Origin of the sequence: Gordonia hirsuta DSM 44140 = NBRC 16056 (assembly GCF_000333015.1) — a bacterium.
Taxonomy (GTDB): Bacteria; Actinomycetota; Actinomycetes; order Mycobacteriales; family Mycobacteriaceae; genus Gordonia; species Gordonia hirsuta.
On sequence record NZ_BANT01000017.1, the window covers coordinates 1 to 47,381 of the forward strand.

Genomic DNA, 47,381 nt, shown 5'->3' on the forward strand with positions numbered 1-47,381 from the left:
CCAGCCGGTCGCGCAGCCCGACGGCCCGGCGCTTGGCGCGCCGGGCGACGTCCCGGGCCCGCGTCTTGACCGTCGGTCTGGGCTCCGGATTGGGCATCGTTTTGATCCAGTAGGCCAGCGCGTCCAGCCCCGCCTCCAGCGCCTCCTCGGAGGTGGCCGGCGGGGCCTCGTCGACGTCCACCGACAGATCCACCCGCAGATCCTCCAGCGTGCCGGTCACCGCGCACCTCGATTCGGCGACGGCGTCGATCAGCTGCTGGGACTGCGCCGCAGCCCACACGCGCTGTTCGGCGGTCAGGCCCAGCGGTTTGCCGCTGCCGGTGTTGCGCAGGGCCTCCCCGATGAACCGGCGCTTGACGATCCACTCGTAGCGCCACCAGTCGATGTCTTCAGGCTGGATGCGGCTGTTGAGCCGGCGCAGGAACTCCGTCTGCGCCGCCGACAGCGACGAGTTGTGCCGCTCCCCCTGGTTGGGCAGCAGTGCCGGATCGACGCCCAGGACGCGGCAGAACCGTTCCCACAGGCCGTCGCCGGGTCCGGCGGTCCCGGCCGCCGGCACAGTGATCAGGTGGATACGTTCGGGCGGCAGCACGGCCGACCATCTGTCCACGATCGCCGGATAGTCCTGGTACTCCCAGAACGGCTCCTCGGCGAATCCGTCCTTGACCGGATCGGCGTCGCGGTAGCGGGCCACCGAGGCCAGGAAGTCCTCGAAGGAGGCCGGCCGCTGATTCTTGACGTTCTCCTGCCAGACCGACGGCAGCTGCCGGGCCAGATCGCGCACGGTGAGGATCACGTGCACCTCGTCGGCGAAGGACAGATCGTCCATCAGCGTCGCGATGTGCTCGGGTTTGGCGTTGGCGTACAGCTCGTGGGAGACCACCGAGGTGCCCGGCCAGGCCTTCATCTGCGCCACCATGGTCGGCCAGGCGCCGGCCCGTTCCGGCGTGGCCCAGGCCAGATAGCGTTCGGGCTGCAGGTGGGCGGCGGCATGGAAGTGGTCCTCCATGGTGACCCCGGGATACAGCAGCCCGGCGCGCTGCAGCGCCAGATCCCGGTTCACCCACAACCGGTCCTGCAGATGGGTGGTCCCGGTTTTGGGCAGTCCGACGTGCACGTAGACAATCGACATAGTGCCGACCAGCATAGATCGCGGCCGGCGGCGCCGAATCGGGCAGCCTCGCGCGCGGGGTGTCACAGGTCTCTCCCACCGGTTTTGGCGGTGCCCTCCGACGCTGGTAATCTTGATCGCTGTTGCGGAAATCGCAGGTCGGTACCGATCGCGAACCAGCACTTTCAGTCAAGACTCCGGTCGTCGCAGGGCGAGCGAAACCTACAGATGTAAAGGGATTACGCGTGGCAAACATCAAGTCGCAGATCAAGCGGAACAAGACCAACGAGGCGCGCCGTCAGCGCAACCAGTCGGTCCGCAGCGCGCTGCGTACGGCTATCCGCAGCTTCCGCGAGGCCGTCGCCGGCGGCGACAAGGAGAAGGCGACCGAGCTGCTCGCCAGCACCAGCCGCCAGCTCGACAAGGCTGTCACCAAGGGCGTCATCCACAAGAACCAGGCCGCCAACAAGAAGTCGGCCATGGCAGTGGCTGTCAACAAGCTCTGACCTGATTTTCCCGATCACCCCGGCGATCCCCCACGCGGTCGCCGGGGTGATCGCCGTCTGCGGCTATCGGCCGCGGCGCGGACGCAGCCGGGCGACGGTGGAGACGGCGTGCTCGAGCGCATAGTCGGCGTCGGCGGCCTGCCCCTTGACCGCACCGTTGAGGTCGGCCACCACCAGCACCGCCTGACCGATCGATGCGGCGTCCCAGGCCCGCGCCTGCCCCTGGATCTTGCCTACCCGGCCCGGCGGCATGCCCAGCTCGGAGGCGATCGAATACTTGTCTCCCGGTCCGAACGAGCGCACCCGCGCGATCGCATGCACCGCTTCGGCGAGTGCATCCGCCAACAGGACGCGCGCGGTGCCGTGGTGCTGGGCCCAGGCCAGCGATTCCAGTGCGCCGGCCAGGTCCCCGGTGACCGCCTTGTCGGCGACCTCGAAACCGGTCACCTCCGGCCGGCCCACGTAGTAGGTGCGCACGGAGGCCTCGTCGACCTTGCCGCCGGTGTCGGAGACCAGCTGATGGCACGCCGCCGAGAGCTCCCGCAGATCCGAGCCGACCAGCTCGGTCACCAGCTCCACCACCTCTGCGCTGACGCGCACCCCGATCTGCCGGAACTCTTTGCGGACAAAGTCCACCCGGTCCGAGTGCCATTTGGGGGCGGCGCAGTCGAACTCCTGCGCACCGGCCTTGCGCAGGACCCCGACCATCGACTTCTGCCGGCCGCCACCGGTGTGGATCACCACCATCGTGATGCCCTCGGGCAGCGCCTGGGCGGTCGCGGTGATCAGCGCGGCCGGTTCCTTACCGGCTTCGGCGGCGGCCTCGATCACGACGATGCGTTCCTCGGCGAACAGCGACGGACTGAGTAGCTCGGCCATCTCCGGCGCGGTCACCTCGCCGCAGCGGACACGGGTGACCGGCACCTCTTCGCCGGCGTCACGGCTGCGTTCGGTGGCGAGGCCTTTGATGACGCGCCCGGTCAGGAAGTCGTCGTCGCCCAGCAGCAGGAACAGCCGATCATTCACAACGACTATCGTGCCATGCCCCACCGGCGGTGGCGCTGCGCGCTAGCGTGAAGGCCACCCCGATCCAGAGAGGCCAGCCCATGCCGATCGAGAACGCTTTCTACACGCCGGAGGCCCAGGGCCCCTACCAGCTGCATTCGCTGGGCCGGTTCGAGCTGGAGGACGGCGGGGTGATCGACGAGCTGCAGTTGGCCGTGGCCACGCGCGGCACCCTCAACGACGACAAGAGCAACGCGATCCTGATCCCGACCTGGTTCTCCGGCACCCATCAGACGTGGGATCAGGTCTACATCGGGCCGGGCAGGGCACTCGACCCGGAGAAGTACTTCCTCGTCATCGTCAATCAGATCGGCAACGGTCTGTCGACGTCACCGCACAACACCGACGATTCCTCGATCGCGATGTCGAAGTTCCCCACCGTGCGGATCGGCGACGATGTGCGCGCCCAGGAGCAGCTGCTGCGCGAGGTCTTCGGCATCGAACGCCTCGCGCTGGTGGTGGGCGGTTCGATGGGCGCCCAGCAGACCTGGGAGTGGGCGGTGCGTTTCCCCGAAAAGGTCCTGCGGGCGGCACCGATCGCCGGCACCGCACAGAACACCCCGCACGACTTCCTGTTCACCCAGACGCTGCTGGAGGCGATCACCAGCGATCCGGGCTGGAACGACGGTGAGTACACCTCGCACCTGCAGGTGCAGGACGGACTGGGGCGGCACGCCGACATCTGGGCGACGATGGGCCTGTCCACCGACTTCTGGAAGTCCGGCTTCTGGCAGGCGATCCCGATGCTCGACGGCACCACCACCGATGATTTCCGGCAGTTCCAGGCCGGCTTCCTGCGCGCCCTGTTCCAGCTGATGGACCCCAATGCGCTGCTGACGATGGGCTGGAAGTGGCAGCACGGGGACGTCGCCCGCCACACCGACGGCGACCTGGCTGCCGCACTGGGCCGGATCACCGCCACGACCTTCGTGATGCCGATCGACCGCGACATGTTCTTCCCGGTGTCCGACTGCGCCGCCGAAGCCGAACTCACCCCGGGCGCACAGCTGCGGGTACTGCCCTCGATCGCCGGCCACTTCGGGCTGTTCGGCTTCAATCCCGAGTACATCGACGAGGTGGATCGCAATCTTTCGGAGTTGCTGGCCACCCGCGTCTGAGCGGATCCGCCTGAGGCACTCTGCTGGGTCGACTCTCGCTGCGGCAGGGATCGATCAGCTCGGTGCCTCGCACACCTGAGTAGAGTCGCCTGCGTGCACGCCGATCCTCCCGCACCACTCCTCATGCGCCCGGCTTCCAGCGCCCTGGGGCTGCGACTGGGATTGTTCGTGCTGGTCGGAGTGTTAGCGCTCATCGTTCTACTCCGCGCCCTGCTACTGGGCGAATCCCACCCGCTGTGGGTGGGCGCGTTGACGGCACTGTTCTTGATGATCCTGGCGGCGCGCCCGTTCCAGAATCTGTCACTGTCCCAGCGTCTCCTGTGGCTGGGTCTGCTCAGCGCCGTGTGGCTGGTGCTCGCGCTATCCGGCGCCGCTGCCGCCTACGTGTCCTTCGGATTGATCGTGCTGCTCATGACTGAACTGCCGGTGGTGTGGGCCTTGGTCTCGGTGGTGCTGCTCACCGCCACCAGCATCGGCGTCGGCTTTCTCCATCCCGGTGGGCTCGCGGCCATGGTGATCGGTTCGATCCTCGGTGGCGTGGTAGGCGTGGTCATCGGGCTCGGCTTTCGTGTTCTCATCGAGGAGACCGACCGACGGCAACTATTGATTGCAGATCTGCACCACACCCGTGCCGAACTGGCCGAACAGGAGCGGGCCGCCGGCGAGATGGCTGAGCGGCAACGTCTGGCACGGGAAATCCACGACACCGTGGCGCAGGGGCTGAGCAGCATCCAGATGCTGCTGCATGCGGCGGAATCGGAGGGGTTGCTACCCGGCGCCCGAGAGCCGGTGCGCCTGGCCCGCGAGGTCGCGGCGGCTGGTTTGGCTGACACCCGACGGTTGATTTCGGCGCTGGCTCCGGCCGACCTCACCGGGCGATCCCTGATCGATGCGCTCGGGCGAGTATGCGCCCGAGCGCCAGCACGGGGACCGCAGGTACGACTGGCCGTGGAAGGAGACCCCGTCCGCCTACCCATGCCGATCGAATCGGCACTGGTCAGATTGACCCAGGGAGCGCTGTCGAACGTAGCCCGGCATTCTGGTGCGGTGTGCGCGGTCGTCACCCTGAGCTACAGTCCCGGCAAGGTCCGTTTGGACATCGTCGACGACGGGAAAGGCTTTCCCGTGGGGCTGCTGGCCGACGCGGAGGCACCCCGCTTCGGCCTCGATTCCATGCGAGCACGCGTCGAGGAGTTGGCGGGCGAATGGGACCTACAGTCCGAACCCGGGTACACAGCGGTTTCGGTGACATTCCCGGTGACCGAGATCGAGCCAGATGAGCCGGGTCTGGCCGAGGGGCCCTCGCTCCCGGGGCTCCGGCGATCTCTATCCACGCCGCAATCGGCCGCCATCGAAGAGGTCCGTCCGTGATTCGGCTCCTGCTGGCCGACGACCATCCCATCGTCCGCGCCGGTCTGCGCGCACTCCTAGCCCAGCATGCCGACCGCATATGCTTGGCCGGAGACGTCGCTACCGGCGCGGACGCGGTGGAATTCTGTCGGACCCACGAGGTCGACCTGGTGCTGATGGACCTGCGGTTCGGCGAGGGAATGTCCGGTGCCGACGCCACGCGCCAGATCCGGGCACTGCCGACCCCGCCGTATGTGCTTGTCGTGACGAACTACGACACCGACGCCGACATTCTCGGCGCAATCGAGGCCGGGGCCAGCGGGTACCTCCTGAAGGATGCGGCACCCGATGAACTCATCGGCGCCGTGGTGGCCGCGGCCGGTGGCACCATGGCGCTCTCGCCCGCCGTCGCCATCCGGCTGATGCATCAACGGCACAACACCGATCCGCAGCTGACCGAACGGGAGCGGGAGGTTCTGCGGGCGGTTTCCGACGGCCGCTCTAATCGCGATATCGCGCGCACGCTCTACGTGAGCGAAGGAACAGTCAAAGCGCACATGACCAATATCTTCAGCAAACTGGAGGTGCGGTCGCGCACAGCCGCAGTGGCCGCGGCCCGCCGTCGCGGCATCCTTGCGCCGTAGCCGCACGTCTCCCTGGCCGGTCGGCCTCGATCGAAAGTCATAGCCGAGGGTGCCGGTTCGGTCGATGTGGCCGATAGCCCCACGCTGGTCTGATGGGACTATGAGATTTCTGTTTGGTTCTCGCCTGCGAGCCGGCATGGTGGTGGCCCTGTGGATCGTGCTGGTCGGTGCGTTGGCCGGTGTTGCCCCGGCTATGGACGCCGTCGAAAACAATGCAGCTGCCAACGATCCGCCGGCCGACTCGGCCTCCGTTCACGCCGCGCAGCTGGCCGCCGAACAGTTCCCCGGCAGCGACGGTCTCCCGGCCATCGTGGTGGTGCGGGGGGACACGCCCGCGCACACCGACGAAGCCGTGTCATCGATCACGTCGGCGATCGAACAACTCCGCGGCGAGGACTCCACCATCGCCGGTGTCGTCACGGCCGACGATGGTGGCGCGACGACCTTACGATCCGACGGCGGTGACGCACAGATGATCATCGTCCCGGTCACGGGCGAGCCGACCGATGAGCAGTTTCAGGATTCGATTCACCGGCTGCGCGAGGTCGTCGCCGACGCCTCTGGTGCGGCACACGCCGACGTGACCGGGCCCGCAGGCATCGCGACCGACACGGTCGGCGTGTTCCGCAGCGGTTCGCTGGTACTGCTGTTCGGCACGATTCTGCTGGTCGTGATCATCCTGATGGTGATCTACCGCTCACCACTGCTGGTAGTGACCGCGCTGCTGGGGGTCGGTGTCGCCATGCGCCTGTCGGAAACTCTGGGCGCCCTCATGGCCGACGCCGGTTGGTTCGATGTCAGTTCGCAGACCTCGTCGATCATGACGGTGCTGCTCTTCGGTGTGGGAACCGACTATGCGCTGATAATCATTGCGCGCTATCGCGAGGCGCTCGCCACGAACCAGGACCGCCCGACTGCGATGATCACCGCCATGCGCGGCGTCCGCGAATCGATTCTGTCCAGTGTATCGACGATCGTGCTGGCGATGATGGCGCTGCTGGTGGCGGCCTCTCCGGCGCTCCGCGGCTTCGGTCCCTACCTGGCGCTGGGCGTGGCTTCGATGGGAGCGGTGGCGTTCACCTTTGTGCCCGCGCTGATGCTGCTGTTCGGCGGGAAGTTGTTCTGGCCGTCGAACATCGCCAAGGCCGCATCCCGTCAGCCCGGGGCCATCTGGACCCGGATCGCCGATCTGGTGGCGCGCTCACCGAAGGCCGTGCTGGTCTCCACGCTGGCGACGTTGCTGGTCTTGAGTGCCGGATTGATCGGCTACCGAGAGAGTTTCGACTTCATCAGTGGTTTCCGCGTCGATACTCAGTCAGAAGCGGGGCAGGACGCGATCGCCGACGCTTTCGGGCCCGGTGAGGTAGCGCCGTCGACGATCTATGTGCGTTCGACCGGCAGAATCACACCGGAGGAATGGGCGACCGTCCGGTCCGAGCTGGTCGACACCGATGGGGTCGCCAGGGTCGGGCAGCGACCGATGATCAGCGACGAGGGGAACGTGGCCGCGTTCGAGGTGGTGTTGACCGAGAACCCGTACAGCCCCGAAGCCTTGGATCGAATCGGGCCACTGACCGAAGCGACCCAGCGAACGGCCTCGTCTACCGGGATAGCCGAGCCGCAAGTGCTGATCGGCGGTGAGACCGCCACGACCGCCGATATCCGCTCGGCGCTGAACAAGGACACCCTGATTCTGGTGGTCTTGGTGCTGCTGATTGTGCTCACCGTGCTGGCGGTCCTGTTGCGATCGGTCTTGGCCCCGCTGTACCTGGTGGGCACGTTGCTGTTGTCGTTCACCGCCACCCTGGGCCTGACCACCTTCCTGTCTGTGACGGTCGGCGGCGACGAGGGGATCGGTAACCGCGTCGCCGTGTATGTTTTCGTCTTCCTGGTCGCTCTCGGCGTCGATTACACCATCTTCTTGATGAGCAGGTATCGGCAGGAACTCGCCACCCGCTCGCCGCACGAGGCGTTGCGCACCGCCCTGATCCGGTCCGGTGGGGTGATCTCCTCGGCCGGACTGATTCTGGCTGCGACCTTCGCGGTACTGACGACGCAACCCATTCGCGAGCTATTCCAGTTCGGTTTAGCGATGGCGATCGGCATTCTCTTGGACACTTTCGTCGTCCGCCCACTGCTGGTTCCCGCCGTTGTGCAGTTGCTCGACGACACCGCGCTCTGGCCCAGTCGGCCCCCGCCGCTGCCGTCAGGGACGACCACATCATCGAGGCGGCCTCAGGCAGACCGGAACTGACGCCACGCACATCGCGCCAAATCGCCACGAAAACGCCCCGCCGGCGACCCTCCGACACCGGAGCCGACGTATGCACGCAGGGGATGCCGGATGCCGGTCGTGGGTAGCCTCTAAATCCAGGACCCGGAGCGAGCAACCTCGATCCGGGTTCTGCTATCAGGTCACGCACCTCGGTGCGTTCACAGGCGCACAGCGCTGTGATCTGCCCGATCATCATCGAGCGACTTACTGCCCGCCGTTCACAACGGGACGCCGGTGTTCCCGGCCGATGTGCAGTGGCGACTCGGGTCCCTCTGCGCTGACCTGCCGATCGCGTCCACATCGAAAACTCGCCATCCCCAGATCCAGTGATTTTCACCAATCCCTGGACAACGTGATCAACTTCACCTACTTTTGAATATGTTCCATTTGGAACTATTCCAGATGATTGTGAATCAAGGAGAACACGATGACGCTGTCCATCAAGGACGTGCTCGCCGCGAAGGGTCTGCACCCTGACGCCGACGAGCTCGCCCGCATCGAAAGCACCTGGGCCGAGTTCGCCGGGTTGCGGCGGGACCTGGAGACCATCGACACCGCGGACGCGGACATCGCGCTGCGCAACATCCCCGGAGGCGATCACCATGGCTGACGAACTTCTCAATCTGTCGGCAACCGCTGTCGGCGAACTGATCGGAACCAAACTGGGCGAGTTCAACCGGTCGTTGCAACACCGGCTTGGTGGAGTGAGGATAGCTGTTCGGCGAAAACCTCGGATGGGGTCCGCCAGCCGAGTACTTTCCGGGGTCTGTTGTTGAGTGCGTGAGCGACGGCCTCGAGTTCCTGGGCTGACCATCGGGACAGGTCTGTGCCTTTTGGAAAGTACTGCCGCAGAAGGCCGTTGGTGTTTTCATTCGTCGGACGCTGCCACGGAGAGTGTGGGTCTGCGAAGTACACCTTCGTGCCGGTGTCCAGGGCGAACTGGGCATGTCCAGATAGTTCCTTTCCACGATCCCATGTCAGGGTCTTGCGTAGCTGTTCGGGAAGTGTCGCCATTGAGGCCGCCAGGGCCTTGTTCATGGCGACGGCGCCGTAGCCTCCCAGGGAAGGGCCGTTCTTCGTCGGCGGCTTCTCACCCCACCCCTTCTGCCGCGGGAGATGGACGAGAATCGTTGAGCGGCTGCTGCGTTCGACGAGGGTGCCGATCGCCGACCTTCCGGTGCCGATGATCAAATCGCCTTCCCAATGGCCGGGTACAGCCCGGTCAGCGGCCTCAGCGGGGCGTTCACTGAGGACGACATCGGCGCCGACGTGGCCTTGGGCCGTGTTCTGTGACCGGGCTCGTGGTGTGCGCAGTGCACGACCGGTACGCAAGCACGCGACGAGTTCACGTTTGAGAGCTCCGCGGCCTTCGATGAATAGCGCCTGGTAGATCGCTTCGTGGCTGATACGCATGGACTCATCCTCGGGGAAATCGATCTTCAGCCGCGCAGAGATCTGCTCCGGACTCCACGCCAGGGACCACCGGCGATCGGCCCGGTGCGGCTTGTTCAGCCCCTTCCACACCGGCGTACCCGGACCGGACACCGCCGTGCCGCCCGGCCCGCGGACCTGCCCGGCGAGCCGATCTTGCACGTACTGCCGCAGCTGCGGATTGTTAACCAGCTTTGCCGTCTTGGGTCTCTTGGCGGCCTGCTGCGCCTTCCACTGAGCGACCGTGGCGCGGTAGTCCTGCTTCCCGCCGCGCGTGGCGGCATTCCGGCGCAGTTCCCGGGAGATCGTGCTCGAGTCACGCCGCACAGCACGAGCAATCTCACGCACCCCGGCGCCCTGCGCCCGCAGAATCGCTATCTCCTCTCGTTCCTCAAATGTCAGATAGCGACCCGTTGGCTCAGACAGACAGATCGGTGGCATACCGCCAGCATGTCTAAACCACCGCGCGCCGACCGGCACCGACACCCCGACCTGCAGCGCGGCTTCAGCGGTGGTGATGCCGGTGGCAATCACGCGCCAGAACTCGCGCTGGACTGTCCGAGACGGTTCGGGCCGGCCAGGCGAACGCATCGCCGGCCGCAGAGCCCGATCCGCACGCCACTGCCGTCGCACCCCCTCGGGAACATCGCTGGTCTTCTTACTCCAGTCCTGTGTCGCCACACCACACCTCCGAATCAAGGTGTTGCGACGACCAATTGAATCCGCCCAGGTCTCCCCTGTCGAAGTGACGCGCCGCGCCCTCGAGTACGCCCACGCCAAGAACGACGTCATCAACGCCTTCGTCAGCTTCCGCGACGACGCGGCGATGGCCGAGGCGGAGAAGGCCGAGAAAGAGATCGCCGCCGGCCAGGTCCGCGGCCCGCTGCACGGCGTGCCGATGGCGCTCAAAGACAACTTGTACGTCGCCGGCGAGGTGACGACCATGTCGTCGAAGATCCACGGCGACTTCGTTTCCGAGCACGATGCGACCCCGGTATCGAAGTTACGCGAAGCCGGGGTGGTGCTGACCGGCAAACTCAACATGCACGAGTACGCGTGGGGCATCGACAACAACAGCCCGCACTTCGGGCCGGTCCACAATCCGTGGGACCTGGATAAAGTACCCGGTGGATCCAGTGGCGGATCCGGTGCCGCGGTGGCCTCGGACATGTCGTATTCCACGCTCGGTACCGACACCGCCGGATCCATCCGGATCCCGTCGGCCGCCAACGGTCTGGTGGGCCTCAAACCCACCCACGGCCGGGTCGCCAAATTCGGCTGCTATCCGTTGGCGTGGACGCTCGACCATATCGGACCGATGTCCAAGACCGTCGCCGATGCCGCAGCCATGCTCGGCGCCATCGCTGGATTCGACCGTCGCGATCCCACCTCGGTCGACGCCCCCGTCGACGACTACTTGGCCGCCCTCGGCGGCGACCCGAAGGGGCTGGTGATCGGCGTGGAGGAGAACTACTTCTTCCGCGACGTCGACTCGGAAATCGAACGACTGGTCAGGGCCCGGATCGACGATCTGGTGTCCCGCGGTGCCACGGTGCAGAAGGTGCAGATCCCGGCGCTGCGGTATTCGGAGTGGACGGAGCTGGCCACCAGCCTGTCGGAGGCGTCGGCGATCCATCATCAGGATCTGATCGACCGGCCGCAGGACTTCGGCGCCGATATCCGGTTCCTGTTCTACCTGGGTGAACTGTTCTCCTCCGTCGACTACCTGCAGGCTCAGCAGGCCCGTCGCCAGATCAAACAGGAGTTCACCGCAGCGCTGGACGACGTCGACGTGATCATGGCGCCGACGCTGCCGGTCATGGCTCCGGACATCGGTTCGGCCGTCGCCGACCTGAACGGTTCGCCGGTGGATCTGGTGCAGGCCTTCATTCGGTTCACCGGACCGAGCAACCTCACCGGCCTGCCTGCACTCACGGTGCCGGCCGGGCTCAACGGCGATCTGCCGGTGGGGCTGCAGATCATCGGCAAGGCCTTCGACGAGGCGACCCTCCTGCGGGTGGGCGGCTACGTCGAGGAATCCGATCCGATGCAGGGCCGACGCGCCCCGAACGCGGCCTGACCGACTCCCGCGGGCGCGCCTGTCCGGGCGCCCGCGGGCTCTCGCCGACAACCCGCCGGCGTCTTCTACCTGTCGAGAGTGAAACCATGTCCAGCCTCGCCTTGTTGTTCGTCGGAGCAGTGCTGCTCGTGAACGGACTGGTCCTCCTGGGTCGTATCGGCGCACGCGCCGCGGTTCCGATCAACCTCATCACCGGCGCGGGCCTGGTCACCGCGTCCCTGGTCACCGCGATCCCAGCCGACGCCGATGCCCGATTGGCGTTATTCGGCGCCGTCGGCTTTAGCCTGTTCGGGGTCACCTACCTGACCGTGGCCGGCGGCACCCACCTCGGTGCAGACGGCCGCGCCCTGGGTTGGTACTGCGCATGGGCGTGCGCGGTCGCGGTGGTCTTAGCCGCAATCAACTTCGCCGCCGGAGATGCGCATATCGCGTGGCTGTGGTCGGGTTGGGCGGTGCTGTTCTTCGCCTTCTTCCTTTCCGGCTGCATCTCCGATCCCCGGTTCGACGTCGCCGCCGGAGTGCTGGCGATCGCCCAGTCGGTCACCACCGCGACCGTGCCGGCACTGTTGATGATCGACGGCACGTGGTCCGAGCTGTCCATCGGCTGGGTCGCCGCCGCTCAGGGGGTAGGCGTGGTGATCGCCGTTGCGAGCGCCGCGCGCCCCCGGTCGGCGCAGAGCACGGCACCGGCGGTGTGATGACCCCCGCACGACGACGACTCGTGCCGCTGATCGCCGTTCTCGCGACGGTGGGCGGCCTTGCCATCGTGTCACCGGGGCAGGCTGGGGCCCTCGTCCTGCGGCTGGCGCCGGTGCTGCTGTTCGTCGCGGCAATGTCGGTGGTGGTCAACCTGGCGAGCGCCGCCGGCGCCTTCGACGTGGTGGCCGAGTGGACTCGGCGACGGTCGTGGAAGGCGATGCCACTGTGGACGGCGACCTGGTGCCAGATCGTGATGCTGGCGCTGATCTCGACGATCTTCCTTTCCCTGGACACCACCGCGATTCTGGTGACCCCGCTGGCCATCGCACTGTCCCTCCAGGGTGGAATCAATCTCTGGCCGGCCGCGCTGACCGTCATCTGGATCGCCAATATCGGTTCACTTCTACTCCCGGTCTCGAACCTGACCAATCTACTGGCTGCCGGCTCGGGCGTCTTCGACGGTTCCTACGCTTACCTGGCCACCGCATGGCGCCCGGCGCTGGTGGCCGCCGGCGTGGCTGTCACCGCCTCCTGGATCGTCTACCGCTGGTCGTCGCGCCGGCACGTGGAAGCCGATGCGGTTGCGGCACCGGCCGATCCGGCACCCACAGTCGTCGACCGGCGCCTGCGGGCCAGCCTGATCACGCTCGGTGTGCTGTTGCCGCTGCTGGCCACCGGGTTCCCCTACTGGATCTCGGCGACCGGCGCCGCCGTGATCCTGGTCGTCGCCTCCCGCGGTGTGGCCGATCGCCGGGCCGGCCAGACCGGTGCGGCGCAGCACCCGGCAATTCGCTGGGCCGCACTGATCCCCTGGGCGTCGCTGGCCTTCGTGACGGTACTCTCGGCCGTCGCGGCGATCGCCCACACTGCCGGTGCCCTCGACGCGATCGCCGGCGCGCTCGGCCCACGACAAGACTCGACGGCCGGTCTGCTGGCCATCGCCGGGCTGGGCGCGGCGACGTCGAACGTGGTCAACAACATTCCAGCCTTCCTCGCCCTGGAGCACGGCGTCGACACCGCCGACGGCATGCTCGCCCTGCTGGTAGGGGTCAATGCCGGCCCCCTCGTCACACCGTGGGCGTCGTTGGCGACACTGCTGTGGCACGACCAACTGCGCCGCTCAGGAAACTCAGTGTCGTGGCGGTCGTTCATCGCCGCCGGATGCGTGCTGGCACCGATCGCCGTCGCTCTGCCTGTGCTGGTGATCGGCTCCGGCTCATAGGGTTCCGAGAACCTCGAAGTCGAAGACGTCGGCGCGCGCCAAGTTCACCGGCTGCACGGCCTGGTTCCCGATGAACCGCACCACCCCGCGCGGGCCGGTGAACGTCAGGCCGTCGATCACCCGATCGAAATCAGTCGACCGTGTGCCGCCGGACTTGCTCGCCAGCTCCGCCAGTGTCTGGATTCCCTGGTAGCACGACTGGGCCATATTGTTCAGCGATGGCGCCGACGGTCCACGTGCGGAGATGTAGCGACCCAGGAAGTCGAGCGCGTTCGCACTGGTCAAACTACTGAAGTAGGAAGCTGAACAATAGAGGTCTCCGGTGGCCTCCGGGCCGCTCGCTAGGAGCATGCTTTCGTCCATCAGCGGGCTGTAGCGCGTGATGCGTTCGGCCAGTCCCGCTTCGGCGAACGACCGATTGAAGTCGACTGCATCCTGGCCGACCAGCAGCATCAGAACTCCATCGCAGTCACCTGCAGCGACAGCCGCCGGCAGCCGCGGATCGGAACCGTGGCCCATCGGCACAAAGGTGGTCCCGACGATCTCTACGCCGAGCATCGAAGCGAAGTCGATCACCTTCCGCAGCGATCGCAGCGGCCACACATACTTGGCGCCCACCACATACCAGCGCCGGATGCCGAGGTTGTCACGCATCCAGCTCAACGCCGGAAAGATCTGCTGCTCGGGCGTTTCCCCGCTGCAATAGATACCCCGGGCGCGCTCGTCACCCTCGTACAGCGAGGTGTACACGTACGGGATTCGGCCGTCCACGAGCGGGCCGAGCCGGCGACGGATCGACGAGATGTGCCAACCGGTGATCGCGTCGATCCCGGAGGTCTCGATCAGGCGACCGATCTCGGCGGCGACGGCCTGCGGCGCCTGACCGCCGTCGATATAGACGATCTCTACCTTGCGGCCATTGACACCGTCACCGCTGTTCAGCTCGTCGGCGGTCATCTCGCAGACCGAGATGCACGACGGACCGAAGATTCCACCGGGCCCCTGCAGCGGGATCACCATGCCGATGCGATACGGGGCGCGACCCGCCGACTGATCCCGCGGCAAGGCATCCTCCTCCGTCATTGCACGGCTGCTCACATTTGAGACTTATAGCGATCTGGCTCACTCGCAAAGCGATGCTCCCATATTGTATGCTTCCAAATGGATCTATTTCAATAGTCGGATTTCACATACATGAGGGGAAGGACATGAGCGACACCCCAGCGGACGAGGCGACGGTCACGATCTCCGCCACCTGCCCCATCTCCCTGCTCAAATCCCTGCTCCTGACGGGTCATCGTCTGCAGATCGCCGTCACGGCCGCCGGCGTCGCACACGGGCTCACCGCCGACGAATGGCTGATCCTCGACGCTCTGACCACCCACGACGGCCTGGCGATGTCCCAGGTGTCCGCACTGACGCTGTCGTCGGGCGCGTCACTGACGCGCGCCGTCGACCGCCTGGTCACCCGTTCGCTGCTCTACCGCACGCCCAGCCTGACCGATCGCCGCAAGGTAGAGGTCCACCTCAGTGACCTCGGTCGGGAACTGCACGGCCAGATGACGGCGGAACTAGCCGAGATCAACCACGATCTGCACGCCTGCCTCGCCGGCGGCTCCGTCGATCCAGAGGCGGCCGCCGCGATGTTGAGCGGCGGCACCGGGCCGCACTGACCTTCACGGCGATCGGTCACCAACTCCTCGACCACCGCTTCTTCCTCGACGGCAAGGCCAGCACGACGCGGCGCCGCCTCCAGGTTGCGATCCCACGGCGCCACTCTGCCCGCGCCGCCGGCCACAGCCCGCGGCGCAGCACGTCCTCCACCGCGGACAGGTCGACGCGCAACGTCTTCGACGCCCCGCCCGGCCAGTCAGGCGGGCGATCGCTGCGCACTGCGAGTCGGTCGGGGGTGCTGAGGACAACCACGCCGCACAAGGGCCCGCCATCGCAGTCGACGAGGCGAACGCGCACCCGGTCGATCAGCCAGACCGTCTCTGGACCGCCGAGCAGACGTTCCAGAGGCGACCCCGGGACCGTCCGCTTCCACAGAAACAGCTCTTCCTGCCCCTTGGTCACCGCCGGCCGTCGCCGACACCGCGCAGAACACTCCGCACGATTTCTCTTCCGCCCGGACGCTACTGGAGGCGATCACCAGCGATCCGGGCTGAGACGATGGCAAATACACCTCGCACCTGCAGGTTTAGGACCGATTGAGGACGAGATCGACCGCAACCTTTTGGAGTTTGCTAGCCACCCGTCTGACATCTTCGATCTGGTGGCCTCAGCCCCGCGCGGCTCGAGGGTTCAACCAGCTCAGTGCCGAAGTAAGAGAGCTGAAGGCTTGGGGTAGGTCCTGGATCCAGGCCGAACAGATTCCGCGGACGCGGCCGAAAGTGCACCCTGTCAGGCGGTTGCCGCGACCGGATCGGCCAGCCGAGCCCGTACAGCAGGTGCCACTTTCTCGGCGAGCAGCTGAATCCTCGCGCTGCCGGTGTCGACGGATTCGCCGGGCAGCTGCGCCCAGAAGTGCACGTCCTTCACCTGCGGGGTGGTTCGGATGAGGTCGGTGAGCGAGTCGACGGCGGTGTCGACATCCCACAGCGTGTAGGAACCGGCCTCCAGGAGTTGGTCGGGATCGGTGAACTGCGGCATCTCGCCGAAGGCTCCCATCGCGATGTACTTGTTGATCTGGTACAGCGCATGCTTGCCGATACGGGCCCATTCTCGCTCCGGATCCTCAGCGATGATCGACCACTGACCGGCGAAGATCCGAGCCGACTCGCGGTCTTTACCAACCCTGTCGAGCGCGGTGAGATAGCTTTCGTGACACCTAGCCGACCGGTGAATGGCGTTTGCGGGAGTGAGGATATTTTAGTTCGTGTCGACACACACACCGTAGGAATTCGAGGGGTGAATCGCCTGTACCTCAGCGAATCGCGCGATCGAGGAAGTCCCGCACCCAGGTGCGGATCTGCCGCAGCGTAACCGCATCCACCGAGCCGGCACGATCGACCACTCGGCTGCGCGAGACCGTCCGGATCTGCTCGGTCATCGCCCACGACGGCTGCCCGAGATCGCCGCCGGTCACCTCGACACGGCTGGGCCAGCCACGATCGACCGACGTCACCGGAACGACGATGAGCCGAGTATTCACGACCTCCAGATAGTCGTCTCCGGCGACGATGACGGCAGGACGGCGGCCGCCCTGCTCCTGCCTCGAATCGAACTCCACCCAGACGATCGAGCCCTGGGCCAGCGGCTCAGCGGTCGACACGGTCCCACTCGGCCGACTCGTCGCGATAGGAATCCATCAGTTCCTCCGGCGTCGTGCGAATCGCCGTCCGCAACGCGTCGAAACGCGCGGCCCGCTCGCCGAGGTCGAGTAGATTCTCCACCTGTTCGCCCAAGGTACGACCCTCCGATTTCCATACCGGAGGATTTCCATACCGGAGGATCGTGTCTCTCCTCGGCTACGTTGTCGTCGTTCTCGGGCGCTTCCTAGTCGGTATCTCGCGACGCCGATGCGCGCCGGGGACGGCGGCGGGCACGCCAGGCTGCGACGCCGAACACACCGAGCAGCGTCACGACCACAGCGGCCTGCCAACCGGGAACCTCCGGCGCCGACCACCGCGGACCACCGAGACGATCGGCGACGGTCAGCAGCCACCACATCTCCGGGCCGGTAGCCCGGATCAGCCATTCGGCCGCCAGCGCACCGGGCCCGCCCGGCGGACCGAGAGCGCCGATGACCGCGGCCCCGGTACCCAGCAGGGCGATCACCCCGATCACCGGCGCGGCCAGCAGATTCGCCGGAACCGCGACCAGACTCAACTGGCCGGACACCGCGATCACCAGCGGCGTGGTGAGAATCTGCGCGGCCAAGGTCATCGCCAGCAACACCGCCAGCGGCTCAGGCATCCCCCGCCGCGTCATCGCCTGACGCAGCGGGGCTGCCCACAACACCAGGCCCAACGTGGCGACCACCGACAATGCGAATCCCGGCGCCAACGCCATCTGCGGCCAGAACAGCAGCACCACGATGATCGCCGCACCGAGCGCCGGCAACGCCTGAGCGCGCCGGGCGGCCAGCGCACCGAGCAGCCCGACACCGCCCATCACCGCCGCGCGCAGCACACTGTCGGTGGGACGCACCAGGATCACGAAACCCACCATCGACGCCAGCCCCAGCGCCACCGTCACCCGGGTCGAGGCCCCGGCCAGCCGCAATCCCAGCACCACCGCCCCGCACACCAACGAGAAATTAGCCCCACTGACCGCCACCAAGTGCGTCAGGCTCGCCGCCCGGAAGTTCTCCCGCAGCTCCGGTTCCAGGCGTGTGGTGTCACCGAGGATCAGTCCCGGGAACAGCCCGGCCGCACGGGGCGGCAGCGCGCGGGCTGCGGTGAGCTGCAACCGAGTTCGCACCGCGCCGGCCCAGCGCTGCCACACCGGCGCCGGGGCGATCACCGTCGGTTCCTCGACTGCTGTCAGGCGGGCCGCCAGCAGCCGGTCACCCAGGGTCGACGGCGGCGGTCGTACCCGAACCCGCACCGCGATCTGTTGCCCAGGAACGGCGTCGAACATCTGCGACGAGCGCAGCATCAGTGAGGCGTTCACCGTCCGTTGCCGCCACCCGTCCGCCTCCAGCACCTGTACCGGGAGCCTGGCTCCGCCTTGCCGGGCGAAGACCACCGGATCACCGCTGACCCGCAGCGTCAACTCTGGTGTCCCGGCCAGCTCCCGCACCGGCGCCTGCTCGGCACCGGCGATCCGGATCGCACAGATGATCGCCGATGCAGCGGCGATACCGCACAGACCCAACACCCCGGCGGCCGCCACGGTCGCCGGGCGAACACGTATCAGTAGCCAGGCGCCGAGTGCGCCGACCGTCCAGCACGCGGTGAGGATCCACGTCACCGTCAGCGGCAGGCACAGGGCCGCGGCGATGGTGCCCCAGCACGCCAGCGCCGGTCCGGCCAGCCGCAGATCGGTCATGGACCGACGGTGACCGCATCGCGGAGCTTGGCGAGCTTGCCCGGTCCGATCCCGTTCACCTCAGCCAACTGGTCCACGGAGGTGAAGCCGCCGTGCTGCTCCCGCCAGGAGATGATCGCCTGGGCAGTGACCGGTCCCACCCCGGGGAGCGCATCGAGCTCGGTCATCGTCGCGGTGTTCAAATCGACCTTCGCACCGCCGGCGGGACCGGCCGTCCCGGTCCCGGCCGAACCGGCTCCCCCGCTGCCCGGGGCACCGGATCCCGCCGAGGACACCACGGCGCTGCGCACCGATCCGGCCCCGGCTTCGCGGGTGCCCACCAGCACCTGATCACCGTCGTGCAGGATCTGCGCCATATTGAGGCTGAGCAGGTCCGCGGTCGGGGCCGCACCTCCCGCCGAATCCAGTGCCTGCGCCACGCGGGAGTTCGGCGCCAGCCGAACCAGTCCGGGTTTGCGCACCAACCCGGCGACACTGACCACGATCTCGGCTGCCGGCGCCGGTGCGGCGGACGGATCGGCTGCGGCGGACGGATGGGATGCGGCGACGCCCGGCGCCGTCGGACCGGCCGACGCGGGCAGATCGACCAGCGGTGCGGCAGGCTCCGTACCGCGCAGCAGACTGAAGGCGGCGATCACACAGGCGATGACGCCCACGCCGATGAGTCCGATCGCCGCCGAGGGCAGCATCGCGAATCGCCGCGGCGGCGCATGCCAGTCGTCATCGGGATCGTCGCCGTCGGGCTCGCCGCCGCCGCCGGGCTCGTCGTCTCCACCGTCTCCGAATGCCGCGTCGTCGTGCCGGCGATCATCGAGGACCTCGTCCCAGTCCTGTCCGTCCCAGGCTTCTTCACCCGAGCCGTCATCGTCGAAATCCTCGTCTCCGAAGTCCCCACCGTCGAGCTCCCCACCGTCGAACTCCCCACCGTCCAGGCCACCAGCGCCGGGCCCCGGATCACCGGGGCCGTGGTCCTCTGGATCCGCGCTGCCGGGCTCCTGCCCGGAGCCGGCCCGGCCGGCCCAGGCGCGCCGACCGGCGGCGGTGTCGAGCCACGCCGGGATCCGGGTGACGCCCCAGTCGTCGGCAGGTTCACTCTCCCGCGGTGCCGCCGAGGAGCCGAGCACCCGGTTCAATCTGCTGCTGGCAGTGGTGTCTGATCGCCTGGCCATGGCGTGAACGCTAGGGCGGCACTCCTCAGGGAACCAGTGGCCGACACCCGCTCCTGTGGATACTCTGCGGTATCCACAGGCGAGTCAGTCCAGGGTTTGCAGTCCCCGGCCGACCGTGACTCCCACGGCGCCCTGGCCGACGTGAATGCCCAGGACCGGCCCCAGTTCCACCACCAGCGACGAGGTCACGTTCGGGATCGCGTCGAGGACGCTCTGGTGCACGTCGACGGCCAGTTCGGGGGCATAGCAGTGCTGGACGGCCACGGTCACCTCGTCGTCGCCGACGTTCTCGGCGATCTCCTCGACCATCCGCTTGACCGCCTTGGTCATGGTGCGCTGCCGGCCTTGCAGTGCCAGGACACCGTCGGCGATGTGCAGGATCGGTTTGATCGCCAGCGCCGAGCCGAGCAGGTGGCTGGCGGCGCTGATCCGGCCGCTGGCCCGCAGGTTCTCCAGCGTCTGCACGCACATCAGCGATTCGGCGGTCGCCGCCGACCGCACCGCGGCCTCGTACACCCCGTCCCGGTCGGCTCCGGCCTGCGCGGTCTGCGCGGCAGCGATCGCGGTGAGCCCGACCGAGACACCGACCGCGCGCGAGTCGACCACACGCACCGCATCGCCGAGTTCTTCGGTCACCAGCCGGGCCGCCGCCCAGGTCCCCGAGAGTTGCCGGGACATGTGGACGGCCACCACACCGTCGCCGTCGCTGCGATCGAGGGCCTCGCCGTAGATCTCCATCAGATCCTGCGGATTGGCACCGGACGTGGTGGCTCCGGGCGTCGAGATCACCTCGACCGGGATGTCGTCGACACCCTCGAGGTACTCGGTGCCGTCTGGCATGCTCACATGCAGCGGGGCCTGGGTGATGCCGTAGCGGTCCGTCAGTGACGCAGGTAACCGCGAAGACGAATCGGTGACGACGATGACAGGCACCCCTACAACTTAGCCGGAGCCGCCGGGAAGGTTCGCGTGGGTCGTCAGGTTTGCCGCAGAAGCGGAGTCACCGCCGCGGTCACCAGGTCGGCGATCTGCGCGTGGACGCCCATCCCCCAGTGGATGCCGTCCGGATTCGGAGTGTCGTCCCGTCCGCCGGCACTCGGATCTTCAATATCCGGACCCTCAATACCGAAGTGCGCGGCGGTGATCGGGTAGAAGTCGACCGTCGGCAACGAATGCTCGCGGGCCCACTGCGCCAGCGCCGCCGCGGTCCGGGCCCGCCCCGGATGGGCGTGCCCGTAGTAGGGGCTCGAATGGGTCGGCGGCAGGCCGACGACGATCGGCAGATCCGGGCGCAGATGGGCCAGTGCCTCGCGGACCTTCTCGAAGTACCGGACACTGATCTGTGGCGGCAGCGCCATCGGCCAGCCCAGCGGGGACAGCCGCGGTTGCAGCCAGCCGTAGGCCTCGCGCACCCTCTGGCGCAGACCGGTCGGGCGCAGGTAGCGGATCTGTTCGCGCAGCGCGGTCGGCAGCGGCGACGGCAGCGAATCCATGCCGCCGAACGCCAGGACCACCACCTCGGCCTTGGGCAGTGCCGCCCAGATCCGGGGATCCTGGGTGATCGCCCACCAGATGTCCCGGCTGGTCCAGCCGATCCTGGCGAACAGTTCCACCGGACGGTTCACGGCGGCGCCGACCAGATTCGGCCAGATGCCCGGATCGTCGGCAGGCAGTCCGCCCGCCGGACCGTAGTAGGTCAGCGAATCCCCCAAGACCAGCACCGAGCCGGGCCTGGTGTCCGGGCCCTCGACCGACTGCGCCACTACTGCACCCCGGTGTCGGCGACCTCGGCCGAGGCGTTCCACACGTCCAGCCGCCAGGTCGGCTCGGCGCCGGGCAGACTGTGCCCGGACAGCTGCACCCAGCTGGTGTTGGCCAGCCCGCCCAGCATCGGCCAGTTGGCCACCGGCAGCCCGAGCAGTCCGGCCGTCAGCGCGGCGATCACCCCGCCGTGGGCCACCAGGATCACCGGCGCCTCGGGCGTCTGGCCCTGCCCCCAGTCGTCGAGTTCGGTCAGCAGCTGCGTCACCACCGGCACCGCGCGGGCGGCCACCTGCACCCGGCTCTCCCCGCCGGGCGGCGCCCAGGTCGCGTCGTCGCGCCAGATACGCCGCGCACCGGGCGCCTGCGCATCGACTTCCGCGTGCGAGAGCCCCTGCCACTGCCCCAGATGCGTCTCCCGCAGCCGCTGATCGGTGGTCACCTGTAGTCCGGTGGCCGCCCCCAGCGCCAGGGCGGTGTGGTGGGCGCGCTGCAGATCCGACGACCGGATCAGGCGCGGGCCGCAGGCGGCCAGCACCTGTGCCGCGGCCTGTGCCTGTGCGATCCCGCGCTCGGACAGTTCGGTGTCCAGATGTCCCTGCATCCTTCGGGTGGCGTTGTAGGAGGTCTGCCCGTGCCGCAGCAGCACCAGCCGCCGCACGATCGGGGTCAGTCGTTCGATGCTGGTATCGCCCTGATCGGGTTCGGCACTCATGCCCCGGTCCCGGTGTCGGCCTCGGGCCGCTCCAGGCCGTCGATCGGCACCACCGGGCAGTCCGACCACAGCCGTTCCAGGCTGTAGAACTCGCGCTCGTCTTCGTGCTGGATGTGGATCACCACATCGCCGTAGTCCAGCAGCGCCCAGCGGCCCTCGCGCACCCCTTCGCGGCGCAGCGGCGAATGCCCGGCCTCGCGCAGCTTGTCCTCGATCTCCTCGGTGATCGCGTTGACCTGACGTTCGTTATCGGCCGAGGCGATCAGGAACAGGTCGGTGATGACCAGCGCCTCCGAGACGTCGATGACGAGGATGTCGGTGGCTTTGCGGTCGGCGGCGGCGTGGGCGGCGATCGTCGCCAGGTCGATCGATTCTGCGGTGGCGGTCACGTGTGGTCCTTTCGGTACAGACCGTGTTTGCTGACGTACTGAACGACGCCGTCGGGCACCAGATACCAGATGGGCCGGTCGCTGCTGGCCCGCTCGCGGCAGTCGGTCGACGAGATCGCCAGGGCGGGGATCTCCATCATCTGCAGCGCATGGTCCGGTTTGGTCTTGAGGTGTTCGGCCAGGTGGGTGGCATCCAAGGCGTATCCCGGGCGGGAGACACCGATGAAATTCGCCAGCTCGAACGATTCCTTCCAATTGTGCCAGGTCAGAATGTTTTCCAGCGCATCGGCTCCGGTGATGAAGAACAGCTCATCGTCCGGATACACCTTGCGCAGGTCGCGCAGGGTGTCGACGGTGTACGTGACCCCTTCGCGGTCGACGTCGACCCGGCTGACGGTGAAGCGCGGATTAGACGCGGTGGCGATCACCGCCATCAGATAGCGGTGTTCGGCCGAGGTCACCGCAGCGCGGTGCCCTTGCTGGGACTCCTCCTTCTGCCACGGCCGGCCGGTGGGGACAAAGATCACCTCGTCGAGCCCGAAGCGATGCGCCACCTCGCTGGCGGCCACCAGGTGCCCGTTGTGGATCGGGTCGAAGGTGCCGCCCATGATGCCGATACGGCGCGGGGTCTGCGGCTGCTGGGACATGAGCAGTGAGTTTACGCGGCCGGCTCACACCGGCAGCAGGTCGGCGATCACCTGCGCGAGCTGTCCGGCGTTGCGGCACTCGTACATATCGATCACGTCCCCGTATTTTCCGGCGATCGAATCACCGGTGTCCCAGTTCTCCCGCCGTTCCGGGTTGAGCCAGTAGGCGTTGCGCACCCGGTCGGTCAGCTGCTCCAGGGCGTCCACACTGGACAGGGCGTAGTTGTTGCGGGCGTCGCCGAGGATCAGCAGCGCACCGCGGTGGGTCAGCGAATCCAGGTAGTCGCGCGCGAAGCCGCGCAGCATGTGGCCGTAGTCGGAGTGTCCGTCGCGGGTGCTGATGCGCGCCTGCGAGAGCATCTTCGTCATCGCCTCCCCGAACTGGTCGTCGGCGCTGGACCGGTCGAAGTAGTCGGTCACCTCGTCGACGGTGTCGACGAAGGCGAACACCCGCACATTCGAGAACTGCTGGCGCAGGGCATACACCAGCTGCAGGGTGAACGAGCTGAAGCCGGACACCGATCCGGACACATCGCAGATCACCACCAGTTCGGGTTTGCCGGGCCGGGGTTTGCGGTGGCGCAGCTCAATAGGGACACCGCCGGTGGACATCGAGGCCCGCAGCGTCGCCCGCACATCGACGGCGCCGCGGTGGTTGCGCCGGCGCCGGAACTCCAGTTTCGCCGCCAGCAGCCGCGCGATCGGCTCGATGGTGCGGCGCAGCTTGGCCATGTCCTGCGGATTGGCGGAGAAGAAGTCGATCTGTTCAGGCAGTTTCGGCACCGCATAGGCGGCGACCTCGTCGCGGCCGCGCAGAGCGGACATGCGGCGCTGGACCTCGGTCTCCACCGCGGCCCGCAGTCGCTGCGTCGCATCGCGCGCCGCGCGCCGGTTGAGCGCATCGGTGCCGGCCCGCTCCCCCTCTTCGCGCGGGATACCGGCGGCCATCGCCGCGGCGATCCGGGCGATCAGCGTCTGCGGTGAGATCACCGACATCGCCTGGTACACCGAATAGCTCTCCCCGCGCGCCGACTCGTACCGGCCGGCTTCGGCGACGATCGCTGCCACCAGCTGATCGAACCGGCCGTCGGCCTGGGCTTCGTCGTCGGCCAGGATGTCGGCGGTCAGCTCGCGCAGCGCCTGCACGTCGACCTCGCCGGTGTCGGTGTGCGGCACCGTGATCGCCCCGGCACGCGCCGTGTGCCCCAGCGGGAACCACAGCTCGAAGCACAGGTCGAAGGTGTCCCGGTGCAGATGGTCCGACAGCAGGGTGGCGGCCAGGCCCTCCCGCAGACTCTCCCGGTCCAGCAGATCCAGGACCTCCATCGCCTGGCCGGCGTCGATCAGGTTCGACGGTCCCACCACGATGCCGCGGGTCCGCAGATCCTCGACGAAGCCGGTGAGGGTGTCGACGAGGACCTGCGCCGACGGGGCCGGTGTCGACGGATCCTGTTCCGCAGCGGTGGGACCCACCGGCTCAGTCCAGCTTCAGCTCGCGCACGGCGGTCAGCACATCGGCGCGATGTTTGAGGACCACGCCCAGGGTCCGCTGAAGCAGCGAATCGGGGACGCGTCCGTCGTGGTCGGTCGCATCGGTGCCGGCGACCATCGCCAGCAGCGTGTTGCCCCAGTCGATGGTCTCGGCGACCGAGGGCTTCTTGCGGATGTCCAGTCCGCGCAGCACACCGATGATGCGGACCACCTCGGCGGCCAGATTCTCCGGCAGGTCCGGCACCCGGGAGGCCAGGATCTCCCGTTCCAGGTCGGCGTCGGGGAAGTCGATGTACAGGTAGAGGCAGCGTCGTTTCAGCGCCTCGGACAGTTCCCGGTTGGCGTTGGAGGTCAGCAGCACGATCGGCCGGCGCGCCGCCGCGACAGTGCCCATCTCCGGGATGGTGATCGCGAAGTCCGACAGGATCTCCAGCAGCAGACCCTCCATGTCCACATCGGCCTTGTCGATCTCGTCGATCAGCAGCACCGTCGGTTCGGTGCGCGAGATCGCGGTCAGCAACGGCCGGGCGAGCAGGAACTCCTCGGAGAAGATGTCGTCTTTGGTGGCATCCCAGTCCCGTTGACCGGCGGCCTGGATGGCCAGGATCTGTTTGGCGTGGTTCCACTCGTACAGGGCGCGGGCCTCATCGATGCCCTCGTAACACTGCAGCCGCACCAGTTCGGCACCGGTGGCCCCGGCGATCGCGCGGGCCAGTTCGGTCTTGCCCACCCCGGCCGGTCCCTCCACCAGCAGCGGCTTACCGAGCCGGTCGGCCAGATAGGTCGCCGTGGCCGTGGCCTCATCGGCCAGGTACCCGGTGGTGCGGAGCTTGTCGACGACGTCGCCGGTGCTGGTGAACGACGGCACGATCGCGTCGGCAGTCCCGCCTGCGGCGGCCGCGGCAGCCCCGCTCATGCCGGCCGCACCTGTCCGTCGCCCCACACGATCCATTTGGTGGAGGTCAGCTCGGGCAGGCCCATCGGGCCGCGGGCGTGCAGCTTCTGGGTGGAGATGCCGATCTCGGCGCCGAAACCGAACTGCTCGCCGTCGGTAAACGCGGTGGAGGCGTTCACCATCACCGCGGCCGCGTCGACCCGGTTACTGAAGGCGCGGGCGGCCGCCTGATCGCCGGTGATGATCGCCTCGGTGTGCCCGGTGCCGTAGGTGTCGATGTGCTCGATCGCGGCGTCGAGGTCGTCGACCAGTTTCAGCGCCACGTCCAGCGACAGATATTCGGCGTGCCAGTCCTCTTCGGTGGCCGGCACCATGCCGGGCTCGTCGCCGTGGATGGTCACCCCCTGGCTCTGCAGCGCCGAGACGATCGGGGCCAGCGCCTCCTGGGCGATGCCCCGATCGATGAGCACCGTTTCGACGGTGTTGCAGACGCTGGGCCGGCGGGTCTTGGCGTTGACGATCACCCGGGTGGCGGTGTCCACATCGGCGCCGGCGTGGACGTAGATGTGGCAGTTACCGGTCCCGGTCTCGATGGTGGGGACCTTGGCGTTCTCCACGACGGTGGCGATCAGCCCGGCCCCGCCGCGCGGGATCACCACATCGACCAGACCGCGTGCCTGGATCAGTGCGGTCACGCTGGAGCGGTCCTGGCTGGGCAGCAGCGCCACCGCGTCGGGGTTGACCCGATGCTCCTCCAGCACCCGGCGCAGCACCTGGACCAGGGCCGCATTGGAACTGGCCGCCGACGACGAGCCGCGCAGCAGTACCGCGTTACCGGATTTGAAGGAGATACCGAAACCGTCGACGGTCACATTGGGCCGGGCCTCGTAGACGAAACCGACCACGCCCAGGGGCACCTGCACCTGACGCAGCTCCAGCCCGTTGGGCAGGGTCTTGCCCTGCACCACCACACCGACCGGATCGGGCAGCGCCGCCACCTGGCGCAGGCCGCCGGTGATGCCGGCGATGCGCTCGGGGTTCAGCCGCAGGCGGTCGACCAGGGCCGGTTCGGTGCCGGCCTCTTCGGCCCGGGTCACGTCCTGGGCGTTGGCCGCCAGCACCTCGTCGGCGGCCGCATCGATCGCGTCGGCGGCGGCCAGCAGCACCTCGTTCTTCTGCGCGGTGGTCAACATGCCCAGCGTGCGGGCGGCCTTCTTCGCGGCGCGGGCCTGCTCGAGGACCTGTTCTTCGATGGTCGCAGCATCGCGCTGCGAACTCTCAGCAGTCATGTGGTCCAGGTTAGCCCTCCCCGATGGAGGCGAAAACCGGCCCCGACCCGCCGCCTGTCCGGCACGCGACGCCCACAGATGACACAATGCCCCTATGAGGAAAGCAGGCAAGTGGCTCACCTGGATCGGCCTGGCCATCGGGGTCATCGGCGTCGTCGCCGGCATCGTGATGGTCGTGATCGGCGCCGGACGGCTCACCGACGTGGTGGACAAGTCGTTCTCGGTCGGCCAGTCCCGTCAGTACACCGCCGCCGCCGACGAGGTACTGGTCCTCTACTCCCCTGAGCGCGACGGCCGCAGCGCCGCCTCCTGTGAGATCACCGGTCCGGCCCCCGTCGTCCCGGGACCGAACCAGCAGGACGGCGTCGACCTCCCGTACAACGACCGCACCGTCTATCCGTTCACCTCGTACCGCTTCTCCCAGTCCGGTACGTACACCATCGCCTGTGACCAGTACGGTGTCGTCGCCGGCCCGCCCATCGCCACCGGAACCCTGATGATCACCGGCGGCGGCGTGATTCTGCTCGTGCTGGGAGCGCTGCTGGGCGGTCTGCTCCTGGTGATCGGCATCATCTTGTGGGTCGTGGGCGCCAACAAGGAGAAGAACGCCGCCAACACGCAGCTCTACGGCGCTCCGCAGTACCCGGGCACCTACCCCGGTCAGCAGTACCCGGGCGGCTACCCGGGCCAGCAGCCCTACCCCGGCCAGCCCTACCCCGGTCAGCAGCCGTATCCGGGCCAGCCTGCACCGGGCGAGTCGGCGATGCCCGGCACCCCGTACGTCCCGCCGGTCGATCCGCCGCAGTTCCCCACCACCGGCGATCCGGCCGGGCAGCCGCCGGCCGATCCGTTCAGCGCCCCGACGCAGATGTCACCGCGACCCGACGAACACACGCCCGGTGACGCCGGGCCCGATGGGCAGCAGTCCAGTCCCGATCCCGAGCCGCGCTGACCCGGGCCACCACTGCAGTGCCGGCGGGCGCGCCCCGTCAGCACCCCGACAAGACCCGGGCCAGCACCGTGTGCGAGGCATGATCGATCCGCAGCCGGTAGGCCGCCGAGACGGTGACGTAGGCGACCGCGTACTGGCACCAGAAGCCGCGCAGCGGCGGCATCCAGTCACCCGGCCCGGCATCGCCCTTGGCCTGGTTGCTGGGTCCGTCGACGGCGATCAGGTTCGCCGGATCGTTGGCGAAGGCCAGCCGCCGCGCCGGTGGCCACTGCGCCGCACCCATGTCCCAGGCATACGACAGCGGAACGATGTGGTCGATCTGCACGGCCGCCGACTCGCGGCCACGAGTGAACACGATCTCCTCGCCGGTGTACGGGCTGCGCAGGTGCCCGGCGGCCACCGCCCGGGCACAGCTGCTGATCCCCACCGATCCGGCGACCGCCAGGTCGCGGGCCAGGATGTCGTTGCGGGTATCGCAGGCGTTACCGGCCCCGGCGACGCCCCCGGCATCGCTCCAGGCCGGGCCGAAGGCGTCCCGGCGGTACGGCTGCCCCCGGGCCTGCGCCGCACCGCGTTCGGGCCGGACCGCGATCACCTCGAGCCCGGCCAGTGCCGCGCGAGCCGCCGCCACGCGGACCGGGTCCATCGGCGGCTGACGCGACGGGCCGGGCCAGCCGAGTCCGACCGCCACCAGCACCGCGGTCACCGCGAAGCCGGTCAGGGCACTCCAGTGCTGTCCGGTGAGCCGGATCCGTCCGTCGTGCCGGCGGTGGCCCCGCGTGGCCGACCACCGCTGCACTCTGCCGCGTCGGCGCATATCTCCCCCGAGGTGTCGATGCCGATTCCCCGATGGTTAGACGCACCCGCCGCCGGTCCGGTTCCCCCGACACGCCGCTGATCGGTATCAGCCCAGCGCGGGAACCACCTGCTGGGCCACCAGATCCAGATGGTCCAGATCGGCCAGATCCAGCACCTGCAGGTACACCCGGGTCGCTCCGGCGTCCCGGTAGCGGGCGATGGCCGCGATCGTCTCCTCGACGGTGCCGGCGGCTCCGTTCTCGCGCAGTTCGTCCGGTTCGCGCCCGATCGCGGCGGCCCGGCGCAGGAACTGCTCCTCCGAATCGCCGCAGCACAGCACCAGAGCCACCGACCGGACGATCTGGCCCGGATCGCGGCCGATGGCCGCGCAGGCCTCGTCGACCCGCCGGAACTGGCGGGTCACCACCTCCAGCGGTGCGAAGGGCACATTGAATTCGGCGGCGTAGCGCGCGGCGAGCGCCGGGGTGCGGGTGCGGCCCTTGCCGCCGATGATCACCGGCGGCGGCGTCTGCACCGGTTTGGGCAGCGCCGGCGAATCGGTAAGCGTGTAGTGCTCGCCGGCGAACGAGAATCGCTCCCCGACCGGGGTGGCCCACAGTCCGGTGATGATCTCGAGTTGCTCGCCGAGGCGGTCGAAGCGTTCGGTGACCGGCGGGAACGGGATGCCGTAGGCGGCGTGCTCGGCCTCGAACCAGCCGGCCCCCAGCCCCAGTTCGACGCGCCCGCCGCTCATCTGATCGACCTGGGCCACCGAGATCGACAGCGGGCCGGGTAGGCGGAAGGTCGCCGAGGTGACCAGGGTGCCCAGCCGGATCCGCTCGGTGTCGCGGGCGAGTGCGGCCAGGGTCAGCCACGCCTGAGTGGGGCCGGGCAGCCCGTCGCCGCCGCCCATCGCCAGGTAGTGGTCGGACCGGAAGAAGGCGTCGAAGCCCAGGGTTTCGGCGCGGCGGGCCACGGCGAGCAGATCGTCGTAGCCCGCTCCCTGCTGGGGTTCGGTGAAGATACGGAAGTCCATGCACTTCAACATAGGGGCCGCCGGCGACACCGGGGCGGGCGGTCAGGACTTGTCCAGATATCCCAGCTTGGAGGGCAGCAGGATCGAGTCGACCAGGGCGTCCAGCGCCGGATGCTCGGCCAGCGGCAGATCGGCCAGCACGATCTGTGTGGCCAATTCGCGCGCATCCTCGATCACGTCGGCGTCGTCGAGCAGGGACAGGAAGTGCAGCGACGAAGCGCCACCGGACTGGGCGGCACCGAGCACATCGCCTTCCCGGCGGGCCTCCAGATCGATGCGGGCCAGTTCGAAGCCGTCGGTCGACCGCGCGACCGCATCCAGGCGTGCGCGGGCGCCGGTACCGTCGGCGGCGGTCGTCATCAGCAGGCACAGCCCCGCGTGCCGGCCGCGACCGACGCGACCGCGCAGCTGGTGCAGCTGGCTGACACCGAAGCGTTCGGCGTTGACGATCACCATCATCGTGGCATTGGGCACGTCCACGCCCACCTCGATGACGGTGGTGGACACCAGCACGTCCACCTCCCCGCGGGTGAACCGGTCCATCACCTCGGTCTTCTCCTCGGCCGGCATCCGGCCGTGCAGAAAGTCGATGGTGCGCCCGGACAGCGGTCCGGCGGCGGTGAGCTCCTCGAACTGGTCGAGCACCGAGATCTCCGGGGCCCCCTGATTCGACTTCTCATCACCGATGCGGGTGCACACCACATACACCTGCCGGCCCTGCGCCACCTCCTCGGCGGCGCGCTCCCACACCCGCTCGACCCACACCGGCTTGCTCATCGGCACCACGTTGGTGGTGATCGGCTGGCGGCCGCGCGGCAGCTCCACCAGCGTGGAGGTCTCCAGATCGCCGAAGGTGATCATCGCGACGGTCCGCGGGATCGGTGTGGCCGTCATCACCAGGAAGTGCGGCCGGTTGACCCTGCCCTTGGCCCGCAGCACATCGCGCTGCTCCACACCGAAGCGATGCTGTTCGTCGACCACCACCATGCCCAGGTCGAAGAACTCGACGTTCTCCTCCAGCAGGGCGTGGGTGCCGATGACGATCCCGGCCTGCCCGGTGACGATGTCCAGCAGCGTCTGCCGCCGGTCGGCGGTCCGCTGCGAACCGGTCAGCAGCGCCACCTGGGTGGCACCGTCGGCGGCGCCGAGCTGCCCGCCCAGGGCCAGCGGACCCAGCATGGTCAGCACCGTCCGATGATGCTGAGCGGCCAGAACCTCCGTCGGCGCCAGGATCGCGCACTGGTGACCGTTGTCGACCACCCGCAGCATCGCCAGCAGCGAGACCAGGGTCTTACCCGAGCCGACCTCACCCTGCAGCAGCCGGTTCATCGGATGGACCCGGCCGATGTCCTCGGCGATCTCGGCGACCACCGCGCGCTGTCCGTCGGTCAGCTCGAAGGGCAGGGAGGCCAGCAGCTGATCCTCCAGGCCGCCGGGCACGTGGGGGCAGGCGTGCGCCGATTCGGTGCCGGCGGCGATCCGGTTCTGCGCCAGGGCGGTCTGCACGGCCAGGGCCTCGTCGAACTTCAGTCGCCGGGTGGCCGCGGCGATCTCGGCCTGGGTGTCGGGCAGGTGGATCTTGCGGATCGCCTCGTCGCTGGTCATCAGGCCCCGGACGGTGCGCTGCTCGTCGGTGAGCGCATCGTCGGTGGGACCCAGCTGGTCCAGCACGGTCCGGATCGCCCGCCAGATCTCCCAGGTCTGCACATTCTTGGTGGCCGGATACATCGGCACGATCTCACGGGAGAAGTGGTCGAGGTCTTCGGCGGTGGCCACATGTCCCGGATCGGACTGGGACTGCTCGGCGTACAGCTCGGTGAGCATGGAGCTGCCGGTCACCGACTCGTCGAAGGCATCGGGCAGGATCAGCCACTCCGGGTGGGTCAGCTGAATCTGATCGCGGAAGTACTTCACCGTCCCGGCCAGTGCCATCTTGGTACCCGGCAGCAGCCGCTTCTTCATCCACCGCGCGTTGAAGAAGGTGACCTCGTAGTTGCGGCGGCCGTCGTTGACCACCACCTTGAGGAAGCTGCCGGGTTTGCGCTTCATCGGGATCATCTCGGCGCGGGTGACGTGCCCGACCAGGTTGACCCAGCTGCCGGCTTCGGGGGCCTCGGTGTCGGCGGTGTCGCCGCGGGCCAGATAACGCCGCGGCACGTAGCGGAGCAGTTCGCCGACCGTCACCAGTTCCAGATCGGCGAGTTTGCCGACCAGTGCCGGATCCAGCGCGGTCGACGACAGCTCGGTGGTCAGGGTCAGTGTCCCGGGGGAAGGGCTCATGACCTATTCGACGCCGATCTGCAGCAACTGGTTGGTCTGCCCGCCGGGGTACACCGCCAGCTCGATCCCCGGGTGTTCGGTGCGGACATGGTCGGCGATGGCCGCGTGCGCCTCGTCCTGCAGACCGGCACCGGCCAGGATGGTGACCAGTTCGCCGCCGATGGCCAGCATCAGGTCGATCAGCGCCACCGCCGCCTCGCTCTGGGTCTTCTTGATCACCAGCACATCCGAGCCGATCAGGCCCAGAGTGTCCCCGATCTGGCAGGTCCCGGCCAGGGTCATCATCGCTCCGTCGGCGGTGCGGACCGACCCCCACCTGGTCGCACCGGCCGCCTCGGCCATGGCGAAGGCATCCACATCGGGTGATTCGCCCGGATCGTGCACGGCCAGGGCCGCCAGCCCCTGCACCATCGACGCGGTGGGCAGGAAGACCAGTGAGCGTTTGGCCGACCGGGCCTGCGCCCCGACCGACACCAGATCGGCCGATGCCATCATGCCGTTGCCCATCACCACCGTGTGCGCACTGTCGGCCTGCCGGATGGCCTCGGCGACGGTCGCCGGATGGATGCCGTGATCGGTGCGCACCACCCGCGCACCGGCCTCGGTGAACAGTTCTTCGGCGCCCTGGCCCTGCGCCAGCACCAGCACGGCCCGTTTGTGCCGCGGCGGCGGTTCGGTCGCGCCGGGCTCGTTACGGGCCTCGTCGAGCAGAAAGCAGCTGATCCGGATGTCGTGGACGCCGCCGATCCGCACCCCCGCCTCGACCGCGGCGCCCGGCTCGTCGGTGTGCACATGCACCGAGAACTGTTCCCGGTCGGCTGAGCTCTCCCCGACGATCACCACTGAATCGCCCAGGCGGCCCAGTTCCTCGCGCAGCGCACCGATCAGCGAACCCTCGGCGACCAGCTTGTACATGACCTCGAAGTCGGTGTCCCCCGAGCCGGAGCACTCGCCTTCCCCGTGCCCGGTATCACCCATGTTGCCGCGGTAGGGACGACGACGATTGGCCACCCCGGTCACCACCAGAACCAGCGCGTCGAGCATCACCAGCAGACCGCGGGCGCCGGCGTCGACCACCCCGGCGTTGGTCAGTTCGATCATCTGATCGGTCGTCTGCTCCAGGGCGTGGGCGGCTTCGTCGGCCACCGCCCGCACCAGATCGGACGGGGAGGCCTCCACCTCGCGGGCGGCGGTGTCGGCGGCGACCCGCAGCACCGTCAGCACGGTGCCCTCCCGCGGGACGGAGACCGCGCGCCGGGCGGCCAGGGATGCCAGCCGCAGACCGTTCATCGCCAGCCGGTTGAAGCTGGGGTCCTGTTCGGCCACGGCCAGATCGGCCGCATCGGCCAGACCGATCAGGATCTGCGACAAGATGATGCCGGAGTTGCCGCGGGCGTGGGCCACACCGCCGTCGGCCAGGGTCCGGAAGACCGTGGCCAGATCGGTGGCCGCATAATCCAGATCGGCCAGACCCGCCGCGGCCCCGCTCATGGTGAAGGCCATATTGCTGCCGGTGTCGGCATCGGGGATCGGGAAGACGTTGAGATCGTTGATCTCGGTGCGCTGAGCCGCCAGGCCTTCGGCGCAGGCCTGCGCCCAGTCCCGGATCAAGCCGACACTGATCGGCACACTGCTCGGCGCACGCTGCATCTCGACTGTCCTGGCCCTTCCCACTGCGATACCACCCCCGCGAAATCGCCCCTGCGAAACAGTGTGTCAGAGGTTACGCTCCCACCGCCCGCGCCGGGCAACCCCGTCCGATCCGATTTGCCCGCGACGCCGGGCGCCGGTTAGTCTGTTCGGGTTGCCAGCCGAGTCCGCGCCTTCCGCGCGTCCGGCCGGTGAATACCACTGATCATTATTCAACCAAGGGAGTTCGACATGGCTGCCGTTTGTGACATCTGCGGCAAGGGCCCCGGCTTCGGCAAGTCGGTCTCGCACTCGCACCGCCGCACCAACCGTCGCTGGAACCCGAACATCCAGTCGGTGCGCGTCGAGGTGGCCCCGGGCAACCGCGCCCGCAAGAATGTGTGCACCTCGTGCCTGAAGGCCGGCAAGACCACCACGGTCTGAGCCGCCCCCTCACCACGAATTCACGAAGACCGCCGTCCCGCCTACGCGGGGCGGCGGTCTTCGCTCTAGGCTGAGCCCATGAGCGAACTGACCACGCTGCACGACGACGGCGTCCTGGAACTGACCATCTCCCGTGACGGCGCGGGCAACTCCCTGGACCACGATGCCGTCCTGGCCGGTGCCGACGCCCTGCACCGGGTGATGCGCGGACAACTGGATGCCCGCGCGGTCCTGCTGACCGGGCAGGGCAAGAACTTCTGCGCCGGCGGCAATGTCGCGAAGTTCGCCGCCGCCGATGACCGTCGCGCCTACCTGCGCGGTCTGGCACACGACCTCAACACCTTCGTCTCGGCGCTGTATGCCACGCAGCGACCCACCGTCGCCGCGGCGACCGGCTGGGCCGCCGGGGCCGGCATGTCCCTGGCCCTGCACGCCGACTTCGCCATCGGCGGCCCGAGCACCCGCATGCGTCCGGCCTACCCGGGCATCGGCCTGTCCCCCGACGGCGGCATGTCCTGGCTGCTGCCGCAGATCGTCGGTCTGGGCCGGGCCCGCACCATCCTGCTGCGCGACGAGGTCCTGGACGCACCGGCGCTGCTGGAGGCCTCCCTGCTCAGCGAGATCGTCGACGACGATCAGGTCCGCACCCGCGCCCGCGCGGTGGCCGCCGAACTCGCCGCCGGCCCGACCGGTTCCTATGCCGCGATCCGCCGGCTGCTACTGGCCTCGTCCTCGCACACCCTGGACGAGCAGTTGATCGCCGAAGCCGAGTCGATCGCCGATCTGTCCATCACCGGCGAAGGGGTCGAGGGCGTCGACGCCTTCCTGGCCAAGCGCATCCCGGACTTCCCCCGCGCCCGCGGCTGAAGCCTAGCTTCCTTCGGCGTATGCCGCCGCTCTGACCGCCAGCTCCGTTTCCGGATCGTCGGCGGTGACGATGATCGGGATGCCGCCGGGCAGAGACGATCCGGGCACCACCCACCGCACCGTCGTCACCGACGGCGTCGAGAAGAGTTGCTCATCGCAGCGGTGCCTCGCCCGGTTCTCGGTGTCGCCCACCCGCGCCGACATCGAACCCCGGCCGAGACAGGCCAGCGCGGCGGTGACCACGACCATGCCGGGTTCGGCGTCATCGACCGGAAGGTGAACACCGGCCGCGCGCGTCCCGGCGGCGGTCTGCGAGGCCACCAGCTGGTAAGTCGTCCCGTCGACGTCCTCGGTCCGCGGGGACGGCTGCGCCTGCACCGCGTCCCGGAGCAGGGCCTGCCGGTCCACCGCGTCCGGCGATGACTCCGCACATCCGGTGCAGCCCAGCAGGATCGCGGCAGCGGCCAGTCCGCCGAGCCGGCGGCGCCGGCCAGCCGTCACGACGGCAGCTGCCAGTCGACCGGCTCGCAACCCAGATCCGCCAGCTCGTCGTTGGCCCGGCTGAACGGGCGAGACCCGAAGAAGCCGCGCGAGGCCGACAGCGGCGACGGATGCACCGACTCGATGATCGGCACATCGGGCAGCCACTGTGCGACGGATCGGGCATCGTTGCCCCACAGGATCGCCACCAGCGGCTCGTCCCGGGCGGCCAACGCCTTGATGGCGCATTCGGTGACGTCCTCCCAGCCTTTGCCGCGGTGACCGCCGGCATTGCCCGGCTCCACGGTGAGGACCCGGTTGAGCAGCAGCACGCCCTGATCGGCCCACGGACTCAGATCGCCGTCGGCCGGCGGCGGGAAGCCCAGATCGTCGACGTATTCCTTGTAGATGTTGATCAGCGATTTCGGCAGCGGGCGCACCGCCGGCGCCACCGAGAAGCTCAGGCCCACCGCATGCCCGGGGGTGGGATAGGGATCCTGTCCCACGATCAGCACCCGGACCTGATCGAACGGGCGGGTGAACGCCCGCAGCACATTCGCTCCGGCGGGCAGATAGCCGCGCCCGGCGGTGTTCTCGGCGCGCAGAAACTCGCCCATCGCGGTGATGCGGTCGGCGACCGGTGCCAGCGCCTGTGCCCAGCCCGGATCGATCAGTTCGGCCAACGGTGTCGCCATCGGTGCGGTCAGTCCTGTGCGTCGAGACGACGCAGATCGCGCGCGTAGTACTGCGCGTTCTGGAAGTACAGTTCGACGTTGTCGACCAGGTGGCCTTCGGGAACCTCGACGCCCTCGCGCACCTTCGCCGGGATCCCCACCGCCATCGACCGGGCCGGGATCTGCGACTTGTACGGCACCACCGCACCGGCGCCGACGATGCTGCCGTCGCCGACGGTGGAACCGTTGAGTACCACCGAACCGGAGGCGATGAGCACATCGTCGCCGACCACCGCGCCCTCCACGTGCGCGTTGTGGCCCACCACGCAGCCGGCGCCGAGCACGGTCGGCTCGGTGAATGTGCAGTGGATGACGGCCCCGTCCTGGATATTGGTGCGGTCCCCCACGGTGATGGTGCCGTAGTCGCCGCGCAGCACCGCGCCCGGCCACACCGAGACGCCGTCGCCGAGCGTGACATCTCCGATCACGGTCGCATCGGGGTGGATGTAGACATCCTTGCCGAGTACGGGTTCACGGTCACCGAGCGCATAGACAGCCATGGCCCGATCTAACCAGGTCAGTTGTCGCCGAAGTCCAGGGGTGCCGACGGCAGCTCCCCGGCCAGTCCGGAGATCTTGGTCAGCGGACCGTTCCCGGCGCCCGAGGGCACCCACACCGCGATGTACGGGCGACGATCCACCAGCACGTAGGCCTGGCCGCGCGATTCGTCGGTGTCGGTCATGAACCACTGCTCGTTGTTGATCACCTGCAGCGAACTGGTCGGCGCCAGCGCCTCCGGCCGGGCGACGCCGCAGCGGAAGACCAGCGGGTCGGGCGACTGCTCGTTCTCCGAGGACGTCCAGCGCACGGTGTTCCCTTCGACGCTCTTGCCGCCGTACTCGCCGAAGGATTCGGGTAGCTGCGCGATCAGCGGTCCGCACCGCTCGGCCGCTTCGGTCGAGGTTGCATAGGAATCGACCGGAATCTTCTCGGCCTCTTTGGTCTTGAGCATCGCGAAGACGATGAACCCGATGATGACCATCGTCGGGATCGTCGCCAGGGTGGCGATCAGCGCCGGAGACAGCCGATACGGTTCGCTGTCGGCGGGCGGCGTCGGCGCCGGCTCACTCTCACTCATGGGCACCAGCCTAGCGAGGCGTAACATCAGCGCCGTGCACCAGGAGCAGGGTCGGGTCCGTCCGGGCGCCACCGTCGGCGAGGTCGGTGAGCGAGCCCTGATCGCGTTGTTCACCGCCGCCGCCGCCGGCTCGTCCGACGATGTGGTAATCGGTTCCGGTGACGACGCCGCCGTCCTGGCCGGCGGCGGCGCCGTGGTGGTGAGCACCGATACCGCGGTGGCCGGACGGCACTTCCGCTTCGACTGGTCCACCGCCGAGCAGATCGGAGCGCGCGCGGTGGTGCAGAGCGCCGCCGATATCGCGGCGATGGGCGGCACGCTGACCGGGACCGTCGTCTCGATCGGCTGCCCGCCGGAGACACCGGTACCGCGGGTGCTGGCCCTCAACGCCGGGATCGTCGCCCAGACCCACCGGCTGGGCGGGCGGGTCCTCGGCGGAGACCTGGTCTCGGCGCCGTCGGTGATCCTGACCGTCACCTCGCTGGGCACCCTGTCCGGGACGGCCCCGGTGACTCTGGCCGGTGCCCGCGCCGGCGACGTCCTGGCCGTCAGCGGCCCGCTGGGCGGTGCCGCCGCCGGTCTGGCGGTGCTCTCGGCGATCGAGAACGGCGCCGATCCGGTTCTGGCCGCACGGTTCCCGCAGTTGGTGCAGGCCTACCGGCTGCCGCAGCCGGATCTGGCGCAGGGCCCGATCGCCGCCCGGGCCGGGGCGCACGCGATGACCGACATCTCCGACGCCCTGGTGGAAGAGATCATCACCATGTCCGCCGGGTCGGGGTTGCACCTGGACGTCGAGTCGGCGATGGTGCCACGGCCGGCCGGACTCGACGAGCTGGCCGCCGAACTCGGCGTGGACCCGGTGCGCTGGGCGCTGACCGGCGGCGAAGATCACCAGTTGCTGGCCGCGTTCGCCCCGGGAGGGGTTCCCGGCGGCTGGACCGTGGTCGGCACCGTTGCGGCCCCGGCAGCCGGACGGCCGGCAGCCGCCACCGTCGACGGCGCCACCGCCGACGGACTGCACGGCTGGCAGTCGTTCAGCGAGGCCTGATCCGGACCTGCCTGCTCAGACCTCGGGTTTGATGGTGCGGCCCAGCAGCATACCCACCATGTCCTGCACCGGCATCCCCTCGTGGCATACCCGGTACACCGCATCGGTGAGCGGCATCTCCACGTCGTACTGGTGGGCCAGGGCGCGCACCGAACGGCACGACTTCACGCCCTCGGCGACCTGCCCGTGGGTGGCCGCCTGCGCCTCCTCCAGCGTCGCCCCCTCGCCCAGCCGGGCCCCGAAGGTCCGATTGCGCGACAGCGGCGACGAGCAGGTGGCGACCAGGTCACCGATCCCGGCCAGTCCGGCCAGGGTGCGCACATCGGCGCCCATCGCGATGCCCAGCCGCATAGTCTCGGCGAGTCCGCGAGTGATCAGGGTGGCCAGGGTGTTCTCGCCGAAACCCATTCCGGCGGCCATTCCGCAGGCCAGGGCGATCACGTTCTTGGCGGCGCCGCCGATCTCCACGCCGATCACATCGGTGTTGGTGTACGGCCGGAAGTAGGGCGCGGCGAAGGCGTGCTGCAGCCGCTTGGCGACGTCCTCGTCGATACAGGCGATGACGGTAGCCGCCGGCTGCTCCTCGGCGATCTCGCGCGCCAGGTTCGGTCCGGACAGCACCGCGATCCGGTCGTCGGGCAGGTCGGCGACCTCCTTGATCACCTGGCTCATCCGTTCGCCGCTGCTGACCTCGACCCCTTTGGCCAGGGACACCAGCACCGAGCCTTCGGGCAGGTGCGGCTTCCACTGCGCCAAGTTCTCGCGCAGCACCTGCGAGGGGACCGCGCACACCACGATCTCCTTATCGGCCAGGGCCTCCTCGATCGAGGTGACGGCCCGGAGTCCGTCCGGCAGCCGGATGCCCGGCAGGTAGCCGGCGTTCTCCCGGTCACGGTTGATCGCCTCGGCGCGCTCGGCTTGGCGGGCCCACATGGTGACATCGTTACCGGCATCGGCGAGGATCTTCGCCACCGCCGTCCCCCAGGACCCCGAACCCATCACTACCGCTCGCACCGAATCACTCCTCATCTCTGCTGAGCACTGGCCAGCTCGGGCCAGGCGTCGACGTGGGGCCAAGCCTAGTCGCCGACGGCCCGGCGAACCGGCGAATCGGCACCCGCGCTGGCCCGCGGTGGGTCCGGGCGGGCACGATGGTTCCCATGGCGCCCAGCTCCCCCGCATTCCCCGACCTCACGGTGGTGCTGGCGCTCAAGCAGCTGCGCGATGCCAAGAGCAGACTGACCCATCCGGCGGTAACGCATCGGCAGGCCCTGGTGCTGGCCATGTTCACCGATACCGTGCTCGCCGCTCAGGCCGTGCGGCCGGGCCGGATCGTGGTGGTCAGCCCCGATCCGGCGGTGCGCGAGCATGCGCGCGCCCTGGGTGTGCAGACCGTCGACGAACCGGCCGGCGGCGGGCTCAATGCGGCGCTGGTGCACGGGGCGGCCGGGGCGCCCGGGGCGGTGGCCTTTCTGCAGGCCGATCTGCCAGCATTGCGCGCCGGATCCCTGCAGCAGGCGCTGACCGCGGCCGGCGATCACCCGGCGGCATTCGTCGCCGACCGGGAGGGCAGCGGTACGACGCTGCTGGTCCGGGCGCACCGGACGGCTCTGCACCCGTCGTTCGGCCCCGGGTCGGCGCAAGCCCATCGCCGGGCCGGCGCCGTCGAACTCGATCCCGCACACCGGCGGTGGCCGGACCTGCGCCGCGATGCCGACACCGTCGAGGATCTGGCGGCGTGTGCGGCGCTGGGCCTGGGCAGCTGCTCGCAGCAGGTGCTGTCGTCGTCGGTGTCGCCGTCGTCCACTCGGAGGCCCGCACGCGCCAGCAGCGGCGATAGGGAACAATGAGGTGGTGACCGCCACGGATCAGACCACCGAAGAATCCCGCAGGGAACTGCCTGCCGCACTGCCGGCGGCGACCATCGACCCCGACGAGTCGGCCGATCTGCCCGCGGAACGCTACTTCAACCGGGAACTGAGTTGGCTGGACTTCAATTCGCGGGTGCTCGCCCTGGCCGAAGACACCTCGCTGCCGCTGCTGGAGCGCGCCAAGTTCCTGGCGATCTTCGCCTCCAATCTCGACGAGTTCTTCATGGTCCGGGTGGCCGGGCTCAAACGACGCGACGACACCGGACTGTCGGTGCGCTCGGCCGACGGCCGCTCCCCGCGCGAGCAGCTGCAGATGATCGCCGCGCGCACGCAGAAGATCGTCGACCGGCACGCCCGCGTCTACCTCGAGTCGGTGCAGCCGGAGCTGGATGCGGCCGGTGTGCACATCGCCGATTGGGACGATCTGAGCTCGAGCCAGCAGGATCGGCTGCGCGAATACTTCCACAACGAGCTGTTCCCGATCCTCACCCCGCTCGCGGTGGATCCGGCGCATCCGTTCCCGTACATCAGCGGTCTGTCCCTGAATCTGGCGGTGACGGTGCGCGATGAGGGCAGTGAGGGCGGCGAACACTTCGCCCGGGTCAAGGTTCCCAACAACATCAACCGGTTCATCCGCGTCGACAAGCTGCGGTCGGCCGGTGAGCGCACCGGCTCCGACGACGGGCACCAGCCGGCGATCTTCCTGCCGCTGGAGAAGTTGATCGCGGCTAATCTGGAGTTCTTGTTCCCGGGCATGCACGTGGTGGAGCACCACGTCTTCCGGGTGACCCGCAACGCCGACTTCGAGGTCGACGAGGACCGCGACGAGGATCTACTGCAGGCCCTCGAACGCGAATTGGCCCGCCGCCGGTTCGGTTCGCCGGTGCGGCTGGAAGTCGGCGACGATATGACCGAGCACATGCTCGAGCTGCTGCTGCGGGAGCTCGACGTGAACCCGGCCGATGTGATCCAGGTGCCCGGCCTGCTGGATCTGACCGCGCTGTTCGAGATCTACGGCATCGACCGCCCGCAGCTCAAGGAGCGGCCCTTCGTCCCGAAGACGCACCCGGCCTTCGCCGAGGGCGAGACGCCCAAGAGCATCTTCGCCACCCTGCAGGAGGGCGATGTGCTGGTGCATCACCCCTACGACAGCTTCTCCACCAGCGTGCAGCGCTTCATCGAACAGGCCGCCGCCGACCCGCATGTGCTGGCGATCAAACAGACCCTGTACCGCACCTCCGGCGACTCCCCCATCGTCGACGCGCTGATCGACGCCGCCGCGGCCGGCAAGCAGGTGGTGGCGCTGGTGGAGCTCAAGGCCCGGTTCGACGAGCAGGCCAACATCAAGTGGGCGCGCAAACTCGAGCAGTCCGGCGTGCACGTGGTCTACGGACTGGTCGGTCTCAAGACGCACTGCAAGACCTGCCTGGTGGTCCGCCGGGAGGGGTCGGCGATCCGTCGCTACTGCCACATCGGCACCGGCAACTACAACCCGAAGACCGCCCGCCTGTACGAGGACGTGGGCCTGTTCACCGCGGCCCCGGAACTGGGTGCGGACCTGACGGACCTGTTCAACACGCTCACCGGCTACTCACGCAAGCACGAGTACCGGAATCTTCTGGTGGCCCCGCACGGTATCCGCACCGGCATCATCGAGCGGATCGAGGCCGAAGTGGCTGCGCACCGGGCCGGTGATCCGACCGCGCGCATCCAGCTGAAGGCCAATGCGCTGGTCGACGAGCAGGTGATCGATGCGCTCTACCGCGCCTCGCAGGCCGGGGTGCCGGTGGACATCTTCGTCCGCGGCATCTGTGCCCTGCGGCCGGGGGTGCCGGGACTCAGTGAGAACATCACCGTCCGCTCGATTCTGGGCGAGTTCCTGGAGCATTCGCGGATCATCGTCTTCGGTTCGAGCCAGGAGTACTGGATCGGCAGCGCCGACATGATGCACCGCAACCTGGACCGCCGTGTCGAGGTGATGGTGCAGGTGCGTGACCACCGGCTTACCGCCGACCTGCAGGAGATCTTCGATTCGGCATTCGATCCGCGGACCCGCTGCTGGGAGTTGCAGCCCGACGGCACCTGGACCGCTTCCCCGGCCGCAGGTGTGGAGGTGCGCGACCACCAGCGGCGGTTGATGACCCGCAGTCGCCGCGACTCCGATTCGGGTGCGGCCACATGAGTAGCACCGTGTGGGCCGCCGGCGGGGTGCTGTGGCGGACCTCGGCGCCCGGCAAGCTCGAGGTGGCCGTCGTGCACCGCGGCCGGTACGATGACTGGTCGCTGCCCAAGGGCAAGGCGCACAGCGGCGAGTTGATGGTGTCCACTGCGGCCCGGGAGATGACCGAGGAGACCGGCTTCGAGTGCCGGGTCGGCCGCGAACTGGGCGTCATGCGGTATGCCCTCAAATCCGGAACCCCGAAAAAGGTCTACTACTGGTCGATGGAGTCCACCGGCGGGCGTTTCGTCTCCAATCACGAGACCGACGACATCCAGTGGCTGACGATCGCGGGCGCTCAGCGCACCGTGTCCTACGACGCCGACCGTCAGATCCTGGAATCCTTTGCCGCTCAGCCGGATCCGGAACTGCATCAGTTCATCGTCGTTCGGCATGCGAAGGCGGGACGACGGTCCCGTTTCACCGGCGACGACACTGCGCGGCCGCTGGATGCCATCGGGCAGATCCAGGCCGACGCGATGGTGCCGCTGCTGGGCCTGTTCGGCGTCCGTCATCTGCACGCGGCAGACCGGCTGCGGTGCGTGCAGACACTGGCGCCGCTGGCTCAGGAATTGCGCACCGACATCGTCTCCGAACCCCTGTTGACCGAGGAGGCCTACCTGGCCGACCCCGATGCGTCCTACGCACGGCTGCGCGAATTGTCGGTGACCGGCGGCCGCGGGCACGGGGTCACCGCGGTGTGCAGTCAGGGCAGGGCCATCGCGCCGCTGCTGAACCGCTGGGCCGACGAGACCGGAGTCGAACTGCCCGCGTCACGCAATCGAAAGGGCAGCATCTGGGTGCTCAGCCTGCACGGCGATCGCCTGGTCCAAGCCGACCATCTGCCCAGCCCGCTGCCCGGAAAGAGCGGTCACTGACATCCGTCGGGTCCGGCGGTGACTAGTTCCCCGGCGCGGCCTTCTTCGCGGGGCTGGCCTTCGTCGCGGGGCTGCTCTTCTTCGCGGCGGCAGTCTTCTTCGCGGCGGCAGTCTTCTTCGCGGCAGTGGCCTTCTTCGCGGCGGCAGTCTTCTTCGCGGCGGCAGTCTTCTTCGCGACGGCAGTCTTCTTGGCCGCTGTCGTCTTCTTGGCTGCAGTGGTCGTCTTCTTCGCCGGAGCAGCCTTCGTCGCCGGTGCAGCCTTTTTGGCCGCCGGTGCTGTCTTCTTGGCCGGAGCAGTCTTCTTCGCCGCAGCGGTCTTCTTGGCCGGGTCCTCGCTGACCCGCTTCACCGCCGGCTCGCCCTTCCGCAACTTGCGGCGGCCGGCGATGATCTCCTTGAACTGCGCACCGGGCCGGAATGCCGGAATGGAGGTGGCGCCCACCTTGACCGTTTCACCGGTGCGCGGATTGCGGGCGACCCGGGCGGCCCGCCGCCGCTTCTCGAAGACGCCGAAACCGGTGATCGTGACGCTCTCACCCTTGTTCACGGCACGAACGATCGTATCGATCAAGGTCTCGACGGCTTCGGTGGCGGTCTTGCGGTCGGCATCGAGGCGCTTGGTCAGCTCGTCGATGAGTTGGGCCTTGTTCATGCGTTCCTCCGCGTGAGAAATGGTGTCACTGGTCGAACCAGTTATTGCTCACGGTAAACGGCGCCGAACGCATGCGGGGCGCAATCGGGGCGATGACGCCCGAGTTTCAGGGCAGGGTGACCGGCTTAAACGCCGGGCGCTTCTGCTCGAATTCGGTGATTGCGTCGACCTCACGCAGAGTCAGACCGATGTCGTCGAGGCCTTCCATCAACCGCCAGCGGGTGTAGTCGTCGATCTGCAGGGGCACCACCAGATCGCCGGCAGTGACCGTGCGAGTCTCCAGATCGACCGTCAGCTCCAGCCCTGGTTCGGCCTCCAGCCGCTTCCACAGCAGCTCGACGTCGGCCTGATCCACCTGTGCCGCAACGAGTCCGGACTTTCCGGCATTACCGCGGAAGATGTCGGCGAAGCGCGAGGAGATCACCACGCGGAAACCGAAGTCCATCAACGCCCAGACTGCGTGCTCGCGCGAGGAGCCGGTGCCGAAGTCCGGCCCGGCCACCAGGACCGAACCCGAGCTCCACGGTTCGGAGTTGAGGATGAAGTCCGGATCGCCGCGCCAGGCGGAGAACAGTCCGTCCTCGAAGCCGGTTCGGGTGACCCGCTTGAGGAAGACCGCCGGGATGATCTGGTCGGTGTCAACGTTGCTGCGCTGCAACGGAACTCCGATTCCGGTGTGAGTGATGAAAGCTTCCATGATCGTCTCTTCTCGAAAGTCGCAGCGGGGTCAGGACAAGTCGGCGGGAGCGGACAGACGCCCGCGGATCGCGGTGGCGGCGGCGACGGCCGGCGACACCAGATGGGTCCGGCCGCCCTTGCCCTGGCGGCCTTCGAAGTTGCGGTTCGACGTGGCCGCGCAGCGGTCCCCCGGCGAGAGTTGATCGGGGTTCATCCCCAGGCACATCGAGCAGCCGGCCATCCGCCACTCGGCACCGGCGGCGGTGAAGATCTCGCCCAGACCCTCCTCTTCGGCCTGTGCACGGACCTTCATCGAGCCGGGAACGATCAGCATGCGCACCCCGTCGGCGACCTTGCGGTCCTTGAGGATGCCGGCGACCGCGCGCAGGTCCTCGATCCGGCCGTTGGTGCACGAGCCGACGAAGACGGTGTTCACCTCGATGTCGCGCAGAGGCATACCCGGAGTCAGGTCCATGTACTCCAGTGCCCGCTCGGCAGCTACCGCTTCGGTCTCGTCGAGGATGTCGGCCGGATCGGGCACCGAGGCGCCCAGCGGCAGTCCCTGGCCGGGGTTGGTTCCCCAGGTGACGAACGGGGTCAGCGCTGCGCCGTCGATGTTCACTTCGCGATCGAAGACGGCGTCGGCATCGGTGCGCAGGCTGTCCCAGTAGGCGACCGCGGCATCCCACTCGGCACCCTGGGGCGCGTGGGGCCGGCCCTTCAGGTAGTCGTAGGTCGTCTGGTCGGGGGCGATCATGCCCGCGCGCGCCCCCGCTTCGATGGACATGTTGCAGATCGTCATACGGGCTTCCATCGACAGCTTCTCGATGGCCGGGCCGCGGTATTCGAGGATGTGTCCCTGGCCGCCACCGGTTCCGATCTCGGCGATGATCGCCAGAATCAGGTCCTTGGCGGTGACGCCGTCGGCCAGTTCCCCCGAGACGTTGATGGCCATGGTCTTGAAGGGGCGCAGCGGCAGTGTCTGGGTGGCCATGACGTGTTCCACCTCGGACGTGCCGATACCCATCGCGATGGCACCGAAGGCACCGTGGGTGGAGGTGTGGCTGTCGCCGCAGACCACTGTCATACCCGGCTGAGTCAGGCCCAGCTGCGGGCCGACCACGTGCACGATGCCCTGGTCGGTGTCGCCCATCGGGAACAGCTTGACGCCGAACTCTTCACAGTTTCGCCGCAGCGTCTCCACCTGCAATGCCGAGACCTGATCCGCGATCGGACTGGTGATATCGATCGTGGGGACGTTGTGATCCTCCGTGGCAATGGTGAGGTCGGGTCGGCGCAGCGGCCGACCGGCCATCCGGAGCCCATCGAAGGCCTGCGGACTGGTTACCTCGTGCACCAGGTGCAGGTCGATGTACAGCAGGTCGGGACCGGCTTCACCGTTCTCATCGACCTTGCCGGGCACCACCACGTGGTCATCCCAGACCTTTTCGGCCAGCGTGCGCGGCCCGGGGGCTGCTGCTTGCTGTGTCATGAGCACACTCGACTTTCCCTCACATGCCTACCCGGCGGCTACGGGGCTGTCGCCGGCCGGGTGAATCCACATCCAGTGGAGTGGCAATCTCAATATGTGGACGGCTAATATCGCCGTATGGGAAATTCTAGCGGAATCGGCGTCTTAGACAAATCGGTGCTGGTCCTGCAGACGGTCGCACAGGCGCCGTGCAACCTGGCAGAGCTGACCGAGGCCACCGGCCTTCCGCGCGCCACCGCCCATCGACTCGCCGCGGGCCTACAGACACACCGGTTGCTGACCCGAGACGGTGACGGCCGCTGGATCCCCGGACCCGAGCTGCATCGGTTGGCGGGCACGGCACGGGACGCGGTGGTCGAAGCCGCAGCCCCCCTGCTCCCCCGCCTGCAGCAGACGACCGGCGAATCGGTGCAGTTATATCGGCTGCAAGGCAGTGAACGCGTCTGCATCGCCGCGGTCGAACCGCCGACGGGGTTGCGCAATACCGTTCCGGTCGGCAGCCGGCTACCGATGACAGCAGGATCGGCCGCGCGTGTCCTGGCCGCATTCGGCGATCGCGCCACGCAAGAGGAGGCAGGCTTCAGCGACCGTGCGTTGGCCGAGGTCCGTCGTCGAGGCTGGGCGCAAAGTACCGGCGAGCGGGCCGACGGGGTGGCCAGCGTCTCCGCGCCGGTGCACGACGGCACCGGACGCATCGTGGCAGCGGTCTCGGTCTCCGGCCCGATCGATCGGATGGGGCGGCGGCCTGGAGAACGCTGGGCCGACGATCTCCTGGCCATCGCAGCGGAGATCGGCGCACGCCTGTAGCTTTCAGGACATGGCACGCAATCAACGCAGTCAGATCGTCATGTCGGACGAGGAGATCGCCGAGTTCATTCAGCGCAGTCGTACTGCCACCATGGCCACCGTTGGCTCTACCGGGCAACCGCACCTGGTCGCCATGTGGTTCGGGCTGGCCGACGGCGCGTCCACGAAGTATCCGGCAGTCCCGGAATTGTGGTTCGAGACCAAGATCAAATCGCAGAAGGCGGTGAATCTGCGCCGCGATCCCCGCATCACCGTCTTGATCGAGGACGGCCTCACCTATGACACCTTGCGCGGCGTCTCCATTGAAGGCACCGCCGAGATCCTCGAGGACGAGGAGAGTTGCCTTCGAGCCGGCATCAGCGTCTGGGAGCGGTACAACGGCCCGTACACCGAGGATCTGCGGCCTGCAGTGGACGCGATGATGCACAAACGTGTTGCCGTTCGCGTTGTGCCGCAGCGCATTCGGTCATGGGATCACCGAAAACTGAATCTCCCCGAGCTGCCGCTGACCGGTTCGACCGCACAGTTCTATCAGTAGCGTCGGCTTGACCCGTCTGGACGGCCCGCAGCCGAGTTAGAACGGTGGT

Annotated in this window: 49 protein-coding genes; 19 read left to right on the forward strand and 30 right to left on the reverse strand. The window is 68.3% G+C overall.

What is annotated here, in order from left to right:
* The coding region (locus GOHSU_RS06885) for a hypothetical protein (protein ID WP_024332510.1) at window positions 1–1,132 on the reverse strand (1,132 nt) is incomplete at its 3' end.
* A gap of 224 nt (window positions 1,133–1,356) precedes the next feature.
* Here GOHSU_RS06885 and rpsT point away from each other — a divergent pair.
* Window positions 1,357–1,617, forward strand: a complete 261-nt coding sequence (rpsT, locus tag GOHSU_RS06890) for a 30S ribosomal protein S20 (protein ID WP_005938870.1) — start codon at window positions 1,357–1,359, stop codon at window positions 1,615–1,617.
* A 63-nt stretch (window positions 1,618–1,680) separates the two neighbouring features.
* On the opposite strand, the gene holA is transcribed toward rpsT, so the two are convergent.
* Window positions 1,681–2,643 carry a DNA polymerase III subunit delta gene (holA, locus tag GOHSU_RS06895; protein ID WP_005938872.1) on the reverse strand — a complete coding sequence of 321 codons (963 nt, stop codon included), beginning with the start codon at window positions 2,641–2,643 and terminating at the stop codon, window positions 1,681–1,683.
* A gap of 80 nt (window positions 2,644–2,723) precedes the next feature.
* On the opposite strand from holA, the gene GOHSU_RS06900 reads away from it, so the two are divergent.
* The 5 genes from GOHSU_RS06900 (at window position 2,724) to GOHSU_RS06920 (ending at window position 8,679) form a co-directional block, all read left to right on the forward strand.
* Entirely contained in the window at window positions 2,724–3,800 is a 1,077-nt protein-coding gene (locus GOHSU_RS06900; protein WP_005938875.1) for an alpha/beta fold hydrolase, read from the forward strand.
* Between the two features lie 93 nt (window positions 3,801–3,893).
* Window positions 3,894–5,171 carry a sensor histidine kinase gene (locus GOHSU_RS06905; RefSeq protein WP_005938877.1) on the forward strand — a complete coding sequence of 426 codons (1,278 nt, stop codon included), beginning with the start codon at window positions 3,894–3,896 and terminating at the stop codon, window positions 5,169–5,171.
* The gene (locus GOHSU_RS06910; RefSeq protein ID WP_005938880.1) at window positions 5,168–5,794 is read left to right on the forward strand and encodes a response regulator; all 627 of its coding nucleotides are present in this window, start codon (window positions 5,168–5,170) and stop codon (window positions 5,792–5,794) included. The genes GOHSU_RS06905 and GOHSU_RS06910 overlap by 4 nt, the downstream gene beginning before the upstream one ends.
* Window positions 5,795–5,894: 100 nt before the next feature.
* On the forward strand, window positions 5,895–8,048 hold the full coding sequence (locus tag GOHSU_RS06915; protein ID WP_024332512.1) for an MMPL family transporter: 2,154 nt from the start codon (window positions 5,895–5,897) through the stop codon (window positions 8,046–8,048).
* Window positions 8,049–8,496: 448 nt separating this feature from the next.
* Window positions 8,497–8,679: a hypothetical protein gene (locus tag GOHSU_RS06920; RefSeq protein WP_005938888.1), complete on the forward strand. Its 183-nt coding sequence runs from the start codon at window positions 8,497–8,499 to the stop codon at window positions 8,677–8,679.
* 62 nt (window positions 8,680–8,741) lie between these two features.
* Here GOHSU_RS06920 and GOHSU_RS06925 read toward each other — a convergent pair whose 3' ends face one another.
* Window positions 8,742–10,091: an IS30 family transposase gene (locus GOHSU_RS06925; protein ID WP_051139441.1), complete on the reverse strand. Its 1,350-nt coding sequence runs from the start codon at window positions 10,089–10,091 to the stop codon at window positions 8,742–8,744.
* Window positions 10,092–10,245: 154 nt separating this feature from the next.
* Between GOHSU_RS06925 and GOHSU_RS06930 the strand changes: the two genes are divergently transcribed.
* From GOHSU_RS06930 to GOHSU_RS06940, 3 genes are all read left to right on the forward strand, one after another.
* Entirely contained in the window at window positions 10,246–11,580 is a 1,335-nt protein-coding gene (locus tag GOHSU_RS06930; RefSeq protein WP_005938893.1) for an amidase, read from the forward strand.
* 86 nt (window positions 11,581–11,666) lie between these two features.
* Window positions 11,667–12,278, forward strand: coding sequence for an AmiS/UreI family transporter (locus GOHSU_RS06935; protein ID WP_005938896.1), 612 nt, complete (start codon window positions 11,667–11,669; stop codon window positions 12,276–12,278).
* Window positions 12,278–13,501, forward strand: a complete 1,224-nt coding sequence (locus tag GOHSU_RS06940) for an ArsB/NhaD family transporter (protein ID WP_029759736.1) — start codon at window positions 12,278–12,280, stop codon at window positions 13,499–13,501. The genes GOHSU_RS06935 and GOHSU_RS06940 overlap by 1 nt, the downstream gene beginning before the upstream one ends.
* Here the strand turns inward: GOHSU_RS06940 and GOHSU_RS06945 are convergent.
* Window positions 13,496–14,584, reverse strand: coding sequence for a substrate-binding domain-containing protein (locus tag GOHSU_RS06945; protein ID WP_029759737.1), 1,089 nt, complete (start codon window positions 14,582–14,584; stop codon window positions 13,496–13,498). The genes GOHSU_RS06940 and GOHSU_RS06945 overlap by 6 nt on opposite strands.
* A gap of 125 nt (window positions 14,585–14,709) precedes the next feature.
* On the opposite strand from GOHSU_RS06945, the gene GOHSU_RS06950 reads away from it, so the two are divergent.
* The gene (locus GOHSU_RS06950; RefSeq protein WP_005938905.1) at window positions 14,710–15,174 is read left to right on the forward strand and encodes a MarR family transcriptional regulator; all 465 of its coding nucleotides are present in this window, start codon (window positions 14,710–14,712) and stop codon (window positions 15,172–15,174) included.
* A gap of 16 nt (window positions 15,175–15,190) precedes the next feature.
* On the opposite strand, the gene GOHSU_RS06955 is transcribed toward GOHSU_RS06950, so the two are convergent.
* The 14 genes from GOHSU_RS06955 to GOHSU_RS07015 form a co-directional block, all read right to left on the reverse strand.
* Entirely contained in the window at window positions 15,191–15,577 is a 387-nt protein-coding gene (locus GOHSU_RS06955; RefSeq protein WP_005938908.1) for a hypothetical protein, read from the reverse strand.
* A gap of 327 nt (window positions 15,578–15,904) precedes the next feature.
* Complete coding sequence (locus tag GOHSU_RS17205; RefSeq protein WP_005938911.1) at window positions 15,905–16,171, reverse strand: hypothetical protein; 267 nt, start codon at window positions 16,169–16,171, stop codon at window positions 15,905–15,907.
* A gap of 256 nt (window positions 16,172–16,427) precedes the next feature.
* Window positions 16,428–16,775 carry a type II toxin-antitoxin system PemK/MazF family toxin gene (locus GOHSU_RS06965; protein WP_005938914.1) on the reverse strand — a complete coding sequence of 116 codons (348 nt, stop codon included), beginning with the start codon at window positions 16,773–16,775 and terminating at the stop codon, window positions 16,428–16,430.
* Complete coding sequence (locus tag GOHSU_RS16725) at window positions 16,762–16,908, reverse strand: hypothetical protein (RefSeq protein WP_155821015.1); 147 nt, start codon at window positions 16,906–16,908, stop codon at window positions 16,762–16,764. The genes GOHSU_RS06965 and GOHSU_RS16725 overlap by 14 nt, the downstream gene beginning before the upstream one ends.
* A 91-nt stretch (window positions 16,909–16,999) precedes the next feature.
* A complete protein-coding gene (locus tag GOHSU_RS06970) occupies window positions 17,000–18,496 on the reverse strand; it encodes a ComEC/Rec2 family competence protein (protein ID WP_005938918.1) in 1,497 nt (498 codons plus the stop codon).
* Window positions 18,493–19,665: a ComEA family DNA-binding protein gene (locus GOHSU_RS06975; RefSeq protein WP_345917264.1), complete on the reverse strand. Its 1,173-nt coding sequence runs from the start codon at window positions 19,663–19,665 to the stop codon at window positions 18,493–18,495. Before GOHSU_RS06975 ends, GOHSU_RS06970 begins: the two co-directional genes overlap by 4 nt.
* A gap of 84 nt (window positions 19,666–19,749) precedes the next feature.
* Window positions 19,750–20,598, reverse strand: a complete 849-nt coding sequence (locus GOHSU_RS06980) for a DegV family protein (protein ID WP_005938924.1) — start codon at window positions 20,596–20,598, stop codon at window positions 19,750–19,752.
* A gap of 44 nt (window positions 20,599–20,642) precedes the next feature.
* Window positions 20,643–21,428, reverse strand: coding sequence for a diglucosylglycerate octanoyltransferase (gene octT, locus GOHSU_RS06985; RefSeq protein ID WP_005938926.1), 786 nt, complete (start codon window positions 21,426–21,428; stop codon window positions 20,643–20,645).
* On the reverse strand, window positions 21,428–22,141 hold the full coding sequence (locus GOHSU_RS06990; RefSeq protein WP_005938929.1) for a histidine phosphatase family protein: 714 nt from the start codon (window positions 22,139–22,141) through the stop codon (window positions 21,428–21,430). The genes octT and GOHSU_RS06990 overlap by 1 nt, the downstream gene beginning before the upstream one ends.
* Complete coding sequence (gene rsfS / locus GOHSU_RS06995; protein ID WP_005938931.1) at window positions 22,138–22,530, reverse strand: ribosome silencing factor; 393 nt, start codon at window positions 22,528–22,530, stop codon at window positions 22,138–22,140. The genes GOHSU_RS06990 and rsfS overlap by 4 nt, the downstream gene beginning before the upstream one ends.
* Window positions 22,527–23,177: a nicotinate-nucleotide adenylyltransferase gene (gene nadD / locus GOHSU_RS07000; protein WP_005938934.1), complete on the reverse strand. Its 651-nt coding sequence runs from the start codon at window positions 23,175–23,177 to the stop codon at window positions 22,527–22,529. The genes rsfS and nadD overlap by 4 nt, the downstream gene beginning before the upstream one ends.
* Window positions 23,178–23,201: 24 nt before the next feature.
* Window positions 23,202–24,650, reverse strand: coding sequence for a vWA domain-containing protein (locus tag GOHSU_RS07005; protein ID WP_005938937.1), 1,449 nt, complete (start codon window positions 24,648–24,650; stop codon window positions 23,202–23,204).
* Window positions 24,651–24,654: 4 nt separating this feature from the next.
* A complete protein-coding gene (locus tag GOHSU_RS07010; protein WP_005938939.1) occupies window positions 24,655–25,584 on the reverse strand; it encodes an AAA family ATPase in 930 nt (309 codons plus the stop codon).
* Window positions 25,581–26,852: a glutamate-5-semialdehyde dehydrogenase gene (locus GOHSU_RS07015; protein ID WP_005938941.1), complete on the reverse strand. Its 1,272-nt coding sequence runs from the start codon at window positions 26,850–26,852 to the stop codon at window positions 25,581–25,583. Before GOHSU_RS07015 ends, GOHSU_RS07010 begins: the two co-directional genes overlap by 4 nt.
* Window positions 26,853–26,946: 94 nt before the next feature.
* On the opposite strand from GOHSU_RS07015, the gene GOHSU_RS07020 reads away from it, so the two are divergent.
* Window positions 26,947–27,804, forward strand: a complete 858-nt coding sequence (locus tag GOHSU_RS07020) for a hypothetical protein (RefSeq protein WP_005938943.1) — start codon at window positions 26,947–26,949, stop codon at window positions 27,802–27,804.
* Between the two features lie 37 nt (window positions 27,805–27,841).
* Here the strand turns inward: GOHSU_RS07020 and GOHSU_RS07025 are convergent, their stop codons facing one another.
* The 4 genes from GOHSU_RS07025 to GOHSU_RS07040 form a co-directional block, all read right to left on the reverse strand.
* Window positions 27,842–28,621, reverse strand: coding sequence for an HNH endonuclease family protein (locus tag GOHSU_RS07025; RefSeq protein WP_005938944.1), 780 nt, complete (start codon window positions 28,619–28,621; stop codon window positions 27,842–27,844).
* Between the two features lie 87 nt (window positions 28,622–28,708).
* Window positions 28,709–29,638: an LLM class F420-dependent oxidoreductase gene (locus GOHSU_RS07030; RefSeq protein WP_005938946.1), complete on the reverse strand. Its 930-nt coding sequence runs from the start codon at window positions 29,636–29,638 to the stop codon at window positions 28,709–28,711.
* A gap of 42 nt (window positions 29,639–29,680) precedes the next feature.
* Window positions 29,681–31,918, reverse strand: a complete 2,238-nt coding sequence (locus GOHSU_RS07035; RefSeq protein ID WP_005938949.1) for an ATP-dependent DNA helicase RecG — start codon at window positions 31,916–31,918, stop codon at window positions 29,681–29,683.
* Window positions 31,919–31,921: 3 nt separating this feature from the next.
* Window positions 31,922–33,568 (reverse strand): DAK2 domain-containing protein, encoded by a 1,647-nt coding sequence (locus tag GOHSU_RS07040; protein WP_005938954.1) that lies wholly within the window; start codon window positions 33,566–33,568, stop codon window positions 31,922–31,924.
* Between the two features lie 231 nt (window positions 33,569–33,799).
* On the opposite strand from GOHSU_RS07040, the gene rpmB reads away from it, so the two are divergent.
* Together rpmB and GOHSU_RS07050 are read left to right on the forward strand one after the other, a co-directional pair.
* Complete coding sequence (rpmB, locus tag GOHSU_RS07045) at window positions 33,800–33,991, forward strand: 50S ribosomal protein L28 (RefSeq protein ID WP_005938957.1); 192 nt, start codon at window positions 33,800–33,802, stop codon at window positions 33,989–33,991.
* A gap of 78 nt (window positions 33,992–34,069) precedes the next feature.
* Window positions 34,070–34,858 carry an enoyl-CoA hydratase/isomerase family protein gene (locus tag GOHSU_RS07050; protein ID WP_005938960.1) on the forward strand — a complete coding sequence of 263 codons (789 nt, stop codon included), beginning with the start codon at window positions 34,070–34,072 and terminating at the stop codon, window positions 34,856–34,858.
* 3 nt (window positions 34,859–34,861) lie between these two features.
* On the opposite strand, the gene GOHSU_RS07055 is transcribed toward GOHSU_RS07050, so the two are convergent.
* The 4 genes from GOHSU_RS07055 to GOHSU_RS07070 are packed head-to-tail and all read right to left on the reverse strand — an operon-like array spanning window position 34,862 to window position 37,150.
* Window positions 34,862–35,359, reverse strand: coding sequence for a hypothetical protein (locus GOHSU_RS07055; RefSeq protein ID WP_005938963.1), 498 nt, complete (start codon window positions 35,357–35,359; stop codon window positions 34,862–34,864).
* Complete coding sequence (locus GOHSU_RS07060) at window positions 35,356–36,033, reverse strand: uracil-DNA glycosylase (protein WP_005938966.1); 678 nt, start codon at window positions 36,031–36,033, stop codon at window positions 35,356–35,358. The genes GOHSU_RS07055 and GOHSU_RS07060 overlap by 4 nt, the downstream gene beginning before the upstream one ends.
* A gap of 8 nt (window positions 36,034–36,041) precedes the next feature.
* Window positions 36,042–36,572: a gamma carbonic anhydrase family protein gene (locus GOHSU_RS07065; protein ID WP_005938970.1), complete on the reverse strand. Its 531-nt coding sequence runs from the start codon at window positions 36,570–36,572 to the stop codon at window positions 36,042–36,044.
* Window positions 36,573–36,589: 17 nt separating this feature from the next.
* Window positions 36,590–37,150 (reverse strand): DUF3515 domain-containing protein, encoded by a 561-nt coding sequence (locus tag GOHSU_RS07070; RefSeq protein WP_005938973.1) that lies wholly within the window; start codon window positions 37,148–37,150, stop codon window positions 36,590–36,592.
* A gap of 34 nt (window positions 37,151–37,184) precedes the next feature.
* On the opposite strand from GOHSU_RS07070, the gene thiL reads away from it, so the two are divergent.
* Entirely contained in the window at window positions 37,185–38,198 is a 1,014-nt protein-coding gene (gene thiL, locus GOHSU_RS07075; protein ID WP_005938976.1) for a thiamine-phosphate kinase, read from the forward strand.
* 15 nt (window positions 38,199–38,213) lie between these two features.
* On the opposite strand, the gene GOHSU_RS07080 is transcribed toward thiL, so the two are convergent.
* Window positions 38,214–39,212 carry an NAD(P)H-dependent glycerol-3-phosphate dehydrogenase gene (locus GOHSU_RS07080; RefSeq protein WP_005938980.1) on the reverse strand — a complete coding sequence of 333 codons (999 nt, stop codon included), beginning with the start codon at window positions 39,210–39,212 and terminating at the stop codon, window positions 38,214–38,216.
* Between the two features lie 146 nt (window positions 39,213–39,358).
* Between GOHSU_RS07080 and cofC the strand changes: the two genes are divergently transcribed.
* Genes cofC through GOHSU_RS07095 form a run of 3 tightly spaced genes read left to right on the forward strand, consistent with a single transcriptional unit; the run spans window position 39,359 to window position 43,165 of the window.
* A complete protein-coding gene (gene cofC, locus GOHSU_RS07085) occupies window positions 39,359–40,048 on the forward strand; it encodes a 2-phospho-L-lactate guanylyltransferase (RefSeq protein WP_005938983.1) in 690 nt (229 codons plus the stop codon).
* A gap of 1 nt (window position 40,049) precedes the next feature.
* Window positions 40,050–42,251, forward strand: coding sequence for an RNA degradosome polyphosphate kinase (locus GOHSU_RS07090; protein WP_005938986.1), 2,202 nt, complete (start codon window positions 40,050–40,052; stop codon window positions 42,249–42,251).
* A complete protein-coding gene (locus GOHSU_RS07095; RefSeq protein WP_005938989.1) occupies window positions 42,248–43,165 on the forward strand; it encodes an NUDIX hydrolase in 918 nt (305 codons plus the stop codon). Before GOHSU_RS07090 ends, GOHSU_RS07095 begins: the two co-directional genes overlap by 4 nt.
* A gap of 22 nt (window positions 43,166–43,187) precedes the next feature.
* Here GOHSU_RS07095 and GOHSU_RS07100 read toward each other — a convergent pair whose 3' ends face one another.
* From GOHSU_RS07100 to leuC, 3 genes are all read right to left on the reverse strand, one after another.
* Window positions 43,188–43,817, reverse strand: coding sequence for an HU family DNA-binding protein (locus GOHSU_RS07100; RefSeq protein ID WP_005938992.1), 630 nt, complete (start codon window positions 43,815–43,817; stop codon window positions 43,188–43,190).
* Between the two features lie 106 nt (window positions 43,818–43,923).
* On the reverse strand, window positions 43,924–44,514 hold the full coding sequence (gene leuD / locus GOHSU_RS07105) for a 3-isopropylmalate dehydratase small subunit (protein WP_005938995.1): 591 nt from the start codon (window positions 44,512–44,514) through the stop codon (window positions 43,924–43,926).
* A gap of 30 nt (window positions 44,515–44,544) precedes the next feature.
* A complete protein-coding gene (leuC, locus tag GOHSU_RS07110; RefSeq protein ID WP_024332516.1) occupies window positions 44,545–45,987 on the reverse strand; it encodes a 3-isopropylmalate dehydratase large subunit in 1,443 nt (480 codons plus the stop codon).
* Between the two features lie 117 nt (window positions 45,988–46,104).
* Between leuC and GOHSU_RS07115 the strand changes: the two genes are divergently transcribed.
* Together GOHSU_RS07115 and GOHSU_RS07120 are read left to right on the forward strand one after the other, a co-directional pair.
* Window positions 46,105–46,794: an IclR family transcriptional regulator gene (locus GOHSU_RS07115; protein ID WP_005939002.1), complete on the forward strand. Its 690-nt coding sequence runs from the start codon at window positions 46,105–46,107 to the stop codon at window positions 46,792–46,794.
* A 10-nt stretch (window positions 46,795–46,804) separates the two neighbouring features.
* Window positions 46,805–47,332, forward strand: coding sequence for a pyridoxamine 5'-phosphate oxidase family protein (locus tag GOHSU_RS07120; protein ID WP_024332517.1), 528 nt, complete (start codon window positions 46,805–46,807; stop codon window positions 47,330–47,332).
* Window positions 47,333–47,381 lie beyond the last annotated feature (49 nt).

What these genes read in the sequence shown, in the direction of transcription:
- GOHSU_RS06945 (WP_029759737.1), bottom strand. Translation starts at nt 14,584, where the DNA reads ATGACGGAGGAGGATGCCTTGCCGCGGGATCAGTCGGCGGGTCGCGCC.
- GOHSU_RS07115 (WP_005939002.1), top strand. Translation starts at nt 46,105, where the DNA reads ATGGGAAATTCTAGCGGAATCGGCGTCTTAGACAAATCGGTGCTGGTC.
- GOHSU_RS07020 (WP_005938943.1), top strand. Translation starts at nt 26,947, where the DNA reads ATGAGGAAAGCAGGCAAGTGGCTCACCTGGATCGGCCTGGCCATCGGG.
- GOHSU_RS07065 (WP_005938970.1), bottom strand. Translation starts at nt 36,572, where the DNA reads ATGGCTGTCTATGCGCTCGGTGACCGTGAACCCGTACTCGGCAAGGAT.
- GOHSU_RS07050 (WP_005938960.1), top strand. Translation starts at nt 34,070, where the DNA reads ATGAGCGAACTGACCACGCTGCACGACGACGGCGTCCTGGAACTGACC.
- GOHSU_RS07025 (WP_005938944.1), bottom strand. Translation starts at nt 28,621, where the DNA reads ATGCGCCGACGCGGCAGAGTGCAGCGGTGGTCGGCCACGCGGGGCCAC.
- nadD (WP_005938934.1), bottom strand. Translation starts at nt 23,177, where the DNA reads ATGTCCCAGCAGCCGCAGACCCCGCGCCGTATCGGCATCATGGGCGGC.
- GOHSU_RS06925 (WP_051139441.1), bottom strand. Translation starts at nt 10,091, where the DNA reads ATGCGTTCGCCTGGCCGGCCCGAACCGTCTCGGACAGTCCAGCGCGAG.
- GOHSU_RS06915 (WP_024332512.1), top strand. Translation starts at nt 5,895, where the DNA reads ATGAGATTTCTGTTTGGTTCTCGCCTGCGAGCCGGCATGGTGGTGGCC.
- GOHSU_RS06935 (WP_005938896.1), top strand. Translation starts at nt 11,667, where the DNA reads ATGTCCAGCCTCGCCTTGTTGTTCGTCGGAGCAGTGCTGCTCGTGAAC.
- GOHSU_RS07030 (WP_005938946.1), bottom strand. Translation starts at nt 29,638, where the DNA reads ATGGACTTCCGTATCTTCACCGAACCCCAGCAGGGAGCGGGCTACGAC.
- GOHSU_RS07010 (WP_005938939.1), bottom strand. Translation starts at nt 25,584, where the DNA reads ATGAGCGGGGCTGCCGCGGCCGCCGCAGGCGGGACTGCCGACGCGATC.
- GOHSU_RS07015 (WP_005938941.1), bottom strand. Translation starts at nt 26,852, where the DNA reads ATGACTGCTGAGAGTTCGCAGCGCGATGCTGCGACCATCGAAGAACAG.
- GOHSU_RS07100 (WP_005938992.1), bottom strand. Translation starts at nt 43,817, where the DNA reads ATGAACAAGGCCCAACTCATCGACGAGCTGACCAAGCGCCTCGATGCC.
- GOHSU_RS06950 (WP_005938905.1), top strand. Translation starts at nt 14,710, where the DNA reads ATGAGCGACACCCCAGCGGACGAGGCGACGGTCACGATCTCCGCCACC.
- GOHSU_RS07070 (WP_005938973.1), bottom strand. Translation starts at nt 37,150, where the DNA reads ATGAGTGAGAGTGAGCCGGCGCCGACGCCGCCCGCCGACAGCGAACCG.
- GOHSU_RS07120 (WP_024332517.1), top strand. Translation starts at nt 46,805, where the DNA reads ATGGCACGCAATCAACGCAGTCAGATCGTCATGTCGGACGAGGAGATC.
- GOHSU_RS06940 (WP_029759736.1), top strand. Translation starts at nt 12,278, where the DNA reads ATGACCCCCGCACGACGACGACTCGTGCCGCTGATCGCCGTTCTCGCG.
- GOHSU_RS07035 (WP_005938949.1), bottom strand. Translation starts at nt 31,918, where the DNA reads ATGAGCCCTTCCCCCGGGACACTGACCCTGACCACCGAGCTGTCGTCG.
- GOHSU_RS06975 (WP_345917264.1), bottom strand. Translation starts at nt 19,665, where the DNA reads ATGGCCAGGCGATCAGACACCACTGCCAGCAGCAGATTGAACCGGGTG.
- GOHSU_RS06970 (WP_005938918.1), bottom strand. Translation starts at nt 18,496, where the DNA reads ATGACCGATCTGCGGCTGGCCGGACCGGCGCTGGCGTGCTGGGGCACC.
- GOHSU_RS07060 (WP_005938966.1), bottom strand. Translation starts at nt 36,033, where the DNA reads ATGGCGACACCGTTGGCCGAACTGATCGATCCGGGCTGGGCACAGGCG.
- GOHSU_RS06920 (WP_005938888.1), top strand. Translation starts at nt 8,497, where the DNA reads ATGACGCTGTCCATCAAGGACGTGCTCGCCGCGAAGGGTCTGCACCCT.
- GOHSU_RS07095 (WP_005938989.1), top strand. Translation starts at nt 42,248, where the DNA reads ATGAGTAGCACCGTGTGGGCCGCCGGCGGGGTGCTGTGGCGGACCTCG.
- leuD (WP_005938995.1), bottom strand. Translation starts at nt 44,514, where the DNA reads ATGGAAGCTTTCATCACTCACACCGGAATCGGAGTTCCGTTGCAGCGC.
- GOHSU_RS17205 (WP_005938911.1), bottom strand. Translation starts at nt 16,171, where the DNA reads ATGGGAGCCTTCGGCGAGATGCCGCAGTTCACCGATCCCGACCAACTC.
- cofC (WP_005938983.1), top strand. Translation starts at nt 39,359, where the DNA reads ATGGCGCCCAGCTCCCCCGCATTCCCCGACCTCACGGTGGTGCTGGCG.
- leuC (WP_024332516.1), bottom strand. Translation starts at nt 45,987, where the DNA reads ATGACACAGCAAGCAGCAGCCCCCGGGCCGCGCACGCTGGCCGAAAAG.
- GOHSU_RS07040 (WP_005938954.1), bottom strand. Translation starts at nt 33,568, where the DNA reads ATGCAGCGTGCGCCGAGCAGTGTGCCGATCAGTGTCGGCTTGATCCGG.
- GOHSU_RS06900 (WP_005938875.1), top strand. Translation starts at nt 2,724, where the DNA reads ATGCCGATCGAGAACGCTTTCTACACGCCGGAGGCCCAGGGCCCCTAC.
- rpmB (WP_005938957.1), top strand. Translation starts at nt 33,800, where the DNA reads ATGGCTGCCGTTTGTGACATCTGCGGCAAGGGCCCCGGCTTCGGCAAG.
- GOHSU_RS06990 (WP_005938929.1), bottom strand. Translation starts at nt 22,141, where the DNA reads ATGAGTGCCGAACCCGATCAGGGCGATACCAGCATCGAACGACTGACC.